General features: G+C 48.6%; 51 protein-coding genes and 3 tRNA genes (1 of these 54 running past the window's edge). 29 read left to right on the top strand and 25 right to left on the bottom strand.

The window, feature by feature from the left end; all coding sequences use genetic code 11:
• From RWY97_RS03760 to cls, 3 genes are all read left to right on the top strand, one after another.
• On the top strand, positions 1–233 hold the 3' end of the coding sequence (locus RWY97_RS03760; protein ID WP_315565604.1) for a phosphatase PAP2 family protein. Its footprint begins 715 nt before the window's first position; only the last 233 of its 948 coding nucleotides appear in the window; its start codon lies off the left edge, out of view; its stop codon occupies positions 231–233.
• Between the two features lie 226 nt (positions 234–459).
• Positions 460–2,199 carry a hypothetical protein gene (locus RWY97_RS03755; RefSeq protein ID WP_315565603.1) on the top strand — a complete coding sequence of 580 codons (1,740 nt, stop codon included), beginning with the start codon at positions 460–462 and terminating at the stop codon, positions 2,197–2,199.
• A 20-nt stretch (positions 2,200–2,219) separates the two neighbouring features.
• Positions 2,220–3,644, top strand: coding sequence for a cardiolipin synthase (gene cls / locus RWY97_RS03750; protein WP_315565602.1), 1,425 nt, complete (start codon positions 2,220–2,222; stop codon positions 3,642–3,644).
• 7 nt (positions 3,645–3,651) lie between these two features.
• Here cls and rsmD read toward each other — a convergent pair whose 3' ends face one another.
• The 3 genes from rsmD to RWY97_RS03735 are packed head-to-tail and all read right to left on the bottom strand — an operon-like array spanning position 3,652 to position 5,469.
• Positions 3,652–4,191 (bottom strand): 16S rRNA (guanine(966)-N(2))-methyltransferase RsmD, encoded by a 540-nt coding sequence (gene rsmD / locus RWY97_RS03745; RefSeq protein ID WP_315565600.1) that lies wholly within the window; start codon positions 4,189–4,191, stop codon positions 3,652–3,654.
• Positions 4,188–5,006 (bottom strand): DUF3822 family protein, encoded by an 819-nt coding sequence (locus RWY97_RS03740; RefSeq protein WP_315565598.1) that lies wholly within the window; start codon positions 5,004–5,006, stop codon positions 4,188–4,190. The genes rsmD and RWY97_RS03740 overlap by 4 nt, the downstream gene beginning before the upstream one ends.
• Positions 4,987–5,469, bottom strand: a complete 483-nt coding sequence (locus tag RWY97_RS03735; protein ID WP_315565597.1) for a hypothetical protein — start codon at positions 5,467–5,469, stop codon at positions 4,987–4,989. The genes RWY97_RS03740 and RWY97_RS03735 overlap by 20 nt, the downstream gene beginning before the upstream one ends.
• Positions 5,470–5,568: 99 nt before the next feature.
• Between RWY97_RS03735 and RWY97_RS03730 the strand changes: the two genes are divergently transcribed.
• Positions 5,569–7,068, top strand: a complete 1,500-nt coding sequence (locus RWY97_RS03730) for an ATP-dependent DNA helicase (protein ID WP_315565596.1) — start codon at positions 5,569–5,571, stop codon at positions 7,066–7,068.
• Positions 7,069–7,876: 808 nt separating this feature from the next.
• On the opposite strand, the gene RWY97_RS03725 is transcribed toward RWY97_RS03730, so the two are convergent.
• Together RWY97_RS03725 and RWY97_RS03720 are read right to left on the bottom strand one after the other, a co-directional pair.
• A complete protein-coding gene (locus tag RWY97_RS03725; protein ID WP_021584033.1) occupies positions 7,877–8,749 on the bottom strand; it encodes a sigma-70 family RNA polymerase sigma factor in 873 nt (290 codons plus the stop codon).
• Between the two features lie 109 nt (positions 8,750–8,858).
• Positions 8,859–9,782, bottom strand: a complete 924-nt coding sequence (locus tag RWY97_RS03720) for a YitT family protein (protein WP_021584067.1) — start codon at positions 9,780–9,782, stop codon at positions 8,859–8,861.
• A 344-nt stretch (positions 9,783–10,126) separates the two neighbouring features.
• On the opposite strand from RWY97_RS03720, the gene RWY97_RS03715 reads away from it, so the two are divergent.
• The 3 genes from RWY97_RS03715 (at position 10,127) to pncB (ending at position 13,807) form a co-directional block, all read left to right on the top strand.
• A complete protein-coding gene (locus RWY97_RS03715; RefSeq protein ID WP_315565595.1) occupies positions 10,127–10,354 on the top strand; it encodes a hypothetical protein in 228 nt (75 codons plus the stop codon).
• A 597-nt stretch (positions 10,355–10,951) separates the two neighbouring features.
• The gene (locus RWY97_RS03710; RefSeq protein WP_315565668.1) at positions 10,952–12,406 is read left to right on the top strand and encodes a C69 family dipeptidase; all 1,455 of its coding nucleotides are present in this window, start codon (positions 10,952–10,954) and stop codon (positions 12,404–12,406) included.
• Between the two features lie 180 nt (positions 12,407–12,586).
• Entirely contained in the window at positions 12,587–13,807 is a 1,221-nt protein-coding gene (gene pncB / locus RWY97_RS03705) for a nicotinate phosphoribosyltransferase (RefSeq protein ID WP_315565593.1), read from the top strand.
• A 138-nt stretch (positions 13,808–13,945) separates the two neighbouring features.
• Here pncB and RWY97_RS03700 read toward each other — a convergent pair whose 3' ends face one another.
• Positions 13,946–15,601 (bottom strand): S41 family peptidase, encoded by a 1,656-nt coding sequence (locus RWY97_RS03700; RefSeq protein WP_315565666.1) that lies wholly within the window; start codon positions 15,599–15,601, stop codon positions 13,946–13,948.
• A 315-nt stretch (positions 15,602–15,916) separates the two neighbouring features.
• Here RWY97_RS03700 and RWY97_RS03695 point away from each other — a divergent pair.
• A tRNA-Asn gene (locus RWY97_RS03695) sits at positions 15,917–15,990 on the top strand.
• A gap of 347 nt (positions 15,991–16,337) precedes the next feature.
• On the opposite strand, the gene RWY97_RS03690 is transcribed toward RWY97_RS03695, so the two are convergent.
• Together RWY97_RS03690 and RWY97_RS03685 are read right to left on the bottom strand one after the other, a co-directional pair.
• Positions 16,338–16,411: transfer RNA gene (locus RWY97_RS03690), tRNA-Ile, on the bottom strand.
• A 262-nt stretch (positions 16,412–16,673) separates the two neighbouring features.
• Complete coding sequence (locus RWY97_RS03685; RefSeq protein ID WP_315565591.1) at positions 16,674–18,458, bottom strand: aminopeptidase P family N-terminal domain-containing protein; 1,785 nt, start codon at positions 18,456–18,458, stop codon at positions 16,674–16,676.
• 277 nt (positions 18,459–18,735) lie between these two features.
• On the opposite strand from RWY97_RS03685, the gene RWY97_RS03680 reads away from it, so the two are divergent.
• Complete coding sequence (locus RWY97_RS03680; RefSeq protein ID WP_021584021.1) at positions 18,736–19,728, top strand: malate dehydrogenase; 993 nt, start codon at positions 18,736–18,738, stop codon at positions 19,726–19,728.
• A gap of 132 nt (positions 19,729–19,860) precedes the next feature.
• Here RWY97_RS03680 and RWY97_RS03675 read toward each other — a convergent pair whose 3' ends face one another.
• Entirely contained in the window at positions 19,861–21,186 is a 1,326-nt protein-coding gene (locus RWY97_RS03675) for a UDP-N-acetylmuramoyl-tripeptide--D-alanyl-D-alanine ligase (RefSeq protein WP_315565589.1), read from the bottom strand.
• Positions 21,187–21,372: 186 nt separating this feature from the next.
• On the opposite strand from RWY97_RS03675, the gene folP reads away from it, so the two are divergent.
• The 3 genes from folP to RWY97_RS03660 all read left to right on the top strand — a co-directional run bounded on the left by folP (position 21,373) and on the right by RWY97_RS03660 (position 24,716).
• The gene (folP, locus tag RWY97_RS03670) at positions 21,373–22,218 is read left to right on the top strand and encodes a dihydropteroate synthase (protein WP_315565588.1); all 846 of its coding nucleotides are present in this window, start codon (positions 21,373–21,375) and stop codon (positions 22,216–22,218) included.
• Positions 22,219–22,234: 16 nt separating this feature from the next.
• The gene (gene cdaA, locus RWY97_RS03665) at positions 22,235–23,002 is read left to right on the top strand and encodes a diadenylate cyclase CdaA (RefSeq protein ID WP_273175159.1); all 768 of its coding nucleotides are present in this window, start codon (positions 22,235–22,237) and stop codon (positions 23,000–23,002) included.
• A 1,282-nt stretch (positions 23,003–24,284) separates the two neighbouring features.
• Positions 24,285–24,716, top strand: coding sequence for a VanZ family protein (locus RWY97_RS03660; RefSeq protein WP_315565586.1), 432 nt, complete (start codon positions 24,285–24,287; stop codon positions 24,714–24,716).
• On the opposite strand, the gene RWY97_RS03655 is transcribed toward RWY97_RS03660, so the two are convergent.
• The 4 genes from RWY97_RS03655 to RWY97_RS03640 all read right to left on the bottom strand — a co-directional run bounded on the left by RWY97_RS03655 (position 24,628) and on the right by RWY97_RS03640 (position 28,482).
• Positions 24,628–25,128, bottom strand: coding sequence for a CYTH domain-containing protein (locus RWY97_RS03655; protein WP_315565584.1), 501 nt, complete (start codon positions 25,126–25,128; stop codon positions 24,628–24,630). The genes RWY97_RS03660 and RWY97_RS03655 overlap by 89 nt on opposite strands.
• On the bottom strand, positions 25,128–25,265 hold the full coding sequence (locus RWY97_RS03650) for a hypothetical protein (protein ID WP_021584048.1): 138 nt from the start codon (positions 25,263–25,265) through the stop codon (positions 25,128–25,130). The genes RWY97_RS03655 and RWY97_RS03650 overlap by 1 nt, the downstream gene beginning before the upstream one ends.
• A 247-nt stretch (positions 25,266–25,512) precedes the next feature.
• Entirely contained in the window at positions 25,513–26,634 is a 1,122-nt protein-coding gene (prfB, locus tag RWY97_RS03645; protein ID WP_315565582.1) for a peptide chain release factor 2, read from the bottom strand.
• Positions 26,635–26,640: 6 nt separating this feature from the next.
• Entirely contained in the window at positions 26,641–28,482 is a 1,842-nt protein-coding gene (locus tag RWY97_RS03640; protein ID WP_273175149.1) for an AMP-dependent synthetase/ligase, read from the bottom strand.
• A 353-nt stretch (positions 28,483–28,835) separates the two neighbouring features.
• Between RWY97_RS03640 and RWY97_RS03635 the strand changes: the two genes are divergently transcribed.
• Complete coding sequence (locus RWY97_RS03635; protein ID WP_315565579.1) at positions 28,836–32,093, top strand: SusC/RagA family TonB-linked outer membrane protein; 3,258 nt, start codon at positions 28,836–28,838, stop codon at positions 32,091–32,093.
• Positions 32,094–32,116: 23 nt separating this feature from the next.
• The gene (locus RWY97_RS03630) at positions 32,117–33,664 is read left to right on the top strand and encodes a RagB/SusD family nutrient uptake outer membrane protein (protein WP_315565577.1); all 1,548 of its coding nucleotides are present in this window, start codon (positions 32,117–32,119) and stop codon (positions 33,662–33,664) included.
• Between the two features lie 248 nt (positions 33,665–33,912).
• Here RWY97_RS03630 and RWY97_RS03625 read toward each other — a convergent pair whose 3' ends face one another.
• The 3 genes from RWY97_RS03625 to RWY97_RS03615 form a co-directional block, all read right to left on the bottom strand.
• Positions 33,913–34,026: a smalltalk protein gene (locus RWY97_RS03625; protein ID WP_155944351.1), complete on the bottom strand. Its 114-nt coding sequence runs from the start codon at positions 34,024–34,026 to the stop codon at positions 33,913–33,915.
• 94 nt (positions 34,027–34,120) lie between these two features.
• Positions 34,121–34,591: an HU family DNA-binding protein gene (locus tag RWY97_RS03620; RefSeq protein WP_021584071.1), complete on the bottom strand. Its 471-nt coding sequence runs from the start codon at positions 34,589–34,591 to the stop codon at positions 34,121–34,123.
• Between the two features lie 172 nt (positions 34,592–34,763).
• Complete coding sequence (locus RWY97_RS03615) at positions 34,764–35,393, bottom strand: D-Ala-D-Ala carboxypeptidase family metallohydrolase (RefSeq protein ID WP_315565574.1); 630 nt, start codon at positions 35,391–35,393, stop codon at positions 34,764–34,766.
• A gap of 455 nt (positions 35,394–35,848) precedes the next feature.
• Between RWY97_RS03615 and RWY97_RS03610 the strand changes: the two genes are divergently transcribed.
• On the top strand, positions 35,849–36,109 hold the full coding sequence (locus tag RWY97_RS03610) for a hypothetical protein (protein ID WP_315565572.1): 261 nt from the start codon (positions 35,849–35,851) through the stop codon (positions 36,107–36,109).
• Between the two features lie 825 nt (positions 36,110–36,934).
• Positions 36,935–37,204 carry a hypothetical protein gene (locus tag RWY97_RS03605; protein WP_315565571.1) on the top strand — a complete coding sequence of 90 codons (270 nt, stop codon included), beginning with the start codon at positions 36,935–36,937 and terminating at the stop codon, positions 37,202–37,204.
• A 101-nt stretch (positions 37,205–37,305) separates the two neighbouring features.
• On the opposite strand, the gene RWY97_RS03600 is transcribed toward RWY97_RS03605, so the two are convergent.
• A complete protein-coding gene (locus RWY97_RS03600) occupies positions 37,306–37,431 on the bottom strand; it encodes a hypothetical protein (RefSeq protein ID WP_315565570.1) in 126 nt (41 codons plus the stop codon).
• A gap of 320 nt (positions 37,432–37,751) precedes the next feature.
• Here RWY97_RS03600 and RWY97_RS03595 point away from each other — a divergent pair, with 320 nt between their 5' ends.
• The 6 genes from RWY97_RS03595 (at position 37,752) to RWY97_RS03570 (ending at position 42,046) form a co-directional block, all read left to right on the top strand.
• On the top strand, positions 37,752–38,189 hold the full coding sequence (locus RWY97_RS03595; RefSeq protein WP_024992370.1) for a hypothetical protein: 438 nt from the start codon (positions 37,752–37,754) through the stop codon (positions 38,187–38,189).
• Positions 38,186–39,208, top strand: a complete 1,023-nt coding sequence (locus RWY97_RS03590; protein ID WP_315565567.1) for a replication initiation protein — start codon at positions 38,186–38,188, stop codon at positions 39,206–39,208. The genes RWY97_RS03595 and RWY97_RS03590 overlap by 4 nt, the downstream gene beginning before the upstream one ends.
• A gap of 241 nt (positions 39,209–39,449) precedes the next feature.
• Positions 39,450–40,055 (top strand): DUF4254 domain-containing protein, encoded by a 606-nt coding sequence (locus RWY97_RS03585; RefSeq protein ID WP_024992372.1) that lies wholly within the window; start codon positions 39,450–39,452, stop codon positions 40,053–40,055.
• The gene (locus RWY97_RS03580) at positions 40,052–41,107 is read left to right on the top strand and encodes a glycosyltransferase family 9 protein (protein WP_315565565.1); all 1,056 of its coding nucleotides are present in this window, start codon (positions 40,052–40,054) and stop codon (positions 41,105–41,107) included. Before RWY97_RS03585 ends, RWY97_RS03580 begins: the two co-directional genes overlap by 4 nt.
• Positions 41,108–41,153: 46 nt before the next feature.
• Entirely contained in the window at positions 41,154–41,318 is a 165-nt protein-coding gene (gene rd, locus RWY97_RS03575; protein ID WP_081760585.1) for a rubredoxin, read from the top strand.
• 230 nt (positions 41,319–41,548) lie between these two features.
• A complete protein-coding gene (locus tag RWY97_RS03570; RefSeq protein ID WP_315565562.1) occupies positions 41,549–42,046 on the top strand; it encodes a hypothetical protein in 498 nt (165 codons plus the stop codon).
• A 9-nt stretch (positions 42,047–42,055) separates the two neighbouring features.
• Here RWY97_RS03570 and RWY97_RS03565 read toward each other — a convergent pair whose 3' ends face one another.
• From RWY97_RS03565 to RWY97_RS03550, 4 genes are all read right to left on the bottom strand, one after another.
• Positions 42,056–43,291, bottom strand: coding sequence for a THUMP-like domain-containing protein (locus RWY97_RS03565; protein WP_315565560.1), 1,236 nt, complete (start codon positions 43,289–43,291; stop codon positions 42,056–42,058).
• Between the two features lie 2 nt (positions 43,292–43,293).
• The gene (locus tag RWY97_RS03560) at positions 43,294–43,965 is read right to left on the bottom strand and encodes a M15 family metallopeptidase (RefSeq protein ID WP_051305242.1); all 672 of its coding nucleotides are present in this window, start codon (positions 43,963–43,965) and stop codon (positions 43,294–43,296) included.
• A gap of 158 nt (positions 43,966–44,123) precedes the next feature.
• Positions 44,124–44,264 (bottom strand): hypothetical protein, encoded by a 141-nt coding sequence (locus RWY97_RS03555; protein WP_314079213.1) that lies wholly within the window; start codon positions 44,262–44,264, stop codon positions 44,124–44,126.
• Between the two features lie 215 nt (positions 44,265–44,479).
• Positions 44,480–45,553 (bottom strand): AAA family ATPase, encoded by a 1,074-nt coding sequence (locus RWY97_RS03550; protein WP_315565558.1) that lies wholly within the window; start codon positions 45,551–45,553, stop codon positions 44,480–44,482.
• A gap of 161 nt (positions 45,554–45,714) precedes the next feature.
• Between RWY97_RS03550 and dgt the strand changes: the two genes are divergently transcribed.
• The 3 genes from dgt to RWY97_RS03535 all read left to right on the top strand — a co-directional run bounded on the left by dgt (position 45,715) and on the right by RWY97_RS03535 (position 49,366).
• Positions 45,715–47,052 carry a dGTP triphosphohydrolase gene (gene dgt, locus RWY97_RS03545; protein ID WP_315565665.1) on the top strand — a complete coding sequence of 446 codons (1,338 nt, stop codon included), beginning with the start codon at positions 45,715–45,717 and terminating at the stop codon, positions 47,050–47,052.
• Between the two features lie 230 nt (positions 47,053–47,282).
• A complete protein-coding gene (locus RWY97_RS03540) occupies positions 47,283–48,038 on the top strand; it encodes a helix-turn-helix domain-containing protein (protein WP_021583986.1) in 756 nt (251 codons plus the stop codon).
• 275 nt (positions 48,039–48,313) lie between these two features.
• Entirely contained in the window at positions 48,314–49,366 is a 1,053-nt protein-coding gene (locus RWY97_RS03535; protein WP_315565557.1) for a class I fructose-bisphosphate aldolase, read from the top strand.
• 119 nt (positions 49,367–49,485) lie between these two features.
• Here the strand turns inward: RWY97_RS03535 and RWY97_RS03530 are convergent, their stop codons facing one another.
• Genes RWY97_RS03530 through RWY97_RS03520 form a run of 3 tightly spaced genes read right to left on the bottom strand, consistent with a single transcriptional unit; the run spans position 49,486 to position 53,223 of the window.
• Complete coding sequence (locus RWY97_RS03530; RefSeq protein ID WP_315565555.1) at positions 49,486–51,624, bottom strand: TonB-dependent receptor; 2,139 nt, start codon at positions 51,622–51,624, stop codon at positions 49,486–49,488.
• Positions 51,625–51,628: 4 nt separating this feature from the next.
• Positions 51,629–52,288: an HmuY family protein gene (locus RWY97_RS03525; protein ID WP_021583975.1), complete on the bottom strand. Its 660-nt coding sequence runs from the start codon at positions 52,286–52,288 to the stop codon at positions 51,629–51,631.
• A 20-nt stretch (positions 52,289–52,308) separates the two neighbouring features.
• Positions 52,309–53,223, bottom strand: a complete 915-nt coding sequence (locus RWY97_RS03520; protein WP_024992379.1) for a calycin-like domain-containing protein — start codon at positions 53,221–53,223, stop codon at positions 52,309–52,311.
• Between the two features lie 1,113 nt (positions 53,224–54,336).
• On the opposite strand from RWY97_RS03520, the gene greA reads away from it, so the two are divergent.
• Both greA and RWY97_RS03510 read left to right on the top strand, forming a co-directional pair.
• Positions 54,337–54,804: a transcription elongation factor GreA gene (gene greA / locus RWY97_RS03515; protein WP_021584001.1), complete on the top strand. Its 468-nt coding sequence runs from the start codon at positions 54,337–54,339 to the stop codon at positions 54,802–54,804.
• Positions 54,805–54,872: 68 nt separating this feature from the next.
• A complete protein-coding gene (locus RWY97_RS03510) occupies positions 54,873–55,268 on the top strand; it encodes an HIT family protein (RefSeq protein WP_315565554.1) in 396 nt (131 codons plus the stop codon).
• Positions 55,269–55,397: 129 nt separating this feature from the next.
• Here the strand turns inward: RWY97_RS03510 and RWY97_RS03505 are convergent, their stop codons facing one another.
• A complete protein-coding gene (locus tag RWY97_RS03505; RefSeq protein ID WP_315565552.1) occupies positions 55,398–56,483 on the bottom strand; it encodes a mannose-1-phosphate guanylyltransferase in 1,086 nt (361 codons plus the stop codon).
• A gap of 226 nt (positions 56,484–56,709) precedes the next feature.
• On the opposite strand from RWY97_RS03505, the gene RWY97_RS03500 reads away from it, so the two are divergent.
• Both RWY97_RS03500 and RWY97_RS03495 read left to right on the top strand, forming a co-directional pair.
• Positions 56,710–56,791, top strand: a tRNA-Leu gene (locus RWY97_RS03500).
• A 237-nt stretch (positions 56,792–57,028) separates the two neighbouring features.
• Positions 57,029–57,671 (top strand): hypothetical protein (locus RWY97_RS03495; RefSeq protein ID WP_315565550.1); only part of this gene is annotated, 643 nt, incomplete at its 3' end.

The raw sequence follows: 57,671 nt of genomic DNA, 5'->3' as shown, positions 1-57,671 counted from the left end.
ATCAAGCAGGCGAGCGTCCCACAGCAGCTTTCCCCAGCAGCCACGTCGGAATCACGACAGTTTTACTGTTGTTAGCGTGGCATAGCCGATGCAAAGCCTTGTTTTTCACAATGCTTCCATTCTTTATTCTGATGTGTTTCGCCACCGTCTATATCCGCGCCCACTATGCCATCGACGCCGTTGCAGGACTGCTCACCGGCGGATTATTCTATTTTGTTCTCAAAAAAAGGTAATTTTTTCCTTCTCTTTATTCTATTCGGCTAATTACTTCCATCTTGACATTTTGGCAGAAGATTTTCTTTGCCGGAGATTAGACGATCGTATTTGAGATAAATAGGATATATTGCCGTAATAACAAATAAGATTTCTGTTGCTTTCTTACTTATATCTCATTTTTAATCGCTATCTTTGCATAGAATCTTCTATGATGAATGGCGTATGACAATAATATTGACAAATATGAATTTCCTGTTCTTCGACCGATTGCTGGGATGGGTTTTGCTGATTGCCTTGATGGCAATCGCCCTACGGGTACCTTTCTTTCGTGATAGAGTCAGACAGTGGATGCGAGGCAAGGAAACCATAAAAATGTCGCAAAAGGAAAACAAAGCCGTTGTGACAAAAGCTCTGAAAGCACTTAACTGTACTTTGGAATGGGGAAAAGACGATGCAGACCTCATCGGTAAATACGACTTTCAGAGCGGACATTTCCGTATTCGCATCAAAGAGAAAGATCCTTATGTGCAACTGTCTTATCTCTTCTTTTTCGAGACCCCGATAGAAAACATTGCGCTGGTGCGTACGCTTTGCAATCAATGCAACATCAATGCAGAAAGCCTTCGGATGGTTTATACCATCAACTCGGAACAAAGCATCGTGGATGTGCACCTTATCGCAGGACTGATGGTGACTGAAAACTACGCTACAGAAATGCTTCGACACACGATGTCGGATATTTTCGCGTGGCAGAATGCTTTTGTCAAACACTTCGGCGAGGCTATCAAAGACAGCACGCAAGTAGCTTTGACGGATGCAGAAACGGATAATGCTCTTTTCAATCGCGAACTTTATCTACTCAGAGAACAGGAAATGCTGCACCAGATGGGACAGGAAGACTGGCGACAGAATGCAGATCAGCCGATGAGCATCGGTAGATTGCTCCGTACGTTACTGGAAACGGACAGCGTGTCGCCTGTCCGAATGACGTTGAAGGCTCGCGATGGTGTGTCGGAAATAGACAAGGAAAAGAGCTTAGATTATGATTTGGCAGACGCCCTGATTGCCGAAGGTCGTTTCGTTCGCAATGAGGCAACAATAGGATTAGACTTTTACGATGCCCGAAAGCCCGAACACAGACGACACCTCATAATTGATATCCGACAAGAACGAGGTACTGATGCTTCGCTTTATTATCGTCTGACTGTGACGCTGGTGCCGCTTTCTTTGGGAAAGACCGTCACTGCGGTATCAGCAGAACACCGGCCGGAAGCGTGGAGCGTATTGGTGGCTTATGACCTCAGCACGCCCGAACAGCGGTTGAGCGAGTTCCGGTATATGTGGAAAGAAGCTTTGGAGAAAGCAAAGCAGAACAAAGAAGACGAACTGAACGATGAACAGCGACTCATCAGCGAGTGTATGGACCCGAAAACGGGATATAATCTCTACCGCGGCAGGATGCTATTCGGTCAGAAACGTTACTTGGAAGCTCTGCAACATTTGGAGAATGCTTTCATCGTTCTGCATCGCCAATACCACAAAATGGGGCCATCAGCACAGGAAAAGTTTTTCAGCGTGTGTTACTTCATAGGCTTCTGTTACAGTGAATTACGACTTTATAAACAAGCATATTACTACCTTGAAATGACTATCCCGTTACGACGGGTTACTTATACGGAAGAATATATCAACATTTTAGTTAACAGCCACGATTTCAGGGCTATCGACGTGATAAACGGTCTGTTGACAGAATTGGAGAATGCACAAGCCATCGATGATGACGAAGACAGTCCACAGGAACATATGATAGGCTTTGTCAACTTCCTGAAACGCCGTAAAGCCTATGTCTACATTGATCTCGAACGCTACGACGAGGCAGAGAAACTGTTGAAAAAAATGCTCGACGAACCTGAGAACAGCGATTTCGCGATCAGCGAACTGGCCTATATTCGGAAACTGAAAGATCGTAACGCTAATCCTTAATCCCATCGTTCGTGGAGTCATTGGTCTACATATACTGGGCACTTATCATCGCTTATACGGCCATTGTGGTCGGAACGATGGTCGCCGTACTGATGGACGACCGGCAACCAGTCAAGACAATGGCTTGGCTTTTAGTACTTTCATTTATTCCGGTAGCAGGTATCGTGCTTTATTTTTTCTTCGGACAGAATACCCGGAAGGAACGACTCATCAGTCAACGGAGTCTTGATATGCTCTCCAAACGTTCGATGCTGGAGTTTGCCGAACAGCAAAACCTTCACATCCCCGAGCAGCATCGCGCCTTGATTCGATTGTTTACGAATCAGAGTTTGGCACTCCCTTTCAAGAATAATGAGGTAGAAATCCATACCGACGGATATGAATTCTTCTTCGCCTTGCTGTCGGTCATCGGTCGGGCAAGGCATCATATTCATCTCGACACTTATATCATAGAAAACGACCCATTAGGAAATCTCATCGCAGATGCCCTTATCGACAAGGCTCGCGAGGGCATAGAGGTGCGTTTCATTTACGACGACGTGGGCTGTTGGCGGGTAAGCAGCGCTTTCTTTGAGCGTATGCGAGACGGCGGAATAGATGTTCACGCTTTTATGCCGGTACGTTTCCCTGCTTTCACCAGCAAAATGAACTATCGCAATCACCGTAAGTTGTGTGTAGTGGATGGGCGCATCGGCTTCATCGGGGGTATGAATATAGCGCTGAGATACGTGAAAGGAACGAACAAAAGACCGTGGCGCGACACGCATATACAGGTCGTCGGTGGTGCCGTCTACGGAATCCAGCGAGCATTTCTCATAGACTGGTATTTCGTAGACCGCACATTGGTATCAGGCCGAGCCTATTATCCCGAATCCGATGGCCGCATTACGAACGACTGTATTGCACAAGTGGTAACGAGCAGTCCTATTTCTCCCTGGCCGGACATTATGCAAGGCTATGTCCGAATATTGCTTTCCGCCCGCCGATATGTCTATATGGAGTCGCCGTATTTCCTCCCCACAGAACCCGTTTTATTTGCAATGCGCACGGCAGCTTTGGCCGGTGTAGATGTCAGACTGATGATTCCGTTGCACTGCGATGCCCGAATCGTAGAGTGGGCCAGCCGTTCTTATGTATTGGAAACAGTGAGCTCAGGCGTGAAAATATTCCTTTATAAGACGGGATTCAATCATTCCAAACTCTTGGTCAGCGATGACAGTCTCGCCACTTGCGGCTCAACGAACGTTGATTTCCGCAGTTTCGAGAATAACTTTGAGTCGAACATCTTCTTTTACGATACGGAGATGGCCCTCAGAATGAAAGAAATATTCTTCAAAGACTTACAAGACTGCTTGCCGATCGATCAAGTAACCGATATCGTTCACCGTCCGTTCTTCAAGCGTTTATGGGAATCTATCATCCGTTTGCTGTCACCGCTACTGTAAGAGAATCTCAGCCCAGCTTCTGAAAGATACTGAAATTCACGCTACCATAACTGCGATGCTCAGCAAAATGAGGCTGATCAGCGAAGTCGTTGTGCTTTCCGTGTTCAAAAACGAAGACGCCGTCGGGCTTTAATAAGTCGTATTGAAAAATCAAACGGGGAATTGTCGATAGCTCGGGGAGAGCATACGGCGGATCGGCAAAAATGAAATCAAACTGCTGATGACACGTTTTCAGGAATCGGAATACGTCGCCGCGGATAAGAATATTATGCTCAGTATCGAGCTTTTTCATACATTGACGGATGAAATTGGCGTGCTCTCGGTCGGCTTCTACGCTGACAACAGAGGTGCATCCGCGTGAAAGGAGTTCCAATGAGATGCTGCCCGTACCCGCAAAAAGGTCAAGTGCCACGGCATTTTCAAAGTCGACATAACGTGTGAGCACATTAAAGATGTTCTCTTTGGCAAAGTCTGTGGTGGGCCGAGCCTTGAAGTTACGGGGGATATCGAAGTGTCTGCCCTTGTAAATTCCGGTTATTATCCTCATCGTCCTTTGATAAACAGCGTCATTAAATCTAACGGCATTCCTTTGATTTGCGTCACCGGAGCACGGTTGAAGTCAGCCGTCGGGTTGATGACATAGGCGTTTTGTAAATAATGTCGCAGTGCTTCGGTGAGCCATTCGCGGTCGGGGATATCGCCGGCAATGTGCAGTTCATCGCGCTTCGGGTCTAAGGCGAGCTGTTGCCAGACATAGAGCAAGAAGTAAACAGCATCTCGCGAATGCGGTGCCGAGAAGCAATTGCAGAAGCGAAACCGTTTCTTGTCGAAGCTGCAAATATCCAATTTCCCACCGTGGAAATACCCGAAGAGTTTTTTTCGTATGCCTGTGAAACTGCGACGATGCAGATACGACCATACCGGTTGCATCAAAGAGACGAACCGCACATCGCTGAAATGATCGTCGATGACGAGTTTCAGGTCTTTATTTATAGGGAAAACGGCCACGGCATTGAGGTTTGCAAGGACGTTGCTCAGGATTATATCGCCTCCGAATCCATTGAAAGTGTGGTGGTAAAGCTGTGCACACGTAGCCTCTTCAAACTCTTCCAAGGGTATGAGCAGCACCGGCATATCGAGCAAAACCTGTGCTCTCGGGGTGCTGTGCGACAGCAAATCGGAAGTTTTAAAAGCCTCACGCAGATTGGCAGCTATCGATATTCCGCTCTTAACGATATACGGTTCGAACACCACTTGACTGTCGACCGTGTTGTCGATAACGGCGAATGCCAGCGCGTTTTCAGTGATTCGCAGCGTGATTCGCGGATGTTTTATAATTCGGTTATTCCCAATTTCCTGCATTATTGTTGCTTGTTGTTATGTCGCCTATCTTCAAACCGGGGTATCGTCCGGCTGCAACGGCTTCCTGAACGAGTGCAGCTACGGCGTTCCGATCAAGTCCTTTGAGATAAGATGTATACTCCGCGGCACACTCCACCAGCGGAATCTGTCGTCCCGATTTGGTGATTCGGGCAGATGCGGCGAGGTTAAACCGCTTGCCGCCGGCATAAGGGATGAAGGTAAGCGAGTCTGCAATACATCCCGAACGGACAAGTACGGTAAAGTCGCCGGTATAAACTCCCGTTGCCGTCCGATACCGTTCCTCTGCCGTTCGAATCTTCATCAGTCGTTGTTTAACCGCCGCTTCCCGTATATCTCGCTCGCGTTTGAATCTGATCGGCGCATTGATGCTGAGAAAACAGACTGCAACCAGGGCCGCAACACACATCGCAAGGAGATAATTATGCTTGATTTGAAAGCTCATTTCAGGATTTATTGCTATCTTTGTACGACCTATTTGATGCAAAAGTACAAAATAGTTTTGAATTAACGGAACATTATTCAAAAACTCTGATAACATCCGATGATAAATGACGAACTGCTCTTCCGAATCCGAGAGCAACTCGGTTTTACGCCCACCGATGACCAGACAAATGCACTGCACACGTTTGCTGCTTTTCTGACAGACCGCAATCCACAGTCGGCAATGATTCTTCGGGGTAGTGCCGGAACAGGAAAGACATCGTTGGCAAGTGCCATCGTGCGTACGATGACAATGCTCAGACAGAAAGTTTTGCTCTTGGCACCTACGGGAAGAGCGGCCAAAGTCTTCTCCGTCAACAGTGGCTCGGCGGCCTACACCATTCATCACAGAATCTATCGCCAGCGCGCTTACACCGGCACCGACGGTCAATTCAACCTGAATGACAATCTTTTCGCCCACACCTTATTCATTATCGACGAGGCTTCGATGATTGCTAACGAGAGATTCGGCGACTCATCATTCGGCAGCGGACGATTGTTAGACGATCTGGTACAATTTGTTTACGGTGGCCACAACTGCCGGATGCTGCTCATCGGCGACAAATCTCAACTCCCGCCGATAGGAGAAAGTGAGAGTCCGGCCCTCAGCGACGAGGTGCTGAGCTGCTACGGACTGTACATTTATACGGCAGATCTCAACCAAGTGATGCGGCAAGGCGAAGCAAGCGGCATCCTTCGGAATGCGAATAACATCAAGAAACAAACCGTAACAACCCGACACGACCTCTCACCCAATCCTTCTCCCTCAGGAGAGAAGAGCTATCAAGCCTCTGATATTTCGTTATTCAAAGTGCAAATACGACTCGACGGGAAATTGTTCAGTGATATCTCCGTCGTCCCCGGCGACGAACTCATCGAACAACTTCATTCGAGTTATGCAGAGGTAGGCATCGACGAGACTATCGTTATAACGCGAAGCAACAAACGGGCAAACGTTTACAACCTCGGCATTCGCAATGCTGTGCTGGGTCGCGAAGAAGAAATCACCACGGGAGATATACTGATGGTGGTAAAGAACAACTATTACTGGACGGAGAAAGAGAAATCGCCCATCGCCTTTATCGCCAATGGCGACCGGGCCATCGTGCAGCGCGTACGCAACGTTCGGGATGCATACGGATTCCGATTTGCCGACGTGCTATTGCAGTTTCCCGATTACAACCGTTACGAAATGCAGACAACAGTGCTCTTGGACACGCTCAGATCCGAGGCCCCTGCACTGACACGAGAGCAAACCGAACGCCTGTTCAACGAGGTAATGGCCGATTACGACGATGTATCTACCAAGCAGGAGCGACTGAAAAAGTTGCGACAGGACGACCTTTTCAACGCTATTCAGGTGAAGTATGCCTACGCCGTGACCTGTCATAAGGCCCAAGGCGGACAGTGGGCGCACGTTTATCTCGACCAGGGATACATCACATCTGAGATGATGACGCCTGATTACGCACATTGGCTTTACACGGCTTTCACCCGCGCCACAGAACACTTATATCTCGTTAATTGGCCGAAAGCACAGCTCGAAGGGGCCGACACGTAGGCTCCCGATCTTTATTCACGCAACATCCGTCTTTCATCAAGAAGAGCGTTCGGTCGTTTCAGAAGCCGAGCATTCACCATTTACAACATCATTTCGGCAATAGACAGTTGACAACCAACAATCGGCCGAATTTTTATAAAGTCTCCGTCTACCCCCAGTAAAGCCCAATCGATATATTCGTTCGCAACCAAAAACCACATAGGTTACGACCTACAAACTACATTTCCATAACCCATTGTACATCAAGCACATATAAATCGATCTGCAAGTAATGATTAATCACGACGCAAGTAACGCTGAATCGCACTACGATTAATTGTTGATTGCAAGGCGTTTAATGGCTAATTGCAAAGCAAATCATAACTCATTGCTTTTCAAACAAATACATATAGGAGAGCTATATCATATTATCCGCTATGCAGATGCACTATCAATAGGGAACCCTTGGGAGCGAAGTAGACAACCGTACCTAAATGATTACACACCAATTCAACGCCATCGATGTTGCGCCATTGCCCATCTCAAACTGCGTCTAACCATTCTTACAGGACATTTCATTGTCAATCGAAAAGTGCATTATATATGATTGATTTATTGGAAGATACGGATGGCAGCCTTTCTCAGGACTACCCAGGGAAAATCTTATCCCCCTCACCTCTCCTTTGAGAGAGGGAAGGGGGATGTAATAGCTATTTAATATGAGGTGATTTTTTCCCGATTACTAATTGTTATGGTTTCGAAAATCTCCAACTCACCGCAAACAAACGGGAAACTTGCGCAACTTGTACCCGTCGGCGACGGGAAACGCCTATCCCAAATACTTCATCAAGATGTGGGCATAACCGCTTTCGCGAACTTTGAGAATGCTTTTTTCACGAATCTGCCGCACTCGCTCGCGCGTCAGTCCCATCTCGCTGCCGATCTCTTCAAGTCCTTTCTCGTGGCAGCCGATGCCGAAACACTCACGAAGAATAATGACTTCGCGCTCTTTAAGCACCTTCCGGAGCACGTTGTCGAGCTCTTGCGCCATCGATTCGAAATCGACCAGTCTATCGGTCCGGCTGTCGTCGCCGGATTCCATCACATCGACCATACTATTGTCATCATCGTCTTGGAAAGGCGCATCGATACTCATATGGTGATTGTCGGCCTTAATGCTCTGCTCAATCTTCTCTTCATCGATGTTGGTTATCGCTGCCAGCTCGGCCACAGAGGGCTTACGCATATTCTCTTGTTCGAACTTACTGATCTCGTTATTAATCTTAGAGAGCGCTCCCACTTGGTTGAGTGGCAGACGAACAATACGACTCTGCTCGGCAATAGCCTGCAAAATGCTTTGCCGAATCCACCAAACGGCATAAGAAATGAACTTGAATCCGCGTGTCTCATCAAATTTCTCAGCAGCTTTCACCAATCCGATGTTGCCTTCATCGATGAGATCTGTAAGTGAGAGTCCTTGATGTTGATACTGCTTGGCAACAGAAACCACAAATCGAAGATTGGCTTTCACAAGTTTCTCTTTGGCCCGTTCGCCCTCTGGTCCGCCCTTACGGATGGCCTGAGCCAGTTCAATTTCTTCTTCGATACTAACCAAAGGCTCGCGCCCGATCTCTACAAGATACTTGTCAAGAGCCTCGCTCGAGCGATTGGTTATACTTTTCTGAATCTTTAATTGTCTCATTATCTCTTATCCCAAAAAGTGATCTAATACCTTATCTCTTAATTAAAGGGGGACAAAGATACGAAGAAACATTCACATAACCTACATTTGAGACTGTTTTTTATTTACTTTATGACTCTTCTGCCGGTACGGCAACGGGCTGCATTTTCTGCTTGACCGACTTCTTGCTGCGCCTGAATTTGTCAAAGCCTAATCCGTAAACGCCGATTACGGCACTCTGAGAAACAAAGGCACCGGGGTCTATATCGTCGATGAGATTGAATATTGTGGACGACTCACTCTGCCGAGCCAGCACGAAAAGCATACGAACTTCGCGACCGGAATATACACCTTGGCCGTTGAGAATCGTGCAACCACGGTCGGCTGTAGTGTTGATGGCGCGCGAAATCTCCTGATACTTGTCGGAAATAATGAAAAACTGCACCGACCTTCGCAGTCGGTTAACTACGTGATCCACACAGATGGACGAAAGAATGAGCACGACATAACCGTAGATAACCTGATTCCAGTCTTTCAAGACCAAATAACTCGATGTGACGATAAATATATCACAGAGTAGAATTCCGGTTCCCAAAGAGATGTCGTGGTATTTATTGATCATCGCTGCAACTACATCCGAACCGCCCGTACTGCCGTTGCACGACAGTCCTAAACCCACACCTACGCCGAGAAAACAACCTCCGATGACGGTCGCCATAAACGGTTGGTCGGTGAGCAAACCTGTTCCGCCCGTGAGATTTTGCAACACCGACGTAGCCAAAGTGAATGTCAGCACAGCCCAAATGGTCTTAATACAGAAACGCCAACCTAATATTCGCAGCGCTGCACCCAACAAAAGCAAGTTGATTACCAAGTAAGAAACCGTTACAGGAATGCCTAATCCCCAATAGAGTACGGATGAGATGCCGGGCAAACCGCCCAGCGTGATGTGGTTAGGAAGCAGAAACAGCACCCAGCCTGCACTTCCGATGAACATCGCCAAGGCTATAAACAGATAGTCGTGGAGTTCACTCAGTTTTTTCTTTCGTGTCATAACGTATTTTCTTTAAGTCGTGGGATGTCGCCACACAACGCATATCCGTATCGTTCTTCATCGGTTTTCAGATTTGTGTTACCGCATCCTCGCATTGTTAATAATTTCGACTGCAAATATACAAAATAACTTTCGACTGTAAAGCAAAATCTTCCTACACTTTTTTCCAGCCTCCATTATTTATAGCTAATCATTTATTCGGAAGACCGAGAAAAGTCACTACTAATGGGTATTGCCACATTTGATATCTTGTCTTAACTTTACAAACAACATACGAGAGTGCCCGTCGATGGGTGCTTTATACACTATTGCTAATCATTAACAATCAAAAGGTTTAAGGACAAATGAAAAAATCAATGTTATTCGTAATGCTCGTCTCGCTGCTCGGGATGAGTTTTAACTCGTGTTCGGACAAGAATGACCCCGGTAGAAGTGGAGACGAGAAAGTGCAAGCGAGGTTCATCGCCAAACCGGTCATCGATGGTACAGTAGACGCAAAGATGATGGAAGGACTCATGCAGTATTTACCGACGGACAGCGCGACCCCGCTGCGTCTTACACCGGGCGCATAGGTTTCTCTTCATCTGCCCCGATTCTCTCGCCCGTTCCCGACCGTCACGACGAGCATTGGCTCTCTGCCGCTCTCTATTTCGTGTTCTGATGCGTCGCGCTTATAACCTTCTCAAACCCACGTAAAAGCCAGTCAGTCCATTGCTCTGTAATTAGACAGAAGCCCTCAATATTGCAGACAAAACACCGAATAAAATGAATAAAATCGTCTTCCCCTCCCTACGGAGAAGGAAATAGAGCTGAGACCCTTTCCAACTAATCATCAATCACACGCCGTTTAACAGCTTTTTACCTTGCGATTAACAGTTAACGGCAAGGTGTTTAACGGCAAATCGCTACACCCATCATATCTATCTGATATTCAATCAGATAACAACAACACTTTCATCGTATGCTTATCAAGAATAGTCCCTCGCTATCCCCTCCCCCATCAAGAGAAGAATGTGATTTGATCGATATAATTCAGTGCTTCATTTACAATACACACGGGAAGCCTTTAACAACTCAAAATACCTACAAATTATGAGAATACCGTATTGAAAAAAAACGTATCTTTGCAGGAAAAGAATGTATCACTAAGAAAAATCAGTATCGCTATGATGAAAAAAGACACAGAACCACAATTGAATCTGATGGGAAAGCAACTTCCATCAGAATGTACAACCATCATCGTAGGCCGCAAAATGACGGCCGACGGGTCGATGATCGTAGCGCGTTCCGAAGACTGGGACGCGATGTTTGCCAAGAATCTGGAACTCTATTCGGACACCGATAACGGACCGAAAGAGTTTGTTGCCCGCGATAGTGCGTTCCGCTGCGAACTCCCTTCGCGTGCTTTGGGTTATAGCGCGTTGGCCCCCTGCCATCTGCCTGGCCATTGGGGCAGCGCCGGATTCAATACGGCAGGCGTGGGAATGAGCGCCACCGAGAGTATTTTCAGCAGCGACAAAGCACTCGAAGCCGACCCATTGGTGGAGAACGGAGTGGCTGAAAACTCGGTATTCAACATCACATCGCCATATATCCGCACGGCACGCGAAGGCGTGGAAAGGCTCGGCAGTCTGATCGAACGCTACGGAATAGCCGAAGGTTTCGGCATAGGCTTCGTGGATCAAGATGAGATATGGTATCTCGAAACGGCCTCCGGACATCGCTGGTTGGCCTGTCGCATACCCGAAGACAAATACTTTGTGACGGGAAATCAGAGTAGATTCCGCGACTATAACCCACAAGACACAGCCAATTTCCTGGCTTCGAAGGATCTGATCGAGTTTGCCACGGCCCACAAGCTCTATGATCCCGCCAAGGGGAAGTTTGATTTCCACGAGGCGTATATCCGCGACGTAGAACTCGATACCACCTATAACTACCCACGTGTATGGGGATTGCAGCAAATGTTCAGCCCCGAGATCAAGAACGATGTGACACGGAACACGTTCCCTGTTTATGCCGCTTCGGCCCATCCTCTGAGCTTAGACGACCTGCGCAAGGCGTTCCGCTTCCATTATAATGATACGGAACACGACCCTTATCTGCACTGCAACCCCCAGGAACCCTATCGACCCGTGTCGATATTCCGCACTACCCAGACCCACATTCTGCACGTTCGGCCCGATCTTCCACAAGCAATCGGCCGCGTAGACTATATGGCAATGGGAATGGCAGCACTCAGTGTGTTCCTGCCTTATTATCAGGGCATCAACACTTTGCCTGAGGCTTACAAGCGGGGAAGCAAGACTTCGAGTGCCGATTCGGCCTACTGGAAGTTCCGCAAGGTACAAGCCTTGGGTATGGTGAATTACAATCGCTATGCGCCCGTTATCCGCGCGGCCTATGATCAGTTTGAAGCCGAGACGACACAACGCCAACGCGAGATGGAAGAAGCCTATCTGCAAATCTGCGAAACACGCCCCATCGCAGCGCAGGAACTGCTCCAAGACTTCTCGGATAAGCTCTTGCTGCGTGCGCTGAAAGTGACCGACGACTTGACGGAAGAGCTTTTCACACGTCTCACGGCTGATATTCAGGCCGAGTATCTATTCCACGGCGCGTAACACCCAACGGTCGTTCGGCTGTTCAAAATCCCGATTCACCATCGTGAGTCGGGATTTTCCGTTGCACGGATACAAATGGAACAAAACGCGGTGAAGGTAAGATTATTCGATGGATTTTCATTATCTTTGCCCCCGAAACGATGCAACGGGAACACAGATCCCTGCAAAATCAAGACTGAAATGAGACAGATTATCAACCATCTGACCGACAACGACGCCTATACTTTCAGTTGTCAGTACTATGTTTTACAGACATATCCCCGTGCGGAAGTGGAATATACGTTCTTCGATCGCAACGGGACAATCTACCCCAAGGGTTTCGGCGAATTGGTGAAAGAGCAGATCGGGCTGATGCCTCACGTGATGATTACCGAAGAGGAAATTGCATTTATGAAGCGACGGATGTATTATCTGCCCGAGTGGTACTTCACTTTCCTGCGCGGTTACAGGTTCGATCCGCACGAAGTATCCGTCTCTCAGGACGAAACGGGGCATCTTGACATCTCCGTTCGCGGCAAATGGTACTCTGCAATTATGTGGGAGATGCCCATACTCTCCATCGTTTCGGAACTGATGCACAACCTGCGGGGCGATATCCGACGCTATAACCCCGAGCGAGAACAGCTACGGGCCGAGGCAAAAGCGCGCAAGATATTCAGCAACGGACTCATTCTGAGCGATATGGGAACACGCAGGCGCCTCTCTTTCGACCATCAAGAGATGGTGGTTCGCACGATGAAAGCGGTCTATGAACAGGGTGGTTACGACGACGATAACGGTCATCACCCCTGGACTGGACGGTTTACGGGCACGAGCAATGTGTTTCTGGCGATGAAGTTCGACCTTATTCCGATCGGCACGATGAGCCATCAGATCATTGAATTTGAGGAGAATGTGAGCGGTGTTTTTGAATGCAACTTCAACGTTATGCGCAAATTCAGCGATGTATACGACGGCGATAACGGCATCTATCTTTATGACTGTTTCGGCGACAAGGTGTTTTTCGGCAATCTGTCCAAGCGTATGGCAATGATGTTTACAGGTCTGCGGGTAGACAGCGGAGTAGAAGAAGAGCAGACCGAGAAGATTATTCAGAAGTATAAATCATTGGGAATAGACCCCAGAACTAAGCAAGTGGTGTTCAGCAACGGACTCAATATCAACCGCGCCATCCAACTCCACCAATACGTCGGAGGGCGAATGCAGGACAGTTATGGTATGGGTACGTTCCTCACTTGCGACGTGGAAGACTGCAATCCGATGAATATCGTGGTGAAACTCACCCGTTCACGTATCACTGAAAAGCGCGAATGGCACGACTGCGTGAAGCTTTCCTGCGACCAAGGAAAGACACTCGGCAATCCCGAAAAGTGTGCCTACCTGCTCAAACAGATAGGATAAGACGCACAACTATCGATTTTCAAGGTTGTGATTGTTAGGCAACGACGGCATAAAAAAGCATCGCCGTTGCCAGGATTACGATGAAAGCCAAAGCCATGATGAGCCACATCAAGTGGATGTTATGATCTGCACGGCGTCTCATTTCTTCTTAGGTAGCAACAGTTTACGATATTCCTGTGGCGTGTTGAGCAGTTTTTCGGCCGCCTGCATCTGCTTGTCCGACCGCAGAGAGTGCTCAATTGCGCCGCTCTGATAGTAGTAAGCGGTAACGATATCATTGGTAATCAGCTGTTTGATAACAGCTTTATTGTAGTCCAGATCTTTCTCCACGTTGTGGCTCAACTTCTTTTCCAACTGCTCGAATTCGGCTTTTGCGTCATCATAATAGCCCTCGAATTTGGCTAATTTAACGAGATTCTTCAAGTATTTCTCGCTTTCACGGTCATAGCTGAACCCGCTTTTGAGCACCCGTTGCTTGAAATCGGCATAGTCGGTATCACTTAGTTCAAATTCGGATGCAGGCGCAATGGCGGGATGTTTGGCAATATACTCCACCTCATAGTTCATCAACACCGAATTGGAATCGACATATTCGAGATAATAAGCGATGTTAGGCAGCGAGTCGGGTTTGATTTCTACGTCGGGCTGAATGCCTCCGCCGTCGCGCACTTCACGCCCATTGGCCGTGTGAAAAACCTTGGTCAGCGAGTCGGGTACGTGCTCAACGTATCCCCCGTTACTGTGTTTGTAGTTGATGGCTTGAATACATCGGCCGCTGGGAATGTAGTATTTGTTAGTCGTAAGTTTCAGACTCCCGTTGTAAGGCAGGTCTACCGACATCTGCACGAGCCCCTTGCCATACGTGCGGGAACCGAGAATTACAGCACGGTCAAGGTCTTGCAGGCTGCCGCTCGTAATCTCTCCGGCACTCGCTGTGCCGCCGTTGACTAAGACGACGATGGGCATCAGCGTATCGATTGGCTCCACTGCGGTCTTGTAATCGCGGTTGGCGCGCTTGAGCTTACCACGGTTCGACACGATCGTCAATCCCTTTCGCACAAACATATTGACGATATCCACAGCCTCTTGTTCCGATCCTCCGCCGTTGTTTCGCAGGTCGAAGATGAGCGATTTCATCCCCTTGGCTTTCAGATCCATCACCGCACGGCGCATCTCTTTGGCACAACCCTCGGTAAACTGACGCAGACTGATGTAGCCGACGCCGCCCTTTCGCATCCCGTAATACGGCAAAGCGGGTTGCTTGATAATGCGGCGCGTGACCTTGACGCGCATCTCCTTGCCGGTAGACCAACGCTTGATTCGCAGGACAATGCTGGTTCCAGGGGTACCACGCAGATGTTCGCTGACAAACTTCGAGTCCTTACCCGCCATCGAAACATCGTCGATGCCCAAGATAATATCACCCTTACGCAGTCCTGCTTCAGCCGCAGGCATACCGCGATAAGGCTCGTCGATGACGGTGTATTTCAGTTTCGGATAGTATCGGATGAGTGCTCCGATGCCCGCAAACTTGCCTGTATAGATCTCTTTCAACTCCTTCTGCTGTTCTGCCGGGAAGTAAACCGTATAAGGGTCGAGGCTCCGCAGCATTGCATTAATGCCATTTCCGATCACTTCGTCGGCGTTAAGCGTGTCGACATACATCATATCCAACTGCTTATAAATGGCATTGAAAACATCCAGATTCTTAGCTACATCGAAATTGTGATCTTTGTTCTGAGCAACCGACGGGATACCTATCGCAAGAAGGGCCAAAGCCACTTTCCATCTCATTGATATCCAACTATTTGCACACATACCATTAAACGCCTTGCAAAAAGCTGTTAATCGGACAGCGAATAACGGTTTTTCATCGCCCGAAAGGCCGTTAATCGTTTCACACAAAGATGCTATCAGTTTTTTCATATCAAATTCGTTAAAATTCCAGACACCGAACATCTCAGTTCCATTGTCTGTTGCAAAAGTACGATTTAATAGCCACAATCCGCGCATTCCACCCGAAAATTATTGCAATTTAGGCATAAAACGAAATTTTTCTTCAAATTATTTGGCCGTTTCAAAAGAATGATGTACTTTTGCACTCGCAATGCTTCAATAGCTCAGTTGGTTAGAGCACCTGACTGTTAATCAGGGGGTCGTTGGTTCAAGCCCATCTTGAAGCGCATCTTTGAGATAACCGTCGATTCGGTTTCAAGTAGTCTTTTCCGACACCTCAACATTGCAAAGGGGTGTCGGTTTTATTTATATACACATTTGAAGATGTCAAAAGGCATTGTATTTCCACTCGATTTTTCATTGATTTCAGACTTCATCAGACCTTAAATGATGTGTTAGGAAAGCTGTAATAATGAGAAATCCAAAAGTTTTCTCCATTAAACATAAACTGCATTGTTCACACTTCAATGCATAATGGTAAGGAAATCATAAGAAAAGACAAGGAGAATGAACACTGGTTATTATAAAAAATGAAAGAGCTTTACGCTTACACGTAAAACTCTTTCATACGAAGTGGGCCATCCAGGGCTTGAACCTGGGACCTCCAGATTATGAGTCTGTTGCTCTAACCAACTGAGCTAAAAGCCCGACTTATACCCTAAGGAATAAGTTTTCACGTGCAAAGATACGCCATTTTACGCAAATATGCAAATATTTTATGGAAATTACCTCACCTTTTTTATCTTATTGGCAAACTCCATCATCACTTCATCCTCTGTAACAAGCACTTGATCAGGATTTTCATTTCAATAAACGAATGTACTTTTCAGTGAGATTTACATCCCATTTCTTATCAACCGCTTAGAAGATTTAAAACACTTTGTAGTCATTCTACCTGTAACTGAGAACCTTATATTGCCTCAGTAGCTGCCTTTAACCACGCTTTTTCGGATGCATCGAGATGCGGAGCAAGACGCTCATATACTGTTCGATGGTAGGCATTGAGCCACGCTACCTCCTCGGCTGACAGCATTTCGCGGATAATCGGAGTCTTATCGATGGGACAAAGCGTGAGCGCTTCAAACTGCAAAAACTCTCCGAAGTCGGTCGATTTGTATGGAACAGCGAGCAGCGTATTCTCGATTCGCACGCCAAACTTGCCTGCGAGATAGATGCCGGGCTCGTCGGTCACGGTCATTCCGGCCACAATCGGGGCAGGGCGCCACTCCATTCTGATCTGGTGCGGACCCTCATGCACGTTGAGATAACTGCCTACGCCGTGCCCCGTTCCGTGCAGATAATTGAGCCCCTCACGCCACATTGCCTCTCGGGCGAGGATGTCTAACTGCGTGCCCGACGCGCCTGCGGGGAACTTGCAGCGCTGAAGCCGGATATATCCTTTCAACACCAGGGTATAAACTCGGCGCTGTTCATCAGTAATCGGACCGAGGGCAATAGTGCGGGTAATATCGGTCGTGCCGTCTTCATACTGTGCGCCACTGTCTATCAACACCAATCCGCGAGGCTCTACGGCGACATCGGTCTCGGGTGTAGCCTCATAATGCACGATAGCGCCGTGTTGTTCATACCCCACAATCGTGTCGAACGAGATACCTTTAAATAAAGGTTGCTCTGCACGCAGACCCGTCAACATCTCGTCTAACGACATTTCGGTCTGTCCGCCGGCCTCAACAGCAGGCTTCAACCAGTGCAGAAACTTGACCATCGCAATACCATCGCGCAGCATCGCACGATGAAAGCCTGCGATTTCAGCTTCGTTCTTCACGGCTTTCAGCGAAGGAACGGGCGATGCCGCAGCCACAATCTGCTTCACGCGAGGCGCGTGAAAGAGCGTGTCGTTGAGCCGGTCGGGATCCAAAAGAATATTATATTCGTCGTAGTCGACCACCCCTTTCCGCACGTCGACATAATCATCGATGCCCACTCCCTCGCCTTTGAGGTAGGAAACGACCTCGGGCGTGAGTTTGTCGGGGTCGATATAGAGCGTGACTTGCGCGGAAGAGATGAGCAGATAAGCTACGAACACGGGATTGCAATGCACGTCTGAACCGCGGAGATTGAGTATCCAAGCAATGTCATCGAGTGCAGATACAAGCGTTCCGTCGGCGTGTTGCGCACGCAAAGCCTTGCGCACACGTTCTATTTTAGATGCAGTGCGCTCGCCGGCAAACTCCATCGGGTGAACAACCACTTTATTCTTGGGTATCGCAGGACGGTCTTTCCAGATGTATTCAAGCGGATCAAAGTTGGTGCGAACAGTGATTCCGCCTTGCTCGCGCAGATCTCTACGCAGCTGTTCGACAAAAGAATGGGAGCACACCCAGCCGTCGACGCCCACCTCGGTGAGGTCAGACGTTTGGAGTTCACGACCGATCCATTCGGCGATGGTCGGCGTCCCGTCAATCCGTTCTTTCATCAACGTAAAGCCAGAACCTTGCAACTGATCGGCAGCAGCAATGAAATAACGCGAGTCTGTCCACAGAGCTGCGCTGTGCATTGTAACCACCGCCGTGCCCGCCGAGCCGTTGAAGCCCGATATCCATCGGCGACCCATCCAGTGGTCAGGCACATATTCGCCGCTATGCGGGTCTGTACTGGGGAATATAAACGCTGCAAGATGTTCGCGATGCATTACTTCGCGGAGTTCGGAAAGCCTGTCTTGAATCGTTTTCATACATCAATTTTTGGTTTTAACGGCGCTAAATTAAACAATAAATCCGATGCCGACAAATGATTCGCAACATAAAATCTTAACGCCACCCACATTTATCAGAATCTTGGCCGGCAACCGCTTGCAGACTCGGTTTTGCTAAATCGAGATAGCAAAGCGCATTACTTTTAGATTTTATAACAAATAAAAACCACGCGAAAAGCAGTTCGTCATTGTTTTTTTTGTAATTTTGTGCGTGCCGAGAAGAAACATTATTCAACACTAAAAATAATAAACAAATATGGCTTTTTTAACTAACGAGAAGTTAACAATCGTCGGAGCAGCCGGTATGATCGGCTCGAATATGGTTCAGACAGCCCTCACGATGGGTCTGACAAGTGACATTTGCCTTTACGATGTATTCTCGCCCGAGGGTGTGGCAGAGGAAATGCGCCAGAGCGGATTCGGTGATGTGAAGATCACTGCGACCACAGACGCACGCGAAGCATTTACAAACGCAAAATATATCATATCTTCCGGCGGTGCACCCCGTAAGGCCGGAATGACCCGCGAAGACCTTTTGAAAGGCAATTGTGAAATTGCCGAGGGTCTGGGTAAGAACATCAAGCAGTATTGTCCGGATGTAAAGCACGTGATTATCATATTCAATCCTGCCGACTTAACAGGTCTTGTAACACTGCTTTATTCGGGTTTGAAGCCCTCGCAGGTAACAACGTTGGCCGCATTAGACTCGACTCGCTTGCAGAGCGCATTGGCTAAGAAATTCAACGTAATGCAAAGCGAAGTGAAAGGGTGCGCTACTTACGGCGGACACGGCGAGCAAATGGCAGTCTTCGGGTCGAAAGTGACCATCGACGGAAAGCCTCTTACCGAGATAATCGGTACACCCGCGTTCCCCAAAGAAGAGTGGGAACAGATGAAAACAGACGTCACCAAGGGCGGTGCTAAGATCATCGAACTGCGCGGACGTTCATCTTTCCAAAGCCCGGCATACCTCTCCGTCGAGATGATTCGCTCGGTGATGGGCGGTGAACCGTTCCGTTTCCCCGTCGGAACATATGTCAAGACCGACAAGTACGACCATATTATGATGGCAATGAAGACCACACTCGACACCACGGGCGCTCATTTCGAGGTGCCGCAGGGTACTGCCGAGGAGAACGCCAAGCTCGACGCAAGTTACGAACACTTGTGCAAGATGCGCGATGAGTTGATAACACTCAATATCGTTCCGCCCGTATCGGAGTGGAACACAGTCAATCCAAATCTTTAATTAAAGGTATTTTTTCTAAGTACGAAGATGAAAGAAACCCGGGAAGTTGTTTGAAACTTTCCGGGTTTTATGATGTTCGGTCGCGCAATGGCAGCTAACGCACGATACGTTTTTTGAAAAACGGCAAACCGGTCAGAGTAATTCGGGCAACCCAGAGAGATGGATGCCGTTGCTTCCTTTAATCAGAATATAGAATCCCTCGGGGCGATGGGCGCAGAGGGCGGCCTTGACTTCCTCCACATTTGCAAACTTGCGGAAACGGCATTCGATTCTGCTGAACTCCTCGCCCACCAACCACACCTCCTCAAAGGGCAATGTTTCAAGCAGCGAAACAACCTTTGCGTGCTCTTCAAGGCTTTGCTTTCCCAGTTCGCGCATATCCCCAAGAATAGCCATTTTAGGGCCGACGGCCATATCGCGAAAGTTGAGCAAGGCTGCGTTCATACTCGTCGGGTTGGCATTGTAAGCATCCATTATCAGATGATTGTGCACCGTTTCTTCTAACTGTGAACGGTTGTTGCCGGGAATATAACGCGCAAGTGCATTGCCGATCTGCGCAGCCGACACGCCAAAATGTATGCCGATGCTGATGGCTGCGAGCATATTGTCGAGATTATAAGCCCCAATCAAGTGGGTCCGGACATCGTTCCAATCTGCGGATTTACCCTCTTCACGCCAACGAAAGTGTAGGAACGGGGCACAATCTATCACCTCACCGTGAAACCGAATACCGTCTTCCTTCCCCTGTCCATAGGTGACGCATCGAACGCCGGGACAATGATCACGGCGCATCTCACCCAGAAACGCGTTGTCGGCATTGATAAAGATGAGTCCGTCGGGGCGTCGCACCTGCATAAAATCATAGAGTTCGGCCTTGGTTCTCATCACCCCTTCAAAACTGCCGAAGCCTTGCAGATGGGCTTTCCCCACATTGGTGACGAGAGCAAAATCAGGCTCTGCGATGTCGACGAGCGTGCGGATATCGCCCGGATGACTCGCTCCCATCTCCACAACAGCCAATTCGTGTTCGCGGGTAAGCCTCAGCAGCGTCTTAGGTACACCTATATCATTATTGAAATTGCCCTCGGTAAAGAGCACGTTATACTTTTCGGCCAGCACGGCAGATACCAGTTCCTTGGTGGTTGTCTTGCCGTTGGTACCCGTTATGCCGATAACCGGCGTGCCGAGTGTACGCCGATGATAGTTGGCCAGCTGTTGGAGTGTTTTCAGACAGTCGTCTACGAGGATAAGCCGCGAGTCTTCAACGCTGCGACGGGCCGTGTCTTCGTCGATAACGGCATAAGAACAGCCCTGCTCCAAAGCCTTTTCGGCAAAGTGATTGCCATTGAACGATGCGCCTTTCAGTGCGAAAAAGATACTTCCTTCGGGGCAATTGCGGCTGTCGGTCGTGACCGTCGGGTGAGCAACGAACAGTTTGTAAAGTTCTGATATTTCCATTGTCAATGTCTGCTGAATGGTCTTTATACTCCTGCAAAAGTAGTAAAATTCCTGTAATCCGTCTGCATCTGCCCCTCGATTTATTCATTTTCGCTGCGCACCCCACGATTTAAATATCTTTTATCTCATCTTTTTGGGGGATTCTCAACATTTTGTTACCTTTGCAAAAGAGCATAACACAGACAGATGAAAGACTATACGATCAACGTACACGGACGTTTGATGGACTTGTCGGAACCCGTTGTGATGGGGATTCTGAACGCGACACCCGACTCGTTTTACGCCGGAAGCCGTGTCCAAACAGATACGGCCATTGCGGCAAGAGCCCACGAAATTATCGAGCAAGGCGGCAGAATCATCGACATCGGGACCTTTTCTACAAGACCGAATGCGGCAGAAGTGACTGCCGAAGAAGAAATGTCGCGGATGCGAAGAGCATTACAGATCGTGCGCCGAGAGCTCCCCGAGGCCGTGATTTCGGTCGACACGTTCCGCCCCGAAGTAGCACAGATGAGCGTAGAAGAGTTCGGTGCCGACATCATCAACGACGTTTCGGAAGGCGGAATCACAGGAGTGGCCAACCGACCGTTGGCATCCGAGGCCGCCGAATATCCCGCAATGTTTCGTATGGCGGCTCGACTCGGCACACCTTATATATTAATGTCTGTTCAGCCCGACCTGCGCGAGATGCTCATTTCGTTTGCACGCGAAGTACAACAGCTGCGCGATCTCGGCGTGAAAGACATCATCCTCGACCCCGGCTACGGCTTCGGCAAGACATTGGAACAGAATTATCGACTGCTGGCTGAAGCCGAAAGGCTATGTGTAATGGAGCTGCCCATCTTGGTGGGCATATCACGCAAGTCGATGATCTACAAACTCCTCGGCGGCGACCCGACCACATCGCTCAACGGAACAACCGTGCTCAACACCATCTCTCTTGCCAAAGGAGCCGACATCCTGCGTGTGCACGACGTGCGCGAAGCCGTAGAATGTGTGCGAATTTTCCAAATGATGCAACCCCACTCATAACCCAATACGCTGCAATATGTTCTTTGAACTTGGCATTAAAGACGTCATCGACATCTTCTTAGTGGCCCTGATGTTATTTTATCTCTACCGACTGATGAAGGAAAGCAGGTCGCTTAACGTCTTCATCGGCATCATCGTGTTTATTCTTGTGTGGCTTTTCGTGAGCCAAATCCTTGAAATGCGACTCCTCGGAAGCATTATGGATAAACTCGTGAGCGTGGGAGTCATCGGATTGATCGTGCTCTTCCAGGAAGAAATTCGCAAGTTTCTATACTCCTTGGGAGCCCATCAGCGGTTCCGGTTCATAATGAAATTTTTCTCGTCCGACGCCAAAAAGAATGTTGACAAGACAGCCATCCTGCCCATCGTGATGGCTTGTATGAGTATGGCTAAGGGCAAGGTGGGTGCGCTGATTGTCATAGAGCGAACCACTCCGCTTGATGACATCGTAGAAACGGGCGACATTATCGACGCGAACATCACGCAACGGCTCATCGAAAACATATTCTTTAAAAACTCACCGTTGCACGACGGCGCGATGGTTATTTCCAAAAAGCGAATCAAAGCGGCCGGTTGCATCCTGCCTGTATCGCACAACCAGGATATCCCCAAGTCTTTGGGACTGCGCCATCGGGCTGCTTTGGGAATGTCGCAAACCAGCGATGCTCTTGTGGTCGTCGTCTCCGAAGAGACCGGCCGCATAGCCGTGGCCCTCAACGGCACGTTCCATTTGCGGCTGTCGGCAGAAGAATTGGAAAGCGTGCTCACGCAGAATGACTTTTGAAGATTGAATAGCGCGCGTCTCAAAACAGAAAAGGACTTGCCGCATATACGACAAGTCTTATATCTATAATTTGCTATTACGATAAAGTACTGGTAATCAATAGGATATAATTAACGGTTAAATGCCGTGCGTTTAACCGTTTTTCGCACGACATTCAACCGTTAGTTACCATCCATTTAATCGCTAATCGGTTACCACATATACGCGTTCCTCTATTGTTCAGCTCTCCACCCCCTAACTCAGAGGGCTAAGACTTCATTCGAATGGGACTTTCCTGTGAAAAAGATGAGGCGCAGCAACTGGTTATAAATAACGTAATTCCAGATCCAATTGAGTAACACAACCATCTTGTTTCTGATTCCCAAGATGGCGCAGAGGTGTATCACGAGCCGTAGAACCTACACAAACCAACCAGCCTAACTGCGGAGTGATACGCCGATCGCCCCCAACACAAGAACACAGAGAATCTTTGCTCTTTCGTCTGATTACAGTTCGATACACCGATAGCCTCTACACGGATATATCGAGTGTCCTCTCGTTCTTTCGCCCGACACTTATGTTAATGTATGTTATTAATTTGACAGTCTCATTTTTTTTGTATATATTTGCTAAAAATATTTGAAAGGGGAATCTCTTTATGATATTATGTCACCCGAAAATCAGATGTATCAAGACCGAAAACAACGAACGAGAACGGGAATCGAATGAGAACAAACTCTAAACTCAATGTACTAACCCCCTAACACCTATGACAATGAATACACATATCGCACGACACCCTCGGTTGCAGGCACTTATTTCCGTACCTATGTAATTTGAGGAGATAATCAACTGTTTATTCAATCGACAGAAGGGGATGCCGGAAAGATCATCAAAAAACGGAGAACTCCCGTAGCAATCGGTATTTCAGCCGTTTGAACGGATTATAAAACAATATATGATTCAGCAGAAATGAGAAATCTCATTATCATAAAAGGGATAACTGGATTGGGTCGGAATCTACGGATAAAAGACCCGGCCAACCCGTAGGTAGTAAGTTTTTTTACTGGGTAAAAAGGTTGGTAGGATCTCGTGAGTTGCGAAACTGTACGGGATCCTTTTTGAATACCCCTCCCGCTCCGTACAAACTCCCTCTCCGTTCCGCCGTTTTTTCCGAATCGAATCTTGTGTGTAGACCTACATTTCTTATATATTCAGCGAATAAAAGCAAGGGTATCGGAAAGATTTTATACCTTTGCAGACACAGAAAAAGAAAGATGCGGACAACTTGAAACTGTAAACAATGAGACGATTATTGAAAAAATACCCATTGTCTTGCCTGTGTATAGCCCTGATTTGGGTGCTGTGTTTCTGCACGCCGCCGCAGACCCCACTCGACGGTGTACAGTTTATGGACAAATGGGTGCACACGATAATGTACTTAGGAACGTGCCTGGTGATATGGATCGAGTATCTTCGAGTGCACCGAATGGTAGAATGGAAGCGATTGCTGACGCTGGGCTGGGTAGCGCTCATCGCAATGAGCGGTCTTATCGAACTGTTACAGGCTTACTGTACGGGCGGGCGGCGCAGCGGCGATTGGCTGGATTTTGCGGCCAACTCGATAGGAGCCACGTTGGCACTGCTTATCGGCTGTCTGTTGGCAAGGTGTCGCCCCAGACAGAGAAGGGGTAAACAAGGAGGTGAGAGTTGTAGAAACGGCTGTCGCCCGTGACTTCATCGCCGATGAAATCGGGCTTTTCAAAGGGTTCGGTTTCACTTTTCAGTTCCACCTCTGCAATGATTAACCCCTCGTTCAGACCGTAAAACTCATCAATTTCAAAGGTATGCCGACCGTTTTTCACTAAATAACGGCGTTTGTCAATGTAACCGCCCTTACAGAGTTTAAACAGGCTTTCGGCCTCGTCGGGCGTGATTTCCTTTTCAAATTCATAGCGTGTCATTCCGCCGTTTACAGAGCGACTCTTGATGGTAAGATAGGCTTTGTCGTCGCGTATACGCACCCTGACGGTGGCACCGTCGGCAGGAATATAGCCCTGTCGTATGCGTACACTTGAAAAGGCGGCCCGTTTGAACGCGTCGCCTTTCCTCACCAAGAATTTTCTTTCAATCTCCAAGCCGCTCATTATGCCATCATCGAATAAATCAGGAACACGACGGCGAGGGCTATCAATATGCCAAGAACCCAGCCGAAGACTTTCTTTCCCTGTTGCTCTTGCTTAGCCTCGCGCGCTGCGCGGTGTCGTTTACTTCTTTCACTCATAGTTTTTCGTTATTTTAGGTTTATTGTTTAGATTGTCCGAATTGATTAACAGATAGATAAATGATTCATTCGAGAGACGCGACAAATGCGTCAAAATGCTCCAGGTCAATTTCTTTCAAACGTTCTAAAAGGTCTTGCCTAAGTCTGAATGTCGTCCGCCGTCTTGTTATCTGTCCTGCTGTCTCCATATTATATATGCTCAATCCATAAAGAAAAAGAGAACTCTCCCTTACTCAATGGGGCCGCTTCACTCCTCTTCCCTCACCGGAAACTCCATTAGATAAGCTTTGATAAAGCCGTCGATTTTGCCATCCATCACACCGTCGACATCGGCTGTCTGGTAGCTTGTACGATGATCTTTCACCCGACGGTCGTCGAAGACGTAGCTACGAATCTGACTTCCCCACTCGATTTTCTTCTTTCCAGCCTCGATTTTGGCCTGTGCTTCGAGGCGTTTTTTCATTGCCCGGTCGTAGAGTTGCGATTTGAGCAGACGCATTGCATTGTTTCGGTTTTCCAATTGCTTGCGACTCTCGGTGTTTTCGATAAGGATTTCCTCTTCCTCTCCCGTGTCGGGATCCGTGTATTGATAGCGCAGGCGCACACCGGTCTCCACTTTATTGACGTTCTGTCCGCCCGCTCCGCCACTCCGGAAGAGGTCCCAGCTCACCTTCGAGGGATCTACATACACCTCGATGGTATCGTCGACAAGAGGCGAAACGAAGACACTTGCAAAGCTCGTCATACGCTTTCCCTGAGCGTTGAACGGCGACACACGCACGAGTCGATGCACGCCGTTTTCGCTTTTGAGGTAGCCGTAGGCATATTCGCCGCCTTCTATCTCCATCGTCACGCTCTTGATGCCGGCCTCATCACCCTCTTGCAGGTTGCTGATCGTTACCCGATGGCCGTGGCTTTCAGCCCATCGCATGTACATTCGCATCAACATCTGTGCCCAGTCTTGGCTTTCCGTGCCTCCGGCGCCGCTGTTGATCTTCAAGACACAGTCCATCGGGTCTTCCTTTTGACGCAGCATATTCATCAGTTCGAGGTTTTCGATGGCAGCAACAGCCTTTCGATAGTCGGCATCCACCTCTTCTTCGGTTACCATTTCGTCGTGATAGAAGTCGAAAGCCAGTTGCAGCTCATCGGTATATTGGCGCACTTCGCGATAGCCGTCGAGCCATTTCTCGATGCCCTTTACCTTCTTCATCTGCTCCTGTGCACGTGCGGGGTCGTCCCAGAAGTCGGGAGCCTGCGTGCGAAGTTGCTCTTCTTCAAACTCTACTTTCTTCCGGTCGATATTGAGATAACGGTTAAGTGCATCGGCCCTTGCCGTTACGTCTTTGAGTTGTTCTGCTGTAATCATCTTGAATCAGTTACTGGCGATATCGCGCTGCGTGTCCGGTTGCTCCTCATACATCTTATCGATAAGCTCTTTATAATTCTTATATATAATAGCTCGGCGCAGTTTCAGCGTGTTGGTAAGCTCTCCGCTCTCGAGCGAGAAGTGGTGAGGCAGCAGCGTGATGTATTTTATTTTCTCGTAATTGGCCAGCGGTTGTTGCAGCGTATCGATACGTTCTTTCAGCATATCGCGCACTTTGCTACTGGCACAGAGGTCTTCCCTGCTGGTAAACGGTATGTCGTGGTCGCGGGCCCACTCCTCGATCAGCCTGAATTCGGGCACGACCAAGGCCGAGACAAACTTATATCGGTCGGCAACTACAGCTACCTGATCGATGTATTTATCTACCAGCATCATCGTTTCGATCATCTGCGGGGCGATGTATTTGCCGTTGCTGGTCTTGAAAAGGTCCTTGATGCGGTCGGTAAGATAGAGCTCTCCGTTTTTCAGATACCCCGCATCGCCGGTTCGAAAGAAGCCGTCGGCATCGAAAATCGTGGCATTAAACGCCTCGCGCTTGTAATAACCGCGGGTGATTGTGGGACCTTTGAGCAAGATTTCGTTGTTTTCTCCAATCTTAATCTGAATGCCTTCAATGGGCCTTCCCACTGATCCGATGGTGTAAGGCGCATTCTTATGGTCGCACGAAACAGTGGCTAAGCTCTCCGTCAGACCGTAACCAACGAGCATCGGAATGCCGATGGCGTGGACGAACTCCTCGACTTCGGGCGACACCGTGGCGCCTGCCGTGGGAAAAATATTGGGTTTTTCCAATCCCAACTGCTTGCGGACGAGACTCAACACCGTCTTGTTATACATCCTATATTCCAATTGCAAGGCGAGCGGGGGCCGCTTGCCACGACTCAGATATTCAACGTTGTACCGCCGTCCCACGGCCAACGCCCGCAGAAACAGCTTACGCTGGAAACTTCCGGCATTATCGATCCGATCCTTGACACCCGTATACACCTTCTCCCAAAACCGCGGAACAGACGCCATACACGTGGGATGCGTCTCACGCATAGACTGCTGAATCTCTTTGGGATAGGTGTTGACGATCAGTTCTGCACCCTCGCTCAGGCACAGGTAGGTCCACGCCCGCTCGAAGATATGCGTGAAAGGAAGGAAGTTGATCACACGATCGGTCTCGCCTATGGGCACGCATCGATCGTTAGCCTCAAGCCCGGCGGCATACTGCCCATAGCTGAGCATCACGCCCTTGCTGTCTCCCGTGGTGCCGCTGGTATAAAGAATGTTGCACAGATCGTCGTCCGAGGCCTCCTTCCAGCGCTGCTCCAGCTCGGTCTGTCGCGGCAGATTCTCACCCAAAGCAAGGAAATCCGAAAAGTAAAGGGCATTGGGATCGTGGGTGCTGATACGCACGCTGTCGTCGAAGATGATGATTCTCTCGAGCGTGGGGCACAGTGCAAAGATGCGGTGAGCCTTGTCATACTGCTCCTGTTCGCCCACGAAGAGGAAGCGAGCGGCGGCATCGTTGATCACGTATTGAATCTGTTGCTCGCTGCTCGTGGCGTAAAACGGAATCGTGACAGCCCTCACACCGTAAGCGCCGAAATCGGTATAAAGATAATGTATGCAGTTTTGCGAGAACACGGCAATGTTTTCCTGCGGTTTGATTCCGAGGTTGAGCATCGCATTACTCACCTGTTTCACGCGCAGAGAGAACTGGTTCCACGTCACGGTTTTCCATTTCAGACTACCGAAATTGCGAAACGTGATGACGGGTTTCGTGCCGTATTTCTTTGCCTGTTCGTGTATAAGTACGGATAAATGACATCTTGTCTGCATACGTCTCGTTGTTTTGGATTGTTACGGCAAAGGTAATACAATTTACAAAAAAGTGCAACCTTTTGCCGCATTTTAATTGTTCTGCCTGACAATTCGCCGCTGCTCGCTGTGCTATTAACGGCTTTTCACACGCCGACCGACGGTTAAACACACTGCAATCAAACGTTAATTGCAAGGCGATCGGTGATAAATTACCACCCTTCTCTTTCCATCTTTTACAGCATAAAATAAAAAAAATAGATTTTTATGAACATTTACGAAAAACTTTTTCTATCTTTGCGCTTACCAAACTATCACTATCTGGTATACAATACCATCAAATAGAACATCAAATCAATATTATTAAGCACTTTATGAAAGGAAAAATCATTTTATTATTGACCGTTTGGTTCATCGGCGTCGGTAACGCAATGGCCCAACGAACAGTCAAAGGTACGGTCTATTCGGCCGAAGACAATGAGCCCATCGTGGGTGCCTCGGTAGTTATCAGCGGTACAAAGACCGGCACGGCAACAGACATCGATGGCCGATTTACGCTCCGCAACGTACCTAATTCGGCCAAAACGCTGCTGATTTCTTACGTCGGAATGAAATCGCAGACGGTGACTATCAAGCCCGAAATGAAGATTTTCTTGGAGTCGGATGCCCGCAGTCTCGACGAGGTTGTGGTGCAGGTGGCTTACGGCTCGGCCAAGAAATCTACACTGACAGGCGCCATTTCACAAGTAGGTAAGGAGAAAATAGAGCTCCGTCCCGTGTCGAGCGTAACCTCGGCATTGGAAGGTACGACGTCGGGTATACAGATTAACAGCACTTACGGACAGCCGGGCAGCGATGCAGCGATACGCATTCGCGGTTTCGGAACGGTCAACGGCAGCAGCAGTCCGCTTTACGTGCTGGACGGCGTACCGTTCAACGGCAACATTTCCGACCTCAACCCGGTAGACATCGAGAGCATCACTGTGCTCAAAGACGCCGCATCGAGTGCACTGTATGGTAACCGTGCCTCTAACGGAGTCATCCTGATTACCACCAAGAAAGGCACTTCGAGTAAGCTGTCGCTGAACTTGCGCCTGAGCCAAGGTACTTATTCGAGAGGTATCAAGGAGTATAAACTGCTCAACCCGCGCGAGTTTATGGAGACAAGTTGGATGAGCCTGCGCAACTCCCGGATATCTGCGGGCGACGATGCAGCCGCTGCCGGAGCTTACGCTACCAAGAATCTGATTCGTGACCGGCTCTATCTGAACATTTTCAACAAGGCCAACGACCAGCTTTTCGACAGCAACGGCCGCCTTGTTTCAGATGCAAGCATCCTGCCGGGCTATGCCGACGACCTCGACTGGTACAGCAATACAATCCGCCACGGAGCACGCCAGGAATATAGTCTCAGCGGTAATGCCGCCACGGATAAGAGCGACTATTACTTCTCCGTGGGCTATCTGAAAGAGAACGGTTATGTAACCAGTGCTTCGTTCAAGCGCCTGACGGGGCGGGCTCAGATGAATTTCCGCCCCAAGAAATGGCTGACCACAGGCTTCACACTGGCTGCCAGCCACCAGAAATCCAGCTTTTCAGACAGTGGCGACAGCAGTTTCAAGAATGCATTTATGTATTGTCGCCAAATCGCTCCTATCTATCCGGTGCATCTGCACAATGCAGACGGAAGCTATCGGTTGAATGCAAACGGAAACAAACAGTATGATCCGGGCAGCTATACCGATGCAGACGGCAACACGGTGCTTACCCGCAACCAATATCCCGACCGCCACGTGATCTGGGAAAACGAATTGGACAAAGACCGAAATATCCGTAATACCATTGAGTCTACATTCTATATGGACATCAAGTTCCTGCAAGATTTCACCTTTACAGTGAAAGGACAGCTCGGACTGCGCAACAACGAGAGACACTCTTTCGACAACCCGACCATCGGAAACGGAAAAGGCAATCACGGAAGAGTAGACAGAAGAATGACCAGATACAAGAATTACACATTCCAGCAACAGCTGAACTGGGGAAGAGCATTTGACAAACACACCGTAAGCGCCTTGCTCGGACACGAGAATTATGCTTATAACTACGACGTTTTGACCGGCAGAAAGAGCGAGCAAATACTCACCGGACACAACAATCTGTCTAACTTCTCCGAACTGACAGGGCTGAACGGCTATGAAGACAACTATCGCACGGAAAGCTATTTAGGTCGGGTGCGCTATAATTATGACGACAAATACACGGCCGAAGTATCATTCCGCCGCGACGGGTCGTCACGATTCTACAAAGAAAGCAGATGGGGTAACTTCGGAAGTGTAGGCGCCAACTGGATGATTTCACGCGAAGACTTTATGCGTTCCGTCAAATGGGTGAACAGCCTGAAGCTGCGTGCAGACTACGGTTTGGTAGGAAACGACGCCGGATCGGGCTATTACGCCTACCTTTCGATTTACGGCGGTACGAAGAACAACAATAAAGGGGCTTATTATCTTTCGCAAATCGGTAACGAAAAATTGAAATGGGAGACCGGTTCTTCACTCGGAATCGGTATCGATGCGCGCCTCTTCAACCGCTGGAATATCAGCATCGACTATTTCGATCGCCGTAACCGTGACCTGCTTTTCGATGTTTATATGCCGCTGTCTGCGGGTCCGACGGAGAACAGCAGTGCTGTGGCTTCCATTACAAAGAACCTCGGCACTATCGGCAACAAGGGCCTCGAGTTCAACACCGATGTAGATATCTATAAGTCGAAAGATTGGACCGTGAACTTCGCAACGAATGCCTCGATTATCCGAAACAAGGTATTGAAACTGCCGGAGCAGAACAAAAAGGGCATTATTTCGGGTTTTTTCAAAATCGTCGAAGGCCGAAGCCGTTACGAGTTTTTCACATACAGTTATGTGGGAGTAGACCGGCTGACGGGTAACTCGATGTATAAAGTGAACACCGACAATTATCATTACAAGGATGCTGCCGGCAACATCGTGGGCAACAAGTCGGGAGACGATATCACAAGCAAGGTAACACAGATCAACGGCGAGTATTATGTCAACAACACGACCTATGCAATGAGAGAATATCACGGCTCTGCTATTCCCAAGCTCTACGGCAGTTTCACGCCCACGGTGCGGTGGAAGTCGCTCTCACTCTCCGTCCTGTGCACCTACTCTTTGGGTGGAAAGGTTTATGACAGCAACTATGCCGACTTGATGTCGGTGAGTAACAATCCGCAGAATTACAGTCGCGACGTACTCAAATCGTGGAAAGCAGCTCCAGAAGGGATGACCGCCACATCGCCCGACCGTATGTGGTATGGCGGTATTCCGCAGATAAACAGCACCACAAGTAAGGAAAATAACGCTACATCTTCACGCTGGCTGACCAGCGCCAACTATCTGGTAATCAAGAATGTCAACCTTGCTTATCAGTTGCCCAAGGCTTGGATTCGTGCGCTCGAACTTGAAAGCGTGCGCCTCAGCGTCACTGCCGAAAATCTCGCTACATTCACTGCACGTCGCGGAATGAACCCGCAGCAATCGTTTAACGGTACGCAATACAACTATCTTGTTACTCCGCGGGTATTCACGATAGGACTCGACGTCAAGTTCTAACTCATTAAAAACAACACAATCGTATGAAAAAATCAATCTATATATGGCTTGCCGCCGCTGCCCTCGCATTCAATGCGTGCAGTGACGACTATCTGAACACCACGTCGGACGACACCGACAAGAAGACGATCTTCGAGTCGACAGAGAACGTGAAACTGGCCGTTAACGGACTGAGCAGACTGATGTCGACCCAATATTTGAGCTCCCAGGGATTCAACGGCGAAGGTACCATCATCACGTGGTATGCCAATTATCCGGGCAACGACTTCCAGAAATGCAATCTCACCGGGTGGTCGCCGATAATAAATGCAGAATATCACGAGATAAGTACAGCCATTTACGACTATTACCCGTGGTTTTATTACTACAAAATCATCGGCAATGCCAACACCATTATCTGTGAAGTGGACAACGCCACAGGGTCTGCCGCCGACAAACAGTTTCTCAAAGCCCAGGCACTTACATTCCGCGCTTACTGTTATCTGATGTTGAGCCAGCTCTATTCTCATCGCTGGCAGGACAGCAACAACGGTGCAAGCCGGGGCCTCCCGCTGCGAATAGACGAGTCGAAAGGCGATCTTCCCGCATCCACTTTGGCCGAAACGTATGCCCGGATTTATAAAGATCTCGACGAGGCCATCGCCGGTTACACGGCATCGGGACAAGACCGGAATTCCAAAGAAAACTATGCCGTCAACATAGATGTGGCTTATGCCATCTATGCCCGTGCCGCCCTGACGCGCGAAGACTGGGAAAACGCTGCCAAATATGCCGCACTTGCCCGTAAGAATTACAAGCTGATGACCAATAAAGAATATGTTGACGGAGGCTTCAACGCACCTAACCGGGAATGGATTTGGAGCGTTTACAGCAATGCCCAAGAGACATTGTACTTTTATCAGTTCTTTGCTTACCAGGGAAGCAACAGCAATGCAAGTGCAGGCCGTAACTATCCGTGTGCCATCAGCAAGGAACTCTACGACCAGATTCCTGCAACCGACGTTCGCAAGGCGATATTCCTCGACCCGGGCAACTTGCCGTTCAATACAGCAACAGGCTTAGCCGATAAGGCATTGACCAAAAAAGCGAAAGCCGATTATGGCTCCAAGCTGAATGCGAAATCGCAGATCTTCGCTTATATGCAGTTTAAGATGCAGGCCGTTGTCAATCCCGGGGTAGGCGAATTCTGTCTGTTCCGCGCCGCAGAGATGTACCTCACCGAGGCCGAAGCTGATTGCCACTTAGGTAAAGAGGCCGAAGCCCAGGCGCTACTTGTGGCCTTGAACAAGACCAGCGGCCGCGACCCGTCTTACACGTGCACCAAAACGGGCAACGATCTTCTGACCGAAGTCAAGCTCTATCGCCGTTTCGACCTGTGGGGCGAGGGCTTCGACTGGTTCGATTTCAAGCGTTGGAAACAACCTATTATCCGCAAAACGTTCGCCAAAGGCGGCAGTTTCCACGAGACCTTTGCCAAGACCATCAAGCCCGAAGAAGCCAATGCGTGGACGTGGGTGATACCGAACAGAGAAACAGACTACAACTCTGCCATCAAGAGTAATACGAAATAACATTCTCATTTCCAACAAAAAGAATCCCGAGTAACATCCCATTACCCGGGATTCTTTTCGTTTTCAATACCGCGAGCTGCTTTCCCAGCCCGAAACACCACGAAAGAAAAGGGAGCCCCGTATGGACTCCCTCCGCAGGAAAGGCCTGCCGACCTCAGCCGATCAGAAGGGAACAGCTGATTACGGCCACGATCGACACGAGAAGCAGAATGATGCGCAGAACCAGGATAAGCCTGCGCAGACGGTCGTCAAGCCTCATTGCCGCCCAATTCCTGTGCTCCCAATACCCCGAGCAGGGCCGTGGCAAGCGCCACTATGACTTTGATGACGAGCTTCCAGCCCGTAAGATTGATTTTACTCATTTGTGTTTGATGGTTTAGATGATTAATGAAAGTGAGATTGATTGTTTCAGACGGCGACCGGACTCATCGTTTCGGTCCGGTCGCCCGGCATTGCTTAAGGCTGCGAGGGAGTACCGCCCCCTGCCTTGGGTTTCTTCTTTTTGCGCGAGTCTACGGTATTGCGGCTGGTCTCCTGCACCTTAGCACCGGTGAGCAACGCCTGCCGACGCACGCCGTTTTTGCCGATGGTAACCTCGGGCTGAAAGTTCACCCGCATACCGACGACGTTGGTACCCGCATTGAAATTTTCGGGCTTGTCGGCTGCTTTGGTCTTCAATCCGATCTTGAACGAACCCAGTCCGTCGAGTTTCACCCGCATCGAGTTTTGCAAAAAGTCCTGCATCGTCTCCACGAGTTCGGCTATCACGGCACGGATGTCGCTCTTTTTCAGCGTACAGTTGCGCTGCATCACCTCGGCCACCTCGTCGATTCCTACGGTTCCGTTCATCACAGCGCGGGCATACCACTTGCCTTTGTGAGCACTGTTCTTTCTGTTGTCTTGATGCATTCTGTAAAGAATAGGCATAATTTTTAATGTTTTAAATGGTTAAAAAATAAAGTTTACTATGCATCGGGATTGTCCCGAACTGCGATGCAAAGATACAACATTCTGCAAGCGATGTCAAGCAATGATGCGATACACGTAGAGATAACAAGCGAAAAAGATGAAAAGACAAAGCAATGAAAGGATTAAAAGATTAAAAGTCAGCATCGGATAAGCTGTTGTCAGGCCTTGAAGACGAAGGGATGAAAGGATAAAGAGCTTGAAAGTTGCTATTGGCCAGCTCCCGATTAGGTCCCCGATCGCTGCGATAACTCACGTGAATCCAACCCGTTCCGCAACCGTTGATACGCTCCAAAAGCAGTTGGTCGAAAGGCAGCGAGTGGCGGATGAACTCGAACAGGCGCTGCGCCGCACGGCGATTGGGCACGTGAATATCAGCGGCTTCACCGTAGAGGTGCTGCGAATGGCGCACACCGTGGACGGCCCGATTGAGTGCAGGACAACGAAAACCGCTTGTGATGCGGATCACACCGAACTTTCGGCGCAGTGGTTCGAGCACATTCTCACACAGGGCACGCATCCGCGCGATGTGTTCCGGCTGCGGTCTGTTGTCGATTCCCAAGCGGATGGCCGTGCCCGAGCGCACCATTTCCCAGAGCGAGAAATGCGGTGTGAGCAAGAGTTGAAGTTCCTGAAAGGTTAAGTTTCCGAGTTTTCGGTCGGCTGCGACCGTCGGTTGTGTTTCCGTAACTTGTACGTTGCCGGTGGACTGTGGCTTGAATTCGAGCAGGCGAGCCGGATCCGGATAATTGATTGTGTTCATATCGTTTGGCATTTAGTTTATCGCCGGCAAAGATACGCCCAAAATCTCACCCGCCGAAACTTCCGTGCGATACACAAACAGATATTCAATCGGTAAAGATTCACCCCCGCCCTCTCTCCAAAAAGAGTCGAGAGGGGCCGGCGTTACATCCTCTCGTTTCCCCTTCTCTCCCCTTCTGGAGTCGTAAGACATCGATTTCTCTTTCTTTAAGGGCCTCTCCTTCCCCCCTTCTCTCCCCCTTTCGGGGAGAGAAGGAGGAGGGACCGCTCGTCAAGGTTTATAACAAACGCCGTTCGATAGACCCGAAAGTGGGAGTGGAAACGAAAGGAGGAAAACTAAAAAAACACCCCCAGGGAAAGACTTTCATTAATTTTATTACGTTTTATTGCGGTGTACCATTTGGTCGTGTTGATAACTTCCCATATCTTTGCAGTATCATTAAAATATGCCAAATTATGGCAGTATTAAATTTCACAACCCGAGAGTTCAGGGAAAAGCAGCCTTTGGTTTTAAACAAGGTCGATGCAGGCGAGGAGGTCATTATCCATCGTGGTAAGGATAAATCGTATATGCTTACCCCTATCCATAACAGTGATTTAGTTGTCAGTGATGAATTCAAGAAGAAAATAGCGCAAGCAAGAGAAGATTACAGAAAGGGGAAAGGCATTACCTGTAAGATTTTCGAAGATTCGATAGCTTTGTTTGAGACTTTGTGAGTATGTACAGCATAACCTATAGCGATGAAGCGTTGAAAGCCATTTCGAAGTACTAAGAAATCAGATCCCCAATCTTACCTATAAGCCCCTTCCTCTCCCTCTTTCCCTGCCAATGCTTTGGATAAATTGATCGTCAGAGCTTATTTTCCCGCATCATATCGCGCGCGCGAATACGTCGGTCCATCCCGGGCGCGGCCTTCCAAAATTTATACTTATTAACATCCGTTCCGCAAGGAAAAAAGAAAAAGACAACAACAACACTCGTCTCAAAAACCTTTTGATCAATTATAATCTATTTATCTATATTTATTAGGACCTTGAAACAAACTGATAATCAATGAATTACAATGTCAAATAAACCTAAAAGGGAACATCTTGGCGACAAATCGGGAACTTTTCTACGACAAATAGGGAACATTGTTGCGACAAACAGGGAACATATTTTGCCACGTTACGACAACTCGGGAACTTGTAAAGATTTGTAATAATTAGTTAATTCGCGACACTTTTTTCGCCAACCGACTGCAATTCTACTCTCCATCAACCCTTCTTCACCCCGCAATTAATGGTCTTTCGCCCCCTGAAAAGCCGTCAATCATCCACCAAAACACTGCTTTTCAGCCTCCGCAACAATTTCCCTCTCGCCCAGCCGAAAATCCTTCGCAGTTTAATTTTGTGTCGGGTTTCACACTATAACAAATGCTTCCTCACCACTGCGGAACACGCTCGCGGTTCAACTTTATGTCGGGTTTCACATCCAACAATTGTCCCCTCACAACATCTTCTTCCTCCCCATTCCACACTCCCCTATTCCTCTCGTCCCAAATGAGACGTATACCAGTGCCGACACTCTGTGGCGCCGCCCCATCACGTGTTCATCCGCATAGCGGATGCGCTGTTACCAGGGCACTGTTGGGAGCGAAGCGGACAACGGTGCCTGATGGGATGTATTTGATTCAACGCTATAAGCGTTGCGCTGTTTTGTATTTCAATACTCAATTTGTCATCTTATGCAACGCAATGAAAATCCCAATGCGCCGCCGAATAGGAAAAAGCACAACGCTTGCAGCGTTGAGACGAGCCGCAATGATTTAGGCACCGTTGTCCGCTTCGCTCCCAACAGTGCCCTGCCAACAGCACATCCGCTATGCGGATGATTTTTTGTGTATTTTGAATTGTGTGGTAGTGGGTGATGGCTAACGTTCAACAGTTATTCGCTTCGCGCCCAATAGGGCCCTGTCAATGGCGCATCCGCTACGCGGATCATTGTACAGCCCCTCGAGGTTGAGTTGAGATAAGTAGCCGCCCTGTCGCCAACGCATTCCCCCGACCGCACGATCCGCGCAGAAATGCGCCGTAAGTTTCCAGGCGTGGAACCGGCTCTCCAAGCCGGAAAACAATAACCGTGAACAAAGTTTTACTGCATTTTCCTACAAAAGCGTCGCCGCCGGACGGGCGAACGGGAACCATCAGGAGCTGCCGCACATCGATTTCAGATGGCGGCAGCCCTTTTTCTGCCCGCAATCTTTAACTATTAATCTCTGTTAAGTGAACTTTTCGTTCTATCTTCTGCCGTACTTTTGCAAGCAAATTCAAATGAGAGAATGCGGAAAAACAATAATTTAAAACCACGAAAAGAAAGATGAAACAAAACGAAACTCTGAGAATGACCGACAACGCGGTATGTGAAAAACAACTCACGGAGCACGCACGACAACACCTCGTACACGCATTCGTGCGACTGCTCAACGCTTCGCCCGACGACGGGCTCCATTGGACGGGCACCAAGACAGACCTATTAGAGGCTGCACACATCGTATTTTCCGACGGGTCAGCTTACGATGAGCTGGGTCAAAGACCTTCTTTCAGCGAGCTCGTACACCGCACCTGCACCATTTTTCACATCGCGCCGCCCGCCAATCCGCGTGCTTACGTCAACCGCGCCAATGCTCGCAAAGGTACGTTTATGCGTCCGCTGCTGGAACGTTATCGGCTGATGCTGGGCACAGGAGCCGATGCCGATCCGCTGTCAAGGTTCATTCGCTGCCGCAAGTCACACCGCCAAACCGACCGTATATGAACGAGCTCACTCCCAAACAATTGCAGGGAATCCTCTTCCCTACGGCCCTGACGATGATGCACCACTGCTATCTGCTCATGCAAATGCGTGTGCTCGTGGTCATTGTACGCCATTTACAGCCTGTGCTTTACGACGTGCTCAACGGCCGACGCAGCCTGAAGCACGGACTTTTCCGTCTTTCCGAGGTCAATGAAAACGGCTGCATCCTCATCCGATTCAGACTGAGCGAAACAGGCATCGCACCCAATCATTATGCCGAACTGCAACAGGCAATCGTTGAAATGACGCAACTACCTGTGGATCTGCCCGTTATGACCAACGAGGGCAAGCAGCTCTGCCGTTATAAGAGTCTGTTGACCGCCGTACGATTCGAGGACAATCTCTATAACAACGCAGCTCTTGTGGCTCTCCACGAAGCTGTGGCCGTGGCTGTCTGCGGGTTAGAAACGGGGTATCATCATCTCCGTATAGACGCTGTTTTCGGCTGTCGCGTCCGCTATGCACCCCATCTCTATATGTTGGCAGCTCATTCAGCACGGCAGGGATTCCGCGCGTTGCCCGTCGCCGAGCTTCGGAGTCTGTTGCGATTGGACCACTCTTACAGTCGGTTTTCTGATCTTCTGCGCCGCGTATTGCGCCCGGCCGAGGCCGACTTGCACCGACTCGCCAAGGAGGGCCGCAGCGATCTGCACGTCCGCATCGAGTGTCTGCGTGCTGGGAAAACGCCGAACGGCGAACCGCAGACCGTGCTTCTGCACGTGATTCAGACAGATAGCGATTCCGACGAACTGACCGAAGCTCGTCGCGAACAAGTGATTCAGATGCTCACCCGCTACTTCGGGTTCAGTACCGAAGCCTCATCGCGTGTGGCCAAACGCGTCACCCAAGCCAACTATCAGCTCTTGATGACCAAGCTCACAGCCCTGCACGCCCATCTGTTGCACACCCGCACCGTGCGCAATCGCCCTGCTTACGTCTTCCGCAGTATCGAACCTATTCTCAAACCAGTTCTTTCTTAGAAAACTCTTTGAGAGTCTTATTTAACAAACGCATTTTACTTTCATTAGGACTTTCACGCACGGTTACAATAATAGTTTGATTCTACTGTGCAAATATAGCCGATATTTCGGTAAAATCCAAATATAAGAATTACCGAAAATCGTCTGTTAAATCCCTAAAAAAGTAAAAAACAATGCTTTTCCTTTGCCGTGAACGTTTAATTTTCTATATTTGCAATAGAAATCAAAACCACACAAAGAAATGTCATTTAGCGAAAACTGTAATCAGATTTTCAATCAGGCCATTGAAGACTATCACGTGAAAGACAACGTGGACACACCGATCAACAACCCGTACGACAGAGAGTCCATCAACAACCGACTTTACCTGAAATGTTGGATCGACACGGTGCAGTGGCATTTAGAAGACATCATCCGCGATCCGCACATCGATCCTGCCGATGCCTTGTCGCTAAAACGCCGCATAGACCTTTCCAATCAAGACCGAACCGACCTTGTGGAGCAGATCGACAGCCATTTCCGCCAGAAGTACGCCGACGTAAACGTGCTGCCGGATGCGCGTATCAACACCGAGAGTCCGGCTTGGGCCGTGGACAGATTGTCAATCCTGGCCCTCAAAATCTACCATATGCGCGAACAGGCTGAGCGCGCTGACGCCGACAAAGCACACACAGACAAGTGCAGAGCCAAACTGAACGTGCTGCTCGAACAGCAAACTGACCTCGGAACGGCCATCGACCAGTTGCTCGACGACATCGAGGCAGGACGGAAATATATGAAAGTTTACAGACAGATGAAGATGTACAACGACCCGTCCACCAATCCCGTGCTTTACGCCAAGAAATGAAAACCGAGCACATCCTCGTCATTCGATTCTCCGCCATCGGCGATGTGGCAATGACCGTGCCCGTAATCAGCTCCTTAGCCAAGCAATATCCCGAGGTGCGCATCACCATTTTGAGTCGGCCTTTCGCCCGTGTACTCTTCGAGCAGATGCCGCCCAACGTCAGTTTTATGGCGGCCGACATCAAAAAAGAGTATCACGGTGTGAGCGGACTCAATGCGCTCTACCGCCGACTGGCAGCCAAGCACTTCACGGCCGTGGCCGACCTGCACGACGTGTTGCGATCGAAATACCTGCGACTGCGATTCAATCTCAGCCGCAACAGAGTGGCACACATCGATAAACACCGCCGAGGGAAGCGACAACTCACCGCGGAACACGATAAGAAGTTGTTGCAACAACCCACCTCTTTTCAAAATTATGCCGACGTATTTGCACGCTTGGGTTATCCCGTAGAGCTCGATTTCCGGTCTGTTTTCCCCGCAGGCAGAGGCGATTTGACACTCCTTTCCACAGTCGTCGGCCCCAAGAAGCCTTTCCGCCAATGGATTGGCATTGCACCATTTGCCGCCCACAAAGGCAAGATTTACCCGCTCCCGAAGATGGAGGAGGTGATTGAGCTGCTGATAAAAAGGCATCCCTCGTGCCGGATATTTCTCTTCGGAGGCGGCGAAACCGAACGAAAACAACTCGCCGATATCGTTGCGCGCAAGCCGCAGTGTGTCAATGTGCCCGACACGTTGGCAGGTCTGGCGCAAGAGCTCATCCTGATGAGTCATCTCGATGTAATGATTTCGATGGACAGTGCCAATATGCATCTGGCCTCACTCACGGGCACACAGGTGGTGAGCGTGTGGGGGGCAACCCATCCTTTTGCAGGATTTATGGGCTGGAACCAGTCGGCCGACAATGCCGTTCAGACGGATCTGCCCTGCCGCCCGTGTTCCATTTACGGCAACAAACCCTGTCGGCGCGGCGACTATGCGTGTCTTTACGACATCGCTCCCGTGCAGATTGTAGACTGTGTGGAACGAATTTTGCAGTCAAAACAATAGATTACAGCGAACAATAGAATTACCAACAATTAAAAACAACGACATTATGAAGAAGTACATTTGCGATGTCTGCGGTTATATTTACGACCCAGCAACAGGCGATCCTGACAGCGGCATCGAACCCGGAACGGCCTTTGAAGACATCCCCGACGACTGGGTGTGCCCGCTCTGCGGCGTAGGCAAAGACGATTTCTCAGTTGTCGAGGAATAAATCGACAGAAAGTACAAAATAAAGGCGGCTGATTCACAAACGGAGTCAGCCGCTTTTTAAATAGTTTTTCAATTGATTGGCAGAAGTCGGAAAACTCAAAGAGCAACTGTTTCACTCTTTCCGCTTCCTCATTTCCAGGCATCTATGTCCCTATTTCTCCGACAAACGCTTGGTCATTCAAACTTTTTTGAGTAACTTCGCGGCACAAAATCATACGATAAACAAAAACAATGAAAAAACTATTCACCCTTGCCTTTGCGCTGGTCTTATCAATAACGGCAAGCGCAAAGCAAGAAGCAAATGTGTCAGGAGTGACATTCGGCATGGCCTATGCGCAGGCCGTACAACAAATTGAGGCCCAATTCGGTAAGCCGACCACCGCTACCGACGACCAACTGGTCTACGCCAACAAGAAGTATATGGGCATTCTGTTCCAGCAAGTGAGCTTCAAATTCGGACAAAGCAAGTCGGGCGACGTCGTGCTCAACGAAGCCCGATTCACAGTTTTATCGAAAGATAAAGGCAGCGCACAGCGTTTCACACAATCGATCGCCAAGAAAATGGAGACCAATTATCCCGACTTGTCGATGGATATCGAAGATGACGGTGCACCTTTTTATAAAGGCGGAAACTCGCCAGTAGACAACGGACGACTTTTCACCATCTACCAGTTCCGTCAGAACGGGAAATACGCATCGGTATTACGGTTCGGTCCTATCCGATTTTAAACTAATTCCCTACCCCGCCTTGCTGCAAACAAGCAACCAATGGCGGCCAACGGCATCGGTGGTAGCAAAGAGATAGACATCGCCACCGTCTTTCAGGCGAAGCCGGCGGTGCAGTTCGACAGCGGAAAGCGGGAAATTACGCACGGCGATATTGGCCTGGCTGATACCTGCAAGGGCTTTTTTGAGCATCTTTTTGTTCATCGAAGTCACAGCATCTACACGAAAACGGCGCCCTGGGAAGGCAGGAACGAGCTCTCCGGAGACGAACAAATGAGAGTCGTGCGCAACAGCTTCAACATTGAAAAGAGTGGAAAGCAAGCCGAAACAACCGGCTTTCATCACGGCGGAATGCGGCTCATAGAGATGCATTCCGCCGTGAAATTCTCCCCCGAAAAGTTGCAAGCAGCTACCGTTTGCGTCGTCTTCCGTATAAGAAAAAACGTTGCCGTCGTTCACACAGACCACCCGCAACACCTCGTCTTCGTGTTTTCGTCTCCGCGAAAGCACTAAAAGCAACTCCTTACACTCGTTTTTCACAGCCACGATATGCGCTTCGCTCACCGCGCACACCGTGCTTTCTAAGTCGGCAACAGCCTTATGCCAGTCGAGCATCGGCGACAGTTTCACCAATATATGAGCCGCTTTTTCAAGCAGTTCGGGCACCATTTTACTGATATCGGGCGTACAGTCGGCAATGGCAAAAGTCTTTCCGCCGTGGTCATTGCGCCGTGCCGGATCAATGAAAATCAGCCCCACAGGCTCTGTTTCACGCAGAAACACAATGCCGTCGGCACACACCACGCGTGCCTGCGACAGTCCGAGTAACCCGAAATTATGGCGGGCCACCTCACACAGATTCGCCTGTCGCTCCACATAAACGGCCTGTCGGAATCTGCGTGCAATAAAAGCAAAATCCACACCGAATCCGCCCGTGAGATCGACAAACGATTCGCCGCCCAGCCGTCGGGCCACATCAGCCTTGTAAACAGCCGTTTGTTCCGATGAACATTGCTCCATCGAGAGATGCGGCGGATAGACAATACCCTCTATGGCAGCCCACGACGGCAATTTGGTTCGTGCCGTCCGGCGCCCCGCAATCTGGTCGATCGCCCGCCGAATGTCCACGGCCGGCCAGCGTGTTGCCTGCAAAGCCAACAGTCGAACGTCATCATCGGCGTGCTGTCGAATGAAATCTAAGGTTGCGGGATCAAACATCTCGTGCTTCTCTACTCGTCTTTCGGCCATTCTCACTCAATTACCCGATAGTATTTCTTGGCCTGCGCACGCGTCCGGAAGTTGAAATGCCACCACTCGGTACGAAGCGGACGGAAGCCGGCAAACTGCATCACAGAGCGTAGGAGTTCGCGGTTGAGTTGTGCCTGACGACTGATTCGACGGGCGGCGACCAGTTCTGCCTCGCGATCGATATGCGAGAGCGGCGTCATCGCATCCACGCGGGTACCCATCGGAAGGCTGTCGCCGCGGAGATCACACAGCGTAATGTCCACGGCCAACCCGTAATTGTGGAGCCCGCCGCCGTGAGCGGGATTGCTTACATAGAAATCCTTCGGCGTGTTTTTCACCTTATCCCACATCCGTTGCTGTATCGTCATCGGCCGCGCGGCATCATACACTTTCAGACTCAGGTCGGGGCGCAATGCTTTCAGCCGTCGCTGGGCTTTGACCAACGCCTCGGCCGCCTGCGGATGCAGGTAAGCCTCACGCAGATCGCCATAGAGTACGCTGCCCGTAAAGTTGTCAGCACGGGCATACATCAGCGAAACAAAAATCGATTTATCCAACTTCCGCACATCGACAAGCCCCTGTTTCTCAAGCGACTCCGCCGTTTTCCCGCTCCGTTGCGCCGCTGCCCACAGTCCGAGCGCACACATCGCAAACAATAAAATAGTTTTTTTCATCACATCGTTTGGCATAAAAAGAACGGCAAGATGTTGCCGACCAATCCGTATCGTCATACTTTCTTACGCTTTACCGGCCCGAGAGGGCACGCAAGATTACACAAAAGTAGTCTTTTTGAGAATGAGAAACAAACCTCCCGGCATTGTTTTAAACAAGATTAACAAGGCGAAATGCGACGCACCAAGTCCCATAACTTCCGTATCAAATACAGCACCGACGATAAGAAAACGGCAATCAAACAAGGCAAAATATGAAGACTCTCTTGCCCACTCATCAGCTTGCCGGCACGTTGCTTCATCCAGAGCCGGGCAATATGCCGTCAATCGACCTGCATTGAGCCGTTAATCGCCAGGCAACCAACCATTACTTGTACGATGATTAACGGCTCGATGCAGGCCAGCTCTCACATCCCTGTAACAAACTGACTATCAGCATATTTACAAGAAAATCTTTTTATCTTACTCTTTTCGCATCTCCTCCTCTTTCGGAAGGGTCGAGGTAGACTTTCACACATCACATTTTGTCCTGAATCCAGCGGGCAAAAAACGGATCTTCGACGCCGTACCGCTCTCCTTTTACGATGAACCCACTGCGCATCATCCGTTTCAACGCGCTGAAAACAGTGCTTGCAGGCATCCCCGTTTCGACCGAAGTTAGGGGCGACGACGCATTGTGCGCCATCCATTTGAGAATCTTTTTATCAGTCTTGTTAAAGCTCTGCCACAGCCGCTCGTAGTCGATGTCGTGAATGATATTCGACAATCGGACAGCATTTTCGACGACATTGCCCGTCCGCTCACCCTGATTGAGCAGGTTCCAGACGTGAAAAGCCAACTTCTGCGTATAATAAGGGTGGCACGAAGTGAAGCGAATAATATTCTCAGCAACGGTCCTGACGTCGACACCTCCGAATGAATCGAGGCGCGTCTCGATGAAATCGGCAAAATCAGCAGCAGGTATTCGGCCGATGGTCATCACCGTTCCGAAATGATAAAAAGGCGAATGCTTGTGCTCAAAAATCTCTCGCATCATCCCCTCTTGGCTGCCTAATAACACGTAATTGATGTTATGCTGCATCTGCATAATGGCCCGCAGCGTGCAATCCAGCTTGCTCTCGATGGCGTTTACCTCCTGAAACTCATCGAAAACGACGATCAGCCGCCGCTCGTCGCTCACCTTTTCCATCAGCGCGAATGCATCTTCGAGCACGACGTTTTCATCGATTCGGGGCATAAACGACACGTCGACACTGTCGCCCACGGCACTCATCGAGATGGTGGGAACGAACCGGAAGCTGCGCATCAGGTGCCGCAGGCGCTCCATCGGATATAGTTTGAACAGCCGTTTGAGCAGAGCCGCGGCAAGATCTCGCGTGTCCGTCACGGTCTCGAAGTTTAAAAACAGTACCGGGCGAGCAGTTTCCTTGGCAGCTTTCAGCACCAAACTTGTCTTGCCAAACCGCCGCGGACTGATCAATACCAAATGATTCCGACTGTCTAAGACCTGCTTCACATAGACCAATTCTTGTGTCCGGTCGGTGAAATAATCACCATCGACCACTGTTCCGAATTTGAATGGATTCTCCATTTGCGAACTTTTTCGTTACGAATTATTTCGCAAAGATAGCGAATAAAATGTGAAATCGGATGTCTTCTGCCTAAAAACAGCAAATAAAAACGGGCAAACGGATGCGAATGGAATTATTTTCGTATATTTGCAAAAGCGTTATTCAAATGACAAAAAAGACGATGGAATGGAGCAAACTCATATCTAACAAACGATTAGGACAGGAATATCGACACGCCGAACGCCACGATGATCGGTCTGAATTCAAGCGCGACTATGATCGACTAATCTTCTCAGCGCCGTTCAGAAGGATGCAAAACAAGACGCAGGTGTTTCCTTTACCCGGCAGCGTGTTCGTTCACAACCGTCTGACTCACAGTTTAGAGGTGGCCTCTGTGGGTATGTCGCTGGGCAATGACGTTGCTTCCAAGCTGAAAGAACATCATCCCGGACTTGCAGGTACGCTTTTCGAGGAGATCGGAACGATTGTAAGCGCCGCGTGTTTAGCTCACGATATGGGCAATCCTCCGTTCGGACACAGCGGCGAAAAGGCTATACAAACGTTCTTTACAGAGGGAAACGGGCAATATCTCAAAGACAAATTGAGTGCCGATTTTTGGTCGGACATCACGCATTTCGAGGGAAATGCCAACGCGTTTCGTCTGCTGACACACCGGTTCAACGGTCGGCGAGAGGGTGGGTTCGTAATGACTTACTCCACATTGGCCGGCATTGTGAAATATCCGTTTGTGAGTAGCTTGGCAGGGCGACACAAGAAGTTCGGTTTTTTCACATCAGAGGCGCCCGTTTTTCAGAAAATTGCCGATGAAATGGGCATTTTTTGCAAGTCGGAACCAGGCGAACCGCTTCGCTATGCACGCCATCCACTGGTCTATTTGGTAGAGGCCGCCGATGACATCTGCTATGAAATAATGGACATTGAAGACTCGCATAAGCTGAGAATTCTATCGTTCGAGGAAACCGAAAGCCTGCTCTTGGGCTTCTTCGACGAGGAAATGCAGCACCAAATACGGCAGCGCATCATCGACGAAGGTGTTACCGACAACAACGAAAAGGTGGTTTATATGCGCGCCTGTGCCGTAGGCAAACTCGAAAACGAATGTGTCGATGCTTTCGTCGATAACGAGTCGGCCATCCTCTCAGGCACGTTCGAGGGCTGTCTTATCGACCATATCCGCCCGCATCAACGCGAGGCATATCGCAGTTGCACGCAGAAGTCTTACGGGAAAATCTATCACAGCAAGCCCGTTTTAGACGTAGAGCTGAGCGGTTACAAGATAATGGAGACGCTGATGGAGACGTTTATCGGGGCAGCCGTTACCCCCGATCGATTCTATTCACAGCAACTAATCCGCCGGTTCAGCAGCCAATACGACATCAACAGCCCCGATCTGGAAACCCGCATTATGTCGGTCATCGACTATATCAGCGGTATGACCGATGTATATGCACTCGACATATACCAGAAAATCAACGGAATCTCGTTGCCGATCGTGTAAAAAGGTCTGCGCGTTCTGCTTCCTTCGCTCGTCGGTTCTTAGTGAACACCCGCAAAAACAGTTCCGAGCACAGCCTTAAAAGCAGACAAACGCACACCTCACAACCACCGACTCATCAACTTAAAACTAAAACACTTCATATCACTCTAAACTCCTCACAACTAAATTACTCACTCTTTACTACACAATTACTCACTTCTTACTCCAAAACTCCTTACTCCTCCAACACAATGAAACCACAAATATCTGTCGCAATCTTTCTATTTTTCGCCATTTCATCGGTCTTTTCCAGCCTCGAATGCTATCGGAAGGCAGAGCGGCGAATCGTAAATGATCTCAACCGGGCACTCACTTTAACCGTGCAGGAACACCCGAACGAAGAGCTGACACCCGATACGCTCCGCACATATCGACGCCATCTGACCATCAATCAGCTGAAAAGTCGCGCCTCATTGGCCTATTGTCTGTACGGCGAAAACAGCGACACGACGTGCAGCAAAACGCTGTCGATGTCCAATTCGGCCCATTTCATCGGTCTGCGAGCCTATGCCAACTGCTCCACAGCCACCATTTTCAGCATCTCCGACCAGCGTCTGCCACTCGTTTTGCTGCTGCTGACCGTCTTCTGGGCCGCTTTCGCAACACTATATGAGAAAAAACGCCGAGTCGAAGTCTGCAATCCACTGTCTTTTTACGGCGAACTCACCTATTCGACAACGGCTTCCGCATTCTTCAACAAGCATCACGAGTTGGTGCATCTCACCCCAATGCAGACACAACTGATGCAAATGTTCCTTCGTGCCGACGGTCATCGCCTCTCCCGAACAGCAATCTGCACAGCGCTATGGCCTAAGAAAGACAACCCCGGCGAAACTCTTCACACTCTCATCCGACGACTTAAAACAACCTTAGAATCTGCTTGTCGCCTGAAAATAGAAGTAGAACGGGGACAAGCCTACCAAGTAACGGTTGACAAAAGACAGTAGACGAGACAGAGCCTCACCCCACCCCCTCTCCCTTAGGAGGTGGAAGCAAAAAGCATTCGTATATATTTGATTATCAGATATATATAAAACAGATCACGATTAACTACTAATTGTGGCGTGAAAAGACATTAAACGGAAGGTAAAGTAGTCTACTCTTGCCTACTATACACAAAAAAAATACCTACAAGCAGGTATTGACGGATTGCCGTTTTTATGCTACTTTTGCCCCTGTTATCCCATATCGGGATGATACGACATATAAAATCATTAAGCAAATGAGTAAGATTACAGATTTGTTAGGCAAGGAAGCGGAATACTATCTGCGCCACGAGTGCAAGACAATAGACAAGAGTCTGCTGTATCTTCCGGGTAAAGACATCATCGAAAGGGTGTGGTTGGACTCTGATCGCAACATTCGCACCATCGAGAGTCTGCAACAATTGTACGGGCACGGACGGCTGGCCCATACGGGATATGTCTCCATTCTTCCCGTAGATCAGGGCATCGAGCACTCTGCCGGAGCCTCTTTCGCCCCCAATCCGCTTTATTTCGACCCAGAGAATATCGTCAAGTTGGCTATCGAAGGGGGCTGTAACGCTGTGGCTTCTACGTTCGGTGTGCTGAGCGCCGTGGCCCGTAAGTATGCCCACAAGATACCTTTTGTGGTGAAACTCAATCACAACGAACTTCTCACTTACCCTAATTCCTATGATCAAGTGATGTTCGGCACGGTGAAAGAAGCGTGGAATCTGGGTGCCGTTGCTGTCGGAGCGACCATCTATTTCGGGTCAGAAGAAAGTCGGCGGCAACTCATTGAGGTAGCCGAAGCATTCGAGTACGCCCACGAGTTGGGTATGGCAACCATCCTATGGTGCTATCTTCGCAACAACGCTTTTAAGAAAGACGGCGTCGATTATCATAGTTCTGCCGACCTGACAGGCCAAGCTAATCATCTCGGTGTAACCATTAAGGCCGACATTGTGAAACAAAAGCTGCCCTCAAACAATGGCGGTTTCAAAGCCATCGGCTTCGGACGGACCAGCGAAAAGGTGTATACCGAACTCACGACAGACCATCCTATCGACCTGTGTCGCTATCAAGTGGCCAACGGTTATATGGGACGCGTGGGCCTGATCAATTCCGGTGGCGAGTCGCACGGTGCTTCCGACTTGAAGGATGCAGTCGTAACGGCTATTGTTAACAAGCGAGCCGGCGGAATGGGACTCATCAGTGGGCGCAAGGCTTTCCAAAAACCGATGGCCGAAGGCATTGAGTTGCTCAACGCTGTGCAGGATGTTTACTTAGACAAAGAGGTGACTATCGCTTAGATTCGATTGTTGATCGGTTTGTCGAAAATTGTTTTTCAATGAATAAAGGTTTACGACTACGGGGCTGTCCCTGTGCCGTAAACCTTTTATTTTATAATGACTAACAGTGATTTTTACCTTTAAAACAGTTTCGCAAGACGTTCTAACGCTACACCGACAGTGGCTGTCAGCGTAGTGCCTGTGGTAAGAGGCGAGTTGTATTGATAGCGAGCGGGCCGATAATTAAACAGATTATCTATGCCCAATGTAATGTCGACGGCGTTGTAAAAGCGCTGACGCAGGATGAGTTTCCACAGCGAATAGGCTGGCGATGAGGCCGGAACGTACGTTGCATAATCGCGAGCCAGTGTGTGGTAATGGTTAACGGAAAGGTAACGACCGTTGAGTACGATGTCGAATGCATAGTTTCGGAACGTGCGTCGATAATCGATTTGTGCGGTAAACGTATGCGGTCGCGAGTCGGAAGTATTGAGTCGGCCGCCGCGCGGGAACTCGTGGAAATACGCATAAGACACTTTCGCCCCGACACCGCAGGCATATCGCGCAATGACCGACAGGTCAATGCCGGCCAAGTCGGTACCTTCGATATTGCGATAGACCATTGCCCCGCGCCCATTGTCTCTTGTTTGATCCCAAAGTGTGGTGATTTCGTTGTTGAGTATATTGTAATAGCCCGTCAAAGTGAAGCAATAGTGGCGGTGAACGTACTCTCCCGAGGCAGAAAAACTATGACTTGTCTCGGCTTTCAGGTCTTTATTGCCGTATATTTTGAAGATATTCGCCATATTGAAGTCGGTATATCGCTCTTTGAGCGACGGTGCACGGAACCCTCGCGAGTAAGAACCGCGCAGCTTCAAACGCCCTAATGCCAGCATCGTTGCAAGTTTCGGCGTGAGCTGCCAACCGTAACCCGAGAAGTAATCACCGCGCAATCCACCTACAACAGTCCACCGCTTGTCGATTGTCCAGTCGGCTTGTGCAAAGAGATCGGCCGTTACTTGGCTGTGAGAACCGTCTTCCGAGAACTGATAAGACTTGAGATAGTTGTCTGAAAGGTCGCCGCCGAGGGTGAGCGCAAGGCTCTTTTGGAATGTATGCGTGAATAAAGCGCGCAGCGAATGCAGCACATTCTTATAGTCGAGAATATCTTTTCGGGGTCCGATGTAATAGTCGCTCTTGTCGTATCGGTCGAAGTTGTAACTCAGGTCAAGCACATTTGCATCGTCGAAACGGGCTGCCAAGCGTGCACTCCCACTGAAATCGCGGGCCCGGTCACGGCTATCTACTGACGAGTTGCGCTCGTGAAAGTAATAACCGGCCTTTCCCGTAAGGGCGAATCGGTCAGAAATGCGGAACGAGAGCTTATCTTTGAAGTTCCATTGACGGTTACCGTACACTCGGGTGCTGTCTTTTCCGCCTTTATCAAAGGCAAAGTAAGAGCCCAATCGGTCTGTTTGTACGTTGAAAAGATTCGTTACCCGACCTCTGTGCAAGCCCAATTCACTACCGTGTCGCTGTTTGCCGTGCCTGCTGCCGACGTGCGAATTCAAATGAAGTGTAAACGGTTCGGCGGCCGATTTGGTGATGATGTTAACCACAGCACCCACTGCATTCGACCCGTATAATGCCGAAGCGGCCCCTTTGACGATTTCAATACGCTCGATGTTATCCGTATTCAGTCGCCGAAAATCAATGTTATCGAGTGTCTCTCCGGCCAAACGCTCGCCATCAATGAGGAATAACAGCGACTGACCACCAAGTCCTTGCATCGTCAGAACATCCTGTCCGTCCATCGCTTTGGTGTATTCCAATCCGGGAAGTTCGGCTTCTAAGACATCGCGAATATTGGTAGCATCGAGCTTTTGAATGTCATTGGCTGTGATAACACGCGTTACCACGGGCGTGTTGGCCAATGTCTTGGGTGTTAAAGTGCCCGTAACGGTTACCGTACTCAGGCTGATCAGATCTTCTTTCAGGTAGATTCTGACCTTGGTTTCGCCGGCGGCCGTTACTTCGATCGTAGTTTTCTGATAGCCCAACAGCATTGCCGTGAGTCGGTAACGACCATCGGCGAGCGCCAATGAGAAGCATCCGTCTTTGTCGGTCTGTGTTATCTGGCTTCGCCCTTCTACTGAAATGTAAGCGAACGACACCGGTTTCTCACCATCGGTCACCACGACACCGCGGATAACAGCAGCTCGCACACTCGCAGACAACAGTATTGCGAGCATTACAAACGATAGCAACCTTTTGCTCATAACATTAATTTTTGAATGTCAACGGATAGACATACTTCAACGAAATATATCCCTTGGCGTTATATTTATTGGGATTTGCATAGCCCGTAAAGCGTATGGCAGCCATCGTTCCGTCACCGGTCAGCAAGAGATAGACCTTGTTCGAGGGCGTATAAACAGGCGGCATCGTGCGCATATCGACATTCAACCAGCGACCGAGAACGGTGTTTTTGAGCGTTTTGGCATACGTAAGATAGCCTTGCATCATTGTAGACACATCCACGATAATGCTGTCGGCCTCATCGGGCGTAAACCGATCGTTACTCGGACGGGCGAAAGTACCAGTCTCAGCGGCCGCTTTCAGTGCATCCAGATCAGTATATTCAGTCTCGAAAACACGGCCGCCGTTAGTCTTGCAGTCGTACCTGTGCAGGGCCAATTGCCATTGGGCGGGTATCGACTGGGTGTCGGTGTAGGGCAGCGTAACCTGCTTTCCTGTCTTCAAGTCTAAGTAAATCCAATGGATATAATCCGTTGCATCTATATAAGAATAGGTGTTCGGCTGGTCCGTACCGGGTCTTACAACATCCGACGGGTCGTCGTAAATGCTGTCGCACGACTGCAATGACAGTGCAGTCGTGCCCAACAGCATTAGTATCAACAGGTTGTATACAATCTGTTTCATTTCTTTTCGTTGCCCAGTATTTATTTTCCGGCAAAGAAATCAGCTATTGCTTTCTTGGCTGCCAGCTCCTCGGCAGCTTTCGTTTTGGGTGCAGTGCCGTTTTTGAGCGTTACCGTTGTGCCGCCCATTACAGCCGGCATCGTAAACGAGAGGCCGTAGGTCTTACCGTCTTTACTGATCTTTCCCTGGAAGATACATTCATAATCTTTCGGCGTCTGGCCGCCCATTCCCATCTTGATGGTGCCTTTTCCGTCTAAGATATATTGTTCTCCCGAGGCCGAAACGGTTACACCAGTGAGCGAAGCAGTGCCCCACGTGCTCGACTTGAAGTTCACGGTGACGCTCTTAGCATCTTCACTCGCAGCAACAGTAACGGTTTGGTCTTTGTCTATCTTGTTTTGGAAAAACTTACTCGATGCTGTCGTATAGCCTTTATAGCTGTTGGCAACGAGCAAAGTGAGCGGAGCTCGCCCCTGTGCAAAGCTGATTTTGGTACCGCCCATCACATCTTTGAGTGTGAAAATGAGGTTGAATATCTTCTTATCTTTGCTAATTTCGCCCGTCAGTGCACAGTCATACTCGGTCGCTTTGCCACCTTTGCGTCCTTCAATAGTCGACTTTCCGAGTCCCACTAAATGATATTTACCATTCGCCGTAGTCACCGTCGCACTGTTGAAGATGCTTGTTCCCCACGCGCCTTTTGATGTATAAGCCACTTTGACGGTACCGTCGGAATTGTTACTGATCTGCACCGCCTCACCGTCTAAGCCCATTCCGGTGGGCATATCGGGGAAAGTCACTTTCGACCAGCCTTGATACGTTCCGGCAATGGATTCATTTGAAGGTGTGTCATTGTTGTCATCGCTGCACGCCACAATAGCTAATGCGGCGAAAAATAATGCGATTGAATTTCTGAAAACAGTCGATTTTTTCATTGTGATATATTTAGTTAATATGATAATTGTGTCGGATGCAAAGGTAAACAGTTGCCGTCAATGCTGCAATACTCAAAAATAATGATTTGATAGAATGATTATCCATTTACTTTCGTCTCTCTTTTATCTATCGAGGAAGCAGGAGAGGATGAACCGGGGGGACCGTATCTGATTGCTCATTAATTATTAATAATTCTTTAATTGATATTCAAACAGAAGGTCACTCCTTTTCTTTTTATAGGGGCAAATCGGCATATCCGCACTTACAATAGCCTACAAACGTTCGTCCCTCATATCTCATCCTTCATCCGTTTTATTTCAGATAGGAGGATAAAAGCGCATAAATAAAGGGCAAGCAGACACTCGATATCCTCTTGTTGGCTCTGCTTGCGTCACGAGTGCGTTCAAATTTACCTCGCAAGAGACACCTGATGTCCCCTTGTGGAGACCACTCGGCGTATCGGCCTGCAAGGAGATACAAGCCCATTACGACTCAAATAGGAAAACAATAGAGCAAAAATTCAATAGAACTTGTATCTCATTGAAAATCAGGTGCATATAAATCAGATCGCAATTAACGGTTAATCATACGATGAAAAGCCGTTAAATGCAGGGTGTTTAACGGTTTTTCGCCGAGTGAGCGACCGTTAATCGCAAGAAAGATTATATCTAACTGATATTCAATTATATACAGAGGAGTCTATCTCCTCTTTACTTTCAGAAAGAGATAAAGATGAAGCAGATTCGATAAGGACATAAAAAAAGGGGCTCCGCTGAGTCCCAAACCTTGTTAACCTTAAATCTAATACTATGAAAAACACGATGCAAAGGTAAGCGGTTTAGAGCAAATCGCCAAATGTTTGCGCAAACAATATTATTTCTACTGCATTTTATTGACTTATATCAATTCGAGAATTGTAAAAGATTTATAATGAAAGCGTTTTTCTTTCCGAAATCTTTTGTACTTCCGGAAAGAATGATTACCTTTGCAACAGAAAGTTAAACCATGGTAATATAATAGGTCTGCGGAATTCCGGCAACTGCAAATTGTCGGAATTCTTTATTTTATTGTATCCGCAGAAAGACATTGAACAAATATAAATAATAACGATTATGGCTTATATGTCACAAGAAGGCTATGATAAACTCGTAGCTGAACTGAAACAACTTGAATCGATCGAGCGCCCGAAAGCATCGGCCGCCATCGCCGAAGCACGTGATAAGGGAGACCTGAGTGAGAACTCTGAGTATGACGCAGCTAAGGAAGCACAGGCGCATTTGGAAGATAAGATCAACAAATTGAAGGTCGCTATCAATGAGGCTAAGATTGTAGACACGTCGCGTTTGAGTGCAGACACCGTACAGATTCTGTCGAAAGTGGAGATGACCAACTTGGAGAACAAGGCGAAAATGACGTACACCATCGTCAGCGAGAGCGAAGCCAACCTCAAAGAAGGCAAAATCGCCATCACCACTCCTATTGCTCAGGGACTTCTGAACAAACGAGTGGGCGACGAAGTGGAAATTAAGATTCCGCGCGGTACCATCAAGTTGCGGATCGATAATATCAGTATAGAATAATGGTTTGCATCTGTCGGCATCCTCACAGGAGGGTACCGACAGGGCATTTCACGTAAAACAGATTCGAGATGGACATCTTTTCTAAAATTGCTGTAGGTGAAATCCCCAGCTACAAGTGCGCTGAAAACAATAAATTTTATGCCTTTCTTGACATCAATCCGCTGGCAAAGGGGCACACGTTGGTTATTCCGCGCCGTGAAGTTGACTATATCTTCGATATGGAAGACGACGAACTTGCTGAGTTCGAAGTATTTGCCAAACAGGTAGCACAGGCCATTCGGCGGGCTTTCCCGTGCCGAAAAGTGGCGCAGGTGGTGCTCGGTTTGGAAGTGGCTCACGCTCATATTCACCTGATTCCTATCGACTCAGAGGCCGATGTGGACTTCCACAAAACCAAGTTGAAACTTTCCGAGGCTGAATTTCAGGAGATTTCGGCCAAAATCCGAAGTGAATTCGGGAAATAACAGCATAACGGACAGCATCTTTTCAGATACTGTCCGTTATTTCTTATACCTTATTATATTAGAGGATCTGTAAATAATCGGTCACCTCTCATCCTTCATCATTCATCTCTCATAACTTATCATCCACCTCTACACATACGCATCGCCCCGCTTCATTTGTACTTCGCTCACATATTTGCGTACCAATGCCGATGAATCTCCTTTCTTGCAGATGAACAACACATTGTCTTTCTCGGCCACGATATAGCCGTCGAGCCCGCTGATAACCCCTAACTTACCCTCTGAGAGCTTGATAACGTTGTTGTGACTGTCCTCTAACAAAACATCGCTGTTGATGATAACATTGTCATCTTCACTCTTACGCATCGCCTCATAAATGCTGTGCCACGTGCCGATATCGGCCCACCCAAAGTCGCACTTCATTACATATACAGCTTCAGACTTCTCTAAAATGCCATAATCTATGGACAGATTGGGATACAAAGAGAAATGTTCCTTAATAAAAGCATTCTCTTCTTCGATCGTATGATCAGGGTTTTCAGCCTCTAAATCACGCAAAACGGAGGGCAGCAACTCGCAAAACGTGGTTTTCAGAAACCGTACATTGGAAAGGAACAGCCCCGTATTCCAATAAAACTCGCCGCTCTCCATAAACAGACGAGCAAACTCTCGCTCGGGCTTTTCGGTGAAAGACTGTACCTGATAAAGGTCTCCGCCTACCTGCTTACCGATTTGTATATATCCGTATCCGGGCTCGGGACGAGTTGGTTTAACGCCCATCGTCAGCAGGCAATTGTTCGCTTGCACGAAAACGAATCCCTCATTAACATTCTGTTTGAATGCTTCCTCATCTAAAATCAGTTGGTCCGAAGGCGTAACAATGATATCAGCATCAGGGCATCGACGTGAGATTCGGTGGCAAGCCCACGCCATACTGGGTGCCGTATTGCGATGAACGGGCTCCGCCAACAGGTTTTCCACATTCAGGTCGGGCAATTGCTCACGCACCAGATGCACATAATCTTTATTCGTATTGACATAGATGTGATCACGTGGCACGATTCCGGCAAATCTGTCGAACGTCTGTTGCAATAACGTCCTGCCCGTTCCGAAGAAGTCGACGAACTGTTTCGGGCACACTTCTCGGCTGCAAGGCCACAGTCGCATTCCTTTTCCTCCTGCCAGAATCACGCAAAAGTGGTTATTTTCACTCATACTTTCATACAAGATTTAAAATTCGTGACTAAGTTAGACAATTAAAACGATACGTCCAAACTTTTCTCTGTGTTTGTTGATCTTATCCCTCAAATATGATGAGTCATTCCCCATCACCGTTTGTATACTATTGATTCTCCCTTCTTATAATTATAATTCCCTTGAAACTTTTCTGTTGAAAAGTTTGTCATATCAGAAAAAACGCGTATCTTTGCACCCAAAATAGGCCCAGATGGCGGAATCGGTAGACGCGCTGGTCTCAAACACCAGTGGAGCAATCCGTGCCGGTTCGACCCCGGCTCTGGGTACAACAAATCCCTTGCAAGTCTTTGATTTACAAGGGATTTTTCTTTTTCAGCATGTACTAAAAGTGTACTATATAACAATACAATGAGAAAGGTGTACTTTTATAGTTTCTCACCACTCAGATTTATATTTAATTAACGACAGCTTTTCCCTTTTATTCTGTTTATTTCCCTTTCTTGGCTTTTTCTCCAATGAATGCCCTATCTTTGTAAATAGTACCCACCATAGAAAATTGCAAAATGGAAAATGACAATCTAAAGATACAGCTTGGCAGTATTCAACGAATATTAAGCTATTGCATTACTCAGACCTACAATGTGCTCATTGGAAATATTCTGAGGAAGAAGAGTTGCATCAACAATATACAGTTCAAAGAGACTTTGCAAAAAGAATATATCCGGATAACCGATGAACTATCTTCCATTTATCTGTATCATCCTGCTCTTGCATGTGTAGAGGAATATTACAACGATGATGACTTTTTGTGGGAAAGCACTTTCTTTGAATCACTGACCAAAGAACAAAAACAGAAATATACCTCTTTCTCTGTTTCTTCATTTGAATATGCGAAGTACATTGAGGCACATACCTACTATAATGATGCCCTGCCGATGTTCTCTCACCTTGTCGATGCTATTTTGTATGAACGCTACGCAAAATATCTTATGGCAGAAATAGAACGAAATGAATTGACAGAGGTACAAACCGTTCAGCCTCGCTCTTCAATTTTGGTAAACGATGAACCATGTGGGCAGAAAAAGAAACCTATCATTCTTGGCAAAGAAACAAATCCATTTCTATCTGATTTTACAGATGAGCAAATTGATATTCTTACCGCTTGCATCAACGAAATTCAATTATTCACTACTTGCATATCTCCTA

This window comes from Hoylesella pleuritidis, assembly GCF_963541955.1.
GTDB lineage: Bacteria > Bacteroidota > Bacteroidia > Bacteroidales > Bacteroidaceae > Prevotella > Prevotella pleuritidis.
The sequence above is the reverse complement of the archived record's forward strand: the minus strand, read 5'-3'. Positions and strand labels throughout refer to the sequence as shown.

What these genes read in the sequence shown, in the direction of transcription:
- RWY97_RS03715 (WP_315565595.1), top strand. Translation starts at nt 10,127, where the DNA reads ATGAAAAAATCAATGTTATTCGTAATGCTCGTCTCGCTGCTCGGGATG.
- RWY97_RS03755 (WP_315565603.1), top strand. Translation starts at nt 460, where the DNA reads ATGAATTTCCTGTTCTTCGACCGATTGCTGGGATGGGTTTTGCTGATT.
- pncB (WP_315565593.1), top strand. Translation starts at nt 12,587, where the DNA reads ATGAGACAGATTATCAACCATCTGACCGACAACGACGCCTATACTTTC.
- RWY97_RS03570 (WP_315565562.1), top strand. Translation starts at nt 41,549, where the DNA reads ATGAAAAAACTATTCACCCTTGCCTTTGCGCTGGTCTTATCAATAACG.
- RWY97_RS03720 (WP_021584067.1), bottom strand. Translation starts at nt 9,782, where the DNA reads ATGACACGAAAGAAAAAACTGAGTGAACTCCACGACTATCTGTTTATA.
- RWY97_RS03675 (WP_315565589.1), bottom strand. Translation starts at nt 21,186, where the DNA reads ATGGAAATATCAGAACTTTACAAACTGTTCGTTGCTCACCCGACGGTC.
- rsmD (WP_315565600.1), bottom strand. Translation starts at nt 4,191, where the DNA reads ATGAGGATAATAACCGGAATTTACAAGGGCAGACACTTCGATATCCCC.
- RWY97_RS03620 (WP_021584071.1), bottom strand. Translation starts at nt 34,591, where the DNA reads ATGCCTATTCTTTACAGAATGCATCAAGACAACAGAAAGAACAGTGCT.
- RWY97_RS03595 (WP_024992370.1), top strand. Translation starts at nt 37,752, where the DNA reads ATGAAACAAAACGAAACTCTGAGAATGACCGACAACGCGGTATGTGAA.
- rd (WP_081760585.1), top strand. Translation starts at nt 41,154, where the DNA reads ATGAAGAAGTACATTTGCGATGTCTGCGGTTATATTTACGACCCAGCA.
- RWY97_RS03625 (WP_155944351.1), bottom strand. Translation starts at nt 34,026, where the DNA reads ATGAGTAAAATCAATCTTACGGGCTGGAAGCTCGTCATCAAAGTCATA.
- RWY97_RS03635 (WP_315565579.1), top strand. Translation starts at nt 28,836, where the DNA reads ATGAAAGGAAAAATCATTTTATTATTGACCGTTTGGTTCATCGGCGTC.
- RWY97_RS03565 (WP_315565560.1), bottom strand. Translation starts at nt 43,291, where the DNA reads ATGGCCGAAAGACGAGTAGAGAAGCACGAGATGTTTGATCCCGCAACC.
- RWY97_RS03510 (WP_315565554.1), top strand. Translation starts at nt 54,873, where the DNA reads ATGGACATCTTTTCTAAAATTGCTGTAGGTGAAATCCCCAGCTACAAG.
- RWY97_RS03640 (WP_273175149.1), bottom strand. Translation starts at nt 28,482, where the DNA reads ATGCAGACAAGATGTCATTTATCCGTACTTATACACGAACAGGCAAAG.
- RWY97_RS03660 (WP_315565586.1), top strand. Translation starts at nt 24,285, where the DNA reads ATGAGACGATTATTGAAAAAATACCCATTGTCTTGCCTGTGTATAGCC.
- RWY97_RS03680 (WP_021584021.1), top strand. Translation starts at nt 18,736, where the DNA reads ATGGCTTTTTTAACTAACGAGAAGTTAACAATCGTCGGAGCAGCCGGT.
- RWY97_RS03655 (WP_315565584.1), bottom strand. Translation starts at nt 25,128, where the DNA reads ATGAGCGGCTTGGAGATTGAAAGAAAATTCTTGGTGAGGAAAGGCGAC.
- RWY97_RS03730 (WP_315565596.1), top strand. Translation starts at nt 5,569, where the DNA reads ATGATAAATGACGAACTGCTCTTCCGAATCCGAGAGCAACTCGGTTTT.
- dgt (WP_315565665.1), top strand. Translation starts at nt 45,715, where the DNA reads ATGGAATGGAGCAAACTCATATCTAACAAACGATTAGGACAGGAATAT.
- RWY97_RS03535 (WP_315565557.1), top strand. Translation starts at nt 48,314, where the DNA reads ATGAGTAAGATTACAGATTTGTTAGGCAAGGAAGCGGAATACTATCTG.
- RWY97_RS03580 (WP_315565565.1), top strand. Translation starts at nt 40,052, where the DNA reads ATGAAAACCGAGCACATCCTCGTCATTCGATTCTCCGCCATCGGCGAT.
- RWY97_RS03585 (WP_024992372.1), top strand. Translation starts at nt 39,450, where the DNA reads ATGTCATTTAGCGAAAACTGTAATCAGATTTTCAATCAGGCCATTGAA.
- RWY97_RS03550 (WP_315565558.1), bottom strand. Translation starts at nt 45,553, where the DNA reads ATGGAGAATCCATTCAAATTCGGAACAGTGGTCGATGGTGATTATTTC.
- RWY97_RS03520 (WP_024992379.1), bottom strand. Translation starts at nt 53,223, where the DNA reads ATGAAAAAATCGACTGTTTTCAGAAATTCAATCGCATTATTTTTCGCC.
- RWY97_RS03530 (WP_315565555.1), bottom strand. Translation starts at nt 51,624, where the DNA reads ATGAGCAAAAGGTTGCTATCGTTTGTAATGCTCGCAATACTGTTGTCT.
- RWY97_RS03615 (WP_315565574.1), bottom strand. Translation starts at nt 35,393, where the DNA reads ATGAACACAATCAATTATCCGGATCCGGCTCGCCTGCTCGAATTCAAG.
- RWY97_RS03710 (WP_315565668.1), top strand. Translation starts at nt 10,952, where the DNA reads ATGAAAAAAGACACAGAACCACAATTGAATCTGATGGGAAAGCAACTT.
- RWY97_RS03525 (WP_021583975.1), bottom strand. Translation starts at nt 52,288, where the DNA reads ATGAAACAGATTGTATACAACCTGTTGATACTAATGCTGTTGGGCACG.
- RWY97_RS03605 (WP_315565571.1), top strand. Translation starts at nt 36,935, where the DNA reads ATGAGACGTATACCAGTGCCGACACTCTGTGGCGCCGCCCCATCACGT.
- RWY97_RS03600 (WP_315565570.1), bottom strand. Translation starts at nt 37,431, where the DNA reads ATGCGTTGGCGACAGGGCGGCTACTTATCTCAACTCAACCTCGAGGGG.
- RWY97_RS03700 (WP_315565666.1), bottom strand. Translation starts at nt 15,601, where the DNA reads ATGAGATGGAAAGTGGCTTTGGCCCTTCTTGCGATAGGTATCCCGTCG.
- RWY97_RS03725 (WP_021584033.1), bottom strand. Translation starts at nt 8,749, where the DNA reads ATGAGACAATTAAAGATTCAGAAAAGTATAACCAATCGCTCGAGCGAG.
- RWY97_RS03740 (WP_315565598.1), bottom strand. Translation starts at nt 5,006, where the DNA reads ATGCAGGAAATTGGGAATAACCGAATTATAAAACATCCGCGAATCACG.
- folP (WP_315565588.1), top strand. Translation starts at nt 21,373, where the DNA reads ATGAAAGACTATACGATCAACGTACACGGACGTTTGATGGACTTGTCG.
- prfB (WP_315565582.1), bottom strand. Translation starts at nt 26,634, where the DNA reads ATGATTACAGCAGAACAACTCAAAGACGTAACGGCAAGGGCCGATGCA.
- RWY97_RS03560 (WP_051305242.1), bottom strand. Translation starts at nt 43,965, where the DNA reads ATGAAAAAAACTATTTTATTGTTTGCGATGTGTGCGCTCGGACTGTGG.
- RWY97_RS03505 (WP_315565552.1), bottom strand. Translation starts at nt 56,483, where the DNA reads ATGAGTGAAAATAACCACTTTTGCGTGATTCTGGCAGGAGGAAAAGGA.
- cdaA (WP_273175159.1), top strand. Translation starts at nt 22,235, where the DNA reads ATGTTCTTTGAACTTGGCATTAAAGACGTCATCGACATCTTCTTAGTG.
- RWY97_RS03650 (WP_021584048.1), bottom strand. Translation starts at nt 25,265, where the DNA reads ATGAGTGAAAGAAGTAAACGACACCGCGCAGCGCGCGAGGCTAAGCAA.
- greA (WP_021584001.1), top strand. Translation starts at nt 54,337, where the DNA reads ATGGCTTATATGTCACAAGAAGGCTATGATAAACTCGTAGCTGAACTG.
- RWY97_RS03735 (WP_315565597.1), bottom strand. Translation starts at nt 5,469, where the DNA reads ATGAGCTTTCAAATCAAGCATAATTATCTCCTTGCGATGTGTGTTGCG.
- RWY97_RS03630 (WP_315565577.1), top strand. Translation starts at nt 32,117, where the DNA reads ATGAAAAAATCAATCTATATATGGCTTGCCGCCGCTGCCCTCGCATTC.
- RWY97_RS03555 (WP_314079213.1), bottom strand. Translation starts at nt 44,264, where the DNA reads ATGAAGCAACGTGCCGGCAAGCTGATGAGTGGGCAAGAGAGTCTTCAT.
- RWY97_RS03540 (WP_021583986.1), top strand. Translation starts at nt 47,283, where the DNA reads ATGAAACCACAAATATCTGTCGCAATCTTTCTATTTTTCGCCATTTCA.
- RWY97_RS03590 (WP_315565567.1), top strand. Translation starts at nt 38,186, where the DNA reads ATGAACGAGCTCACTCCCAAACAATTGCAGGGAATCCTCTTCCCTACG.
- RWY97_RS03610 (WP_315565572.1), top strand. Translation starts at nt 35,849, where the DNA reads ATGGCAGTATTAAATTTCACAACCCGAGAGTTCAGGGAAAAGCAGCCT.
- RWY97_RS03685 (WP_315565591.1), bottom strand. Translation starts at nt 18,458, where the DNA reads ATGAAAACGATTCAAGACAGGCTTTCCGAACTCCGCGAAGTAATGCAT.